General features: G+C 68.3%; 37 protein-coding genes, 1 pseudogene and 1 riboswitch (1 of these 39 only partly in view). Of the genes and pseudogenes, 20 read left to right on the top strand and 18 right to left on the bottom strand.

Annotated features, from left to right (window positions below; genetic code table 11):
- Positions 1–949 (bottom strand): annotated as a pseudogene (locus tag VKZ50_21150) (IS481 family transposase).
- A gap of 149 nt (positions 950–1,098) precedes the next feature.
- On the opposite strand from VKZ50_21150, the gene VKZ50_21145 reads away from it, so the two are divergent.
- The 6 genes from VKZ50_21145 (at position 1,099) to VKZ50_21120 (ending at position 6,070) form a co-directional block, all read left to right on the top strand.
- Positions 1,099–1,914, top strand: coding sequence for a hypothetical protein (locus tag VKZ50_21145; protein ID HLJ62236.1), 816 nt, complete (start codon positions 1,099–1,101; stop codon positions 1,912–1,914).
- 373 nt (positions 1,915–2,287) lie between these two features.
- A complete protein-coding gene (locus VKZ50_21140; protein HLJ62235.1) occupies positions 2,288–3,835 on the top strand; it encodes a serine protease in 1,548 nt (515 codons plus the stop codon).
- Positions 3,836–3,942: 107 nt separating this feature from the next.
- Positions 3,943–4,022: riboswitch (cyclic di-GMP riboswitch) on the top strand.
- A gap of 44 nt (positions 4,023–4,066) precedes the next feature.
- Complete coding sequence (locus tag VKZ50_21135) at positions 4,067–4,300, top strand: hypothetical protein (protein HLJ62234.1); 234 nt, start codon at positions 4,067–4,069, stop codon at positions 4,298–4,300.
- Between the two features lie 67 nt (positions 4,301–4,367).
- Positions 4,368–4,688, top strand: a complete 321-nt coding sequence (locus tag VKZ50_21130; GenBank protein ID HLJ62233.1) for a hypothetical protein — start codon at positions 4,368–4,370, stop codon at positions 4,686–4,688.
- A 198-nt stretch (positions 4,689–4,886) separates the two neighbouring features.
- The gene (locus VKZ50_21125; protein ID HLJ62232.1) at positions 4,887–5,390 is read left to right on the top strand and encodes a peptidoglycan-binding protein; all 504 of its coding nucleotides are present in this window, start codon (positions 4,887–4,889) and stop codon (positions 5,388–5,390) included.
- 194 nt (positions 5,391–5,584) lie between these two features.
- On the top strand, positions 5,585–6,070 hold the full coding sequence (locus VKZ50_21120) for a hypothetical protein (GenBank protein HLJ62231.1): 486 nt from the start codon (positions 5,585–5,587) through the stop codon (positions 6,068–6,070).
- 52 nt (positions 6,071–6,122) lie between these two features.
- Here VKZ50_21120 and VKZ50_21115 read toward each other — a convergent pair whose 3' ends face one another.
- The gene (locus VKZ50_21115) at positions 6,123–7,364 is read right to left on the bottom strand and encodes a hypothetical protein (GenBank protein ID HLJ62230.1); all 1,242 of its coding nucleotides are present in this window, start codon (positions 7,362–7,364) and stop codon (positions 6,123–6,125) included.
- Between the two features lie 497 nt (positions 7,365–7,861).
- A complete protein-coding gene (locus VKZ50_21110) occupies positions 7,862–8,053 on the bottom strand; it encodes a hypothetical protein (GenBank protein ID HLJ62229.1) in 192 nt (63 codons plus the stop codon).
- 254 nt (positions 8,054–8,307) lie between these two features.
- On the opposite strand from VKZ50_21110, the gene VKZ50_21105 reads away from it, so the two are divergent.
- Both VKZ50_21105 and VKZ50_21100 read left to right on the top strand, forming a co-directional pair.
- The gene (locus VKZ50_21105) at positions 8,308–9,870 is read left to right on the top strand and encodes a hypothetical protein (GenBank protein HLJ62228.1); all 1,563 of its coding nucleotides are present in this window, start codon (positions 8,308–8,310) and stop codon (positions 9,868–9,870) included.
- 404 nt (positions 9,871–10,274) lie between these two features.
- A complete protein-coding gene (locus VKZ50_21100) occupies positions 10,275–10,817 on the top strand; it encodes a CAP domain-containing protein (protein HLJ62227.1) in 543 nt (180 codons plus the stop codon).
- Between the two features lie 288 nt (positions 10,818–11,105).
- Here the strand turns inward: VKZ50_21100 and VKZ50_21095 are convergent, their stop codons facing one another.
- From VKZ50_21095 to VKZ50_21085, 3 genes are all read right to left on the bottom strand, one after another.
- On the bottom strand, positions 11,106–12,845 hold the full coding sequence (locus VKZ50_21095; GenBank protein HLJ62226.1) for an FAD-dependent oxidoreductase: 1,740 nt from the start codon (positions 12,843–12,845) through the stop codon (positions 11,106–11,108).
- A 78-nt stretch (positions 12,846–12,923) separates the two neighbouring features.
- On the bottom strand, positions 12,924–14,732 hold the full coding sequence (locus VKZ50_21090) for a N,N-dimethylformamidase beta subunit family domain-containing protein (GenBank protein ID HLJ62225.1): 1,809 nt from the start codon (positions 14,730–14,732) through the stop codon (positions 12,924–12,926).
- 30 nt (positions 14,733–14,762) lie between these two features.
- Positions 14,763–15,128 (bottom strand): hypothetical protein, encoded by a 366-nt coding sequence (locus VKZ50_21085; protein ID HLJ62224.1) that lies wholly within the window; start codon positions 15,126–15,128, stop codon positions 14,763–14,765.
- A 293-nt stretch (positions 15,129–15,421) separates the two neighbouring features.
- Between VKZ50_21085 and VKZ50_21080 the strand changes: the two genes are divergently transcribed.
- Positions 15,422–16,027, top strand: a complete 606-nt coding sequence (locus tag VKZ50_21080; GenBank protein ID HLJ62223.1) for a hypothetical protein — start codon at positions 15,422–15,424, stop codon at positions 16,025–16,027.
- 196 nt (positions 16,028–16,223) lie between these two features.
- On the opposite strand, the gene VKZ50_21075 is transcribed toward VKZ50_21080, so the two are convergent.
- The 3 genes from VKZ50_21075 to VKZ50_21065 all read right to left on the bottom strand — a co-directional run bounded on the left by VKZ50_21075 (position 16,224) and on the right by VKZ50_21065 (position 19,711).
- On the bottom strand, positions 16,224–17,066 hold the full coding sequence (locus tag VKZ50_21075; protein HLJ62222.1) for an ABC transporter permease: 843 nt from the start codon (positions 17,064–17,066) through the stop codon (positions 16,224–16,226).
- Positions 17,067–17,137: 71 nt separating this feature from the next.
- Positions 17,138–18,082 (bottom strand): ABC transporter permease, encoded by a 945-nt coding sequence (locus VKZ50_21070; GenBank protein ID HLJ62221.1) that lies wholly within the window; start codon positions 18,080–18,082, stop codon positions 17,138–17,140.
- A 39-nt stretch (positions 18,083–18,121) separates the two neighbouring features.
- Positions 18,122–19,711: an ABC transporter substrate-binding protein gene (locus VKZ50_21065; protein ID HLJ62220.1), complete on the bottom strand. Its 1,590-nt coding sequence runs from the start codon at positions 19,709–19,711 to the stop codon at positions 18,122–18,124.
- Positions 19,712–19,948: 237 nt separating this feature from the next.
- Between VKZ50_21065 and VKZ50_21060 the strand changes: the two genes are divergently transcribed.
- Positions 19,949–20,470: a hypothetical protein gene (locus VKZ50_21060; GenBank protein ID HLJ62219.1), complete on the top strand. Its 522-nt coding sequence runs from the start codon at positions 19,949–19,951 to the stop codon at positions 20,468–20,470.
- Positions 20,471–20,563: 93 nt separating this feature from the next.
- Here the strand turns inward: VKZ50_21060 and VKZ50_21055 are convergent, their stop codons facing one another.
- Both VKZ50_21055 and nth read right to left on the bottom strand, forming a co-directional pair.
- Positions 20,564–22,126 carry a peptidase S10 gene (locus VKZ50_21055; GenBank protein ID HLJ62218.1) on the bottom strand — a complete coding sequence of 521 codons (1,563 nt, stop codon included), beginning with the start codon at positions 22,124–22,126 and terminating at the stop codon, positions 20,564–20,566.
- A gap of 63 nt (positions 22,127–22,189) precedes the next feature.
- The gene (nth, locus tag VKZ50_21050) at positions 22,190–22,939 is read right to left on the bottom strand and encodes an endonuclease III (GenBank protein ID HLJ62217.1); all 750 of its coding nucleotides are present in this window, start codon (positions 22,937–22,939) and stop codon (positions 22,190–22,192) included.
- A 276-nt stretch (positions 22,940–23,215) separates the two neighbouring features.
- Here nth and VKZ50_21045 point away from each other — a divergent pair, with 276 nt between their 5' ends.
- Positions 23,216–23,650 carry a hypothetical protein gene (locus VKZ50_21045; protein HLJ62216.1) on the top strand — a complete coding sequence of 145 codons (435 nt, stop codon included), beginning with the start codon at positions 23,216–23,218 and terminating at the stop codon, positions 23,648–23,650.
- 39 nt (positions 23,651–23,689) lie between these two features.
- On the opposite strand, the gene VKZ50_21040 is transcribed toward VKZ50_21045, so the two are convergent.
- The 4 genes from VKZ50_21040 to VKZ50_21025 all read right to left on the bottom strand — a co-directional run bounded on the left by VKZ50_21040 (position 23,690) and on the right by VKZ50_21025 (position 27,320).
- A complete protein-coding gene (locus VKZ50_21040; GenBank protein HLJ62215.1) occupies positions 23,690–24,784 on the bottom strand; it encodes a trypsin-like peptidase domain-containing protein in 1,095 nt (364 codons plus the stop codon).
- A gap of 123 nt (positions 24,785–24,907) precedes the next feature.
- Positions 24,908–26,491: a DHA2 family efflux MFS transporter permease subunit gene (locus tag VKZ50_21035; GenBank protein ID HLJ62214.1), complete on the bottom strand. Its 1,584-nt coding sequence runs from the start codon at positions 26,489–26,491 to the stop codon at positions 24,908–24,910.
- A gap of 125 nt (positions 26,492–26,616) precedes the next feature.
- A complete protein-coding gene (locus VKZ50_21030) occupies positions 26,617–26,841 on the bottom strand; it encodes a hypothetical protein (protein ID HLJ62213.1) in 225 nt (74 codons plus the stop codon).
- A 281-nt stretch (positions 26,842–27,122) separates the two neighbouring features.
- A complete protein-coding gene (locus VKZ50_21025) occupies positions 27,123–27,320 on the bottom strand; it encodes a hypothetical protein (GenBank protein HLJ62212.1) in 198 nt (65 codons plus the stop codon).
- Between the two features lie 298 nt (positions 27,321–27,618).
- On the opposite strand from VKZ50_21025, the gene VKZ50_21020 reads away from it, so the two are divergent.
- Positions 27,619–28,725, top strand: a complete 1,107-nt coding sequence (locus VKZ50_21020; GenBank protein ID HLJ62211.1) for a GGDEF domain-containing protein — start codon at positions 27,619–27,621, stop codon at positions 28,723–28,725.
- A gap of 20 nt (positions 28,726–28,745) precedes the next feature.
- Here the strand turns inward: VKZ50_21020 and VKZ50_21015 are convergent, their stop codons facing one another.
- Positions 28,746–29,084, bottom strand: coding sequence for a hypothetical protein (locus tag VKZ50_21015; protein HLJ62210.1), 339 nt, complete (start codon positions 29,082–29,084; stop codon positions 28,746–28,748).
- Positions 29,085–29,856: 772 nt separating this feature from the next.
- Between VKZ50_21015 and VKZ50_21010 the strand changes: the two genes are divergently transcribed.
- The 3 genes from VKZ50_21010 to VKZ50_21000 all read left to right on the top strand — a co-directional run bounded on the left by VKZ50_21010 (position 29,857) and on the right by VKZ50_21000 (position 32,692).
- On the top strand, positions 29,857–31,554 hold the full coding sequence (locus VKZ50_21010) for a PQQ-dependent dehydrogenase, methanol/ethanol family (protein HLJ62209.1): 1,698 nt from the start codon (positions 29,857–29,859) through the stop codon (positions 31,552–31,554).
- A 161-nt stretch (positions 31,555–31,715) separates the two neighbouring features.
- Positions 31,716–32,252: a sulfocyanin-like copper-binding protein gene (locus VKZ50_21005; protein ID HLJ62208.1), complete on the top strand. Its 537-nt coding sequence runs from the start codon at positions 31,716–31,718 to the stop codon at positions 32,250–32,252.
- Positions 32,253–32,308: 56 nt separating this feature from the next.
- Positions 32,309–32,692, top strand: coding sequence for a hypothetical protein (locus VKZ50_21000; GenBank protein HLJ62207.1), 384 nt, complete (start codon positions 32,309–32,311; stop codon positions 32,690–32,692).
- Between the two features lie 26 nt (positions 32,693–32,718).
- Here the strand turns inward: VKZ50_21000 and VKZ50_20995 are convergent, their stop codons facing one another.
- Positions 32,719–33,867 carry a Bcr/CflA family multidrug efflux MFS transporter gene (locus VKZ50_20995; protein ID HLJ62206.1) on the bottom strand — a complete coding sequence of 383 codons (1,149 nt, stop codon included), beginning with the start codon at positions 33,865–33,867 and terminating at the stop codon, positions 32,719–32,721.
- A 212-nt stretch (positions 33,868–34,079) separates the two neighbouring features.
- On the bottom strand, positions 34,080–34,736 hold the full coding sequence (locus VKZ50_20990) for a response regulator transcription factor (GenBank protein ID HLJ62205.1): 657 nt from the start codon (positions 34,734–34,736) through the stop codon (positions 34,080–34,082).
- A 297-nt stretch (positions 34,737–35,033) separates the two neighbouring features.
- Here VKZ50_20990 and VKZ50_20985 point away from each other — a divergent pair, with 297 nt between their 5' ends.
- The 5 genes from VKZ50_20985 to VKZ50_20965 form a co-directional block, all read left to right on the top strand.
- Complete coding sequence (locus VKZ50_20985) at positions 35,034–36,398, top strand: MFS transporter (protein ID HLJ62204.1); 1,365 nt, start codon at positions 35,034–35,036, stop codon at positions 36,396–36,398.
- Between the two features lie 16 nt (positions 36,399–36,414).
- Positions 36,415–38,046: a long-chain-fatty-acid--CoA ligase gene (locus tag VKZ50_20980; GenBank protein HLJ62203.1), complete on the top strand. Its 1,632-nt coding sequence runs from the start codon at positions 36,415–36,417 to the stop codon at positions 38,044–38,046.
- Positions 38,047–38,101: 55 nt separating this feature from the next.
- Positions 38,102–39,547, top strand: coding sequence for a 4-hydroxyphenylacetate 3-hydroxylase N-terminal domain-containing protein (locus VKZ50_20975; GenBank protein HLJ62202.1), 1,446 nt, complete (start codon positions 38,102–38,104; stop codon positions 39,545–39,547).
- A gap of 4 nt (positions 39,548–39,551) precedes the next feature.
- Complete coding sequence (locus VKZ50_20970) at positions 39,552–40,328, top strand: SDR family oxidoreductase (protein HLJ62201.1); 777 nt, start codon at positions 39,552–39,554, stop codon at positions 40,326–40,328.
- Positions 40,329–40,696: 368 nt separating this feature from the next.
- Positions 40,697–42,069, top strand: the 5' portion of a protein-coding gene (locus tag VKZ50_20965) for an ABC transporter substrate-binding protein (GenBank protein ID HLJ62200.1). The gene runs 193 nt beyond the window's last position; the window shows 1,373 of its 1,566 coding nt (coding positions 1–1,373); it begins with the start codon at positions 40,697–40,699; the stop codon falls past the right edge of the window.

The raw sequence follows: 42,069 nt of genomic DNA, 5'->3' as shown, positions 1-42,069 counted from the left end.
TGTGGTTCCCACACACGTTGTTGACACTCGCGACCGCTGGGACCCGCCCTTCCAGCGCCGTGTGGGGGCGATGGTGATTGTAGTAGTGCAACCACTTCGGAAACGCGACGCGGCGCTCCTCGTTGGAGCGGTAGAGCCGTGCGTAGGCCCACTCGCGGAGCAGGGTCTGGACGAACCGCTCGGCTTTGCCGTTGGTCTGCGGGTGATAGGGGCGCGTGATCTTGTGGCGGACGCGCAAGCGCCGAGCGGCCGCCCGGAAGTGGGGCGACTGCGTGTAACTTCAGCCGCGGTCGGTCATGATCCGTTGAATTCGGATCCCCTGCTCGGCAAAGAACCCCACGGCGTCGGTGAGGAACTGGACGACCGTGGGAGCCCGACCATCGGGGCGGATTTGGGCAAAGGCCAGCCGCGAGGCGTCGTCGATGGCCACATGGATGACTTCATAGCCGCCGCCGCGGCACCGGGTCGCGCTCGATCGTCCCCGGGCTCGGTGCCCGCCCCCCTTTGGGACCCGTGCCAGCGGCTTCATATCCAGATGCAGCAACTCCCCGGGGTGCTCGCGGACATAACGGACCGGCACGCCCGTGGAGCGGTCCAGGTCGCGCAGCCGCGTCATGCCGTGCCGCGCCAGGACGGCATAGACCGTCGAGCGGGGATGGCCGACGAGGGGGGCCAAGCGATGCGGTCCCCATCTGAGTCGCCGTCGCAGCATCAGGATCCGACGCTCCACCGCGGCGGGCACCTGACGGGGCGAGCCGTGGGGGCGGCTCGATCGATCTTCCAAGCCCGCGGCGCCCTCGCGGCGCCAGCGCCTCAGCCACTCGTACGCCGTCTCACGCGAGACGCCCATCGAGGCGGCCGCCTGACTTACGGGCCAGTGCAGCACCGTGACGCGCTGCACCAGCAGCAGCCGCCCCGCTGGTGTGAGTTTGCCGCGTGCCCGGCCCATAAACGCCTCCCAGAGTGGGGCTTAGCTGCTCTGCCCCACAGGAACGCTGGAAGGCTCTCATGTGTCAACAACCTATCTGGGAACTACAGCTAGTCTGCGTGCATTGTGGGCACTATGCATATGAAGGACTATCGTTCTAGGAGGCTGCGATGCGCGTGGATCTGTCTTTGCCCGACGGCTACCGGGCGCGGGAAATCCAGGGATACTTGTACCTGTTTGATCCCCAGGGTATTCCCCTGGTTGGCCCCACCGACGCCGACGCGGTAGAGGCGTACGCCTGGCGCGACGTGTGGCGTCAGATCGATCGGGAGCTCAACGAGGAACTCGCGGACCTCCGCGCGGGCATCCGACCACTGCACGGGTTGCGACGGCTGCGGCAGTATATGCGGATGGTGGACGCCACGTCCCAGGCGCCGCGCGATGCGAAGGCGGGGCGGCCGGCGCGCAGCGCTGCCGTGCTTTGGGAGGGTGCGGCCCGCTGGGGGGCCTTCGCCGCGGCGGCGGCGGCGATCGCCGGCGTGTTCTTGCTGGCGTCGCTCAACATCGCGCGCGTTCCTGAGAACCCGGGGTCGCTGGCGACCACGAGCTCTCTTGTGACGGCGTTCCTGGCGAAGCGTCCGGCGTCTGAGGCGCCGGCCAGAGCGTCCGGGAACGTGCGGATCATTTCGACCACGGGTCCGGTCGAGACGGCTCACGCCGGCGCGCGCGCCGTACGCGCTACGAAATATCGGCCGCCGATCCTGGGCTACGTGGTCAGTTTCGGGGAGTTCACCCGCGACGCCAGCGCGGACAGCATGATGCATTTCATCCGAAGCAAAGGGTACATCGTGGACGTCTCACCGGTTGGACAGGACTCCTTGGTCGCGAGTCGGCCGTATCGCACGCGGGCCGAGGCTGCGCGGCTGGCGAATGCGTTGCAGGAGATCGGCCTGCCGGCGCAGCTAGCAACCACGCACGTCCTCTAAGGCGTCTCGCCCGACGCGCACGCCCTCGCTCCGCTTGTGGTATCGTTGAGCGGTCCCTCGATGCCGTTCCCCAACGACCCAGCGACCTCCGTGGGGAGGTGTGCCGGGGTGCCCCGGTGACCCGCGAATGATCGGCGGACCACCCGCCGCCGTCGAAGTCTCCCCGCGGGCGGGCCCGGCGACCCCCGCGGCATAGCCGAATCTCCGTTCGGGCAAAGCGAGTGTACCGCCCTGCCTGAACGCGACCCTCTCGTTCCACTCGGACGAATTGGAAAGGCGAGTTCCGGGTAAAGTAGTAGTAACGCCGCGGGATCTTGTGTGCGCGCTACGAACGGAGAGGCGGCACTAACAGCTAGTCCAACGCGAGGACGCCATGCTTCCGCCGGTTCTGGGCATCATCCCGTTGCTGATTGAGATCTTTGCCGGTTTCCTGGCCGGCACCGTGGGGATGTCGCTGATCTCCAGCCCGACCCTGAGAGCGGTTGCGCAGAAGGCCCAGCCGAGCATCGGAATCGTCCTCGCCGATCGTCCGTCCGGCACGGTTTCAGGCACGGCGTTCGTGGTCGATCGGGGGATGGCCGTCACATCGTATCACGTCGTGGTCGGGTCTTCCCAACTGCGCGTCAAGTTCCCAAAATCGGCGTGGGTGGAACCGACGATCGTCGCTTCGGACGCCAGCAGCGACCTGGCGATCCTGGCGATCTCGGACCCGAGTGTGCCGCCGCTTCCCCTCGGCGACGCGGCGTCCGTTCGCGCGGGAGATGACATCCTCGCGTTCAGTTTCCCGTCGGTCGCAGATCTGACCAAACAGTCGCAGGACAAGGACAAGCAGGCCCGAGCGGCGCTCGTGACGGAAGCGACCATCAAGGCGCTTCGCAATGGGGTACTCGTCTTCCAACCCAAGCAGCGTCTCGGGGACGACGGTGGGCCGATTATGAACTTGAAAGGGCAAGTGGTTGGAACGGTGCGGGGGCAGCTTCCGGCGAGTGACGCCGCGACCAGCTTCGCAGTTCCGGCCGACGCGGTGAAACTGCTGCTCGCGGACGCGTTGAAACGTCAGGCCGCCGCGCTGACGCCGTCGCAGCAACCTCCGCCGGCCGCACCGGGGCAAGCGCAGCCTTCGCCCCCCACGTCACCGTCTACGCTCTCCGTGGCGCAACCGGTGAAGGAAGTGGCAGCCCCGCCACAGCCGCAGGCGCCCCCGCCGGTGCGCCCGCAGCCACCGCTGCCGCCGCACGTACCGCCCGCGGTCCCGTTGTTCTCGGTTGTGGCGGAGTCACCGCCACCGCCTCCGCCCGCTCCGACCCAACCGCAAGAGCCGGTATCGGCGCCGAGCCAGGCGCAGGGATCGGCACCGGCGCAGCCGCCGCATGCCCCGCCGACGGCACCCGCGCGGCCGCGCACCCCTCCGACGGCCCCCGCTCGAACGCCACCCGCGGCGCCCCCACGGTCGACGACGGTGACGCCTTCGAGACCGGCCGCGCCGTCCGCGGATCACTTCGCCGTGGTACCCGGCACGCGCGTCGGTCCGGTGAAACTTGGGATGCCGGTTCAGGACGTTCGGGCAACTCTCGGGGCGCCCTCCAGCACCGACTCCCAGAACGACGGCACCACGCTGGTGCGTTGGTACAAGCCTCCGCGCAACGACGGCATTGGCGTGCAGGTGACGAAGGGTGGAACGGTGGATCGGATCTGGGCGATTAACGACGGGCGCTTCACGACGGTGAAGAATGTCCACATCGGGAGCACCGAGGCCGAGGTTCGCGCGGCCCTGGGCGCGCCCTCGAATGTGGCCGTGGACGACGCTGGCAAGACCAAGACGCTGTACTATCGAGCGCTCGGCCTCTGGTTCTACATTCAGCTCGACCGCGGGCTGCTCTTCTACAACCAGGTCTACGAAATCGGGGTGCTGGGGCGCTGACGGGCGGGCGACGTCTCGCGCAAGGGAACGGACGGCGTTCGCGGGTGTACGCACGTCTAACACGGGCCCACCGTGGGCACGATACCAAGTGCGTACCCATAGAGCGCCTCACGAACAGGCAAACCCGGAGTAATCCGGGGACGCAAAGCCACAGAGCCACGGCATCGTGGCTGGCTGGGCCGCCGAAGAGGACGCTACCAATCCCGCGCGATCGCGGGAGGAGGTGGCTATATGCTTCGGCAGAAGGTCCTCGGCAAGCGCATCGACGAGTTTCTCCTCGACGCGTTCATCGTGTGCTTCGCCGCCGGTAATCTCGTCCATTCCCTTGCGCCCGTGGCCGCCGCGACGTTTGTGGTGGCGGTGGTGCTCTGTATTGATTTCTCCGCGCGGCACGCCCATCCGTTCCTGTACGATGCGCCGAAGGGGCGCCGCAGCATCCCGAGAGACTACGGCAGGCCCGGGTAGGGGCGGCTCGCGGTCCGACGACCTGCCCGGTCTACCGCGACCTCTTTCTGGGCACGAAGTACATATCATGGAGCGAGAGCGCCGCAACATCTCACGCATTGGACGCCAGCGTCGGGGCGAGTTCGAGGCGTCGCTTCAGCGCCTGCGGGACTTGGGGCTGCCCAACTGGGCGGTGCAGTGTTACGGTCGCGCTGCGCGGATCGCCGGGCAACTCCCCCATGAGCTTCTGTGCCGGGTGGGAGAGTGGACGGCGAACCAAATGCTGGGCGCGAACCCGAACGGCAATCCGTCGGGCAGCCTCATCGACCCGGATCTTCCATCGGACCCGCGTCCCGGCGACGAGCCGGGCTCCGCCGCCGCGGCGCGCAAGAGAGGGCGGGCCCACTAGCGACGAGTGCGTCCGGTTGGATCCGTGCTCCCGCGGACAATCGAGGCTACCGGTTTCCGAGGAGTCGACGCGCCGAGAGTGGTCGGCGCGTCTTGCTTCTGGAAGTCTAAGGCCTCTCGTCAGGGGGCACGACCACAGTGAGCGCTCCACTGGGACGGATCGTGCATTCCGGCTCTTCACGATCGGAGGAATCGGGCGATGCCCGCGACCATTAGCCTCGGCTCGACCGGAGACGATGTCAAGCGCCTGCAGAGAGTCCTCGCCCGCATGTTGCTCTGGAATCCGTTCGGGCCGATCACCGGCGTCTTCGACGCCGGCCTCCAGACGTCGGTCGAGAATTTCCAACAGAGCAACGGCCTGACCGTGGATGGGATCGTCGGTCCTGCCACGTGGGCGAAACTGCCGAGCTACCGGGAAGCCTCCCCCACGTTGCAGCTCGGATCGACGGGGCCGGCGGTGGCGTGGTTGCAGCAGGCACTGACCGGTGCCGATGTCGTGATCCAGTTCGTGCCGTACGCGGGTCCGATCGACGGCATCTTCGGCCCGATGACGGAGACGGCCGTGCGCGCGCTGCAGACGTGGGGCGGGACCACCGTCGACGGGGTCGTCGGCGACGACACGTGGTTCACGTGGATGACGCCCGGCTCGGCGCAGCAGCTCACGCTCGAAGCGGCCTGCGGGCTCCTGCGCGGCCTGTTGTGAGCCCCAAGGATGGGGGCGATGCCTGCGTGGGGACGCCTTGACCACAGGGAGTCGATGGATCGATGACGGCGATCAGGCCTCAGAAGGGCCCAGGCGAGCGGAGGATCCCGGAGACGCGGGCAAGCATCACCCTGAGGTGGCCGCGCGAACGCATCGATGTGGTCCATGCGGAGGCCCGGCGTCGAGGCCTGACCGTGACGGATTTTCTTTGGTCCCTCGTTACGGAAGCGGGTACACGGCAGGAGGGCGCTGATCCGTTCTTGCAGGTGATGCTCGAGGAGACGGAGGCGCTGTGCGCGCCCCGCGAGGAGATGACGGGGCCTCGCAAGGCCGCGCTTCTCCTGCACAAGGTCCGGATTCTGAAAGCGATCCATCAGTACGCCGGGAACGTCCCTCCACAGGAGTGGGGAACGCTGCTGGCAATTGCCGGGGAGCTGCAGGCGGTCGCGCCCGAAGCCCCGGAGCGTGCGAGCCCGGGTCCCCCGAAGAGTCACGACGGACGGCGCAGGCGCCAGGAGGCGCAGGCTCTGGAATCGGCCGGAACCGCCGCCCAGGAACAACTGGCGCGCCAGATACAGGAAGCGCAGGCACGGGCGCGCGCCGCGCTCGGGCATCCGCTCCCACGGCCTGTTGGGGAGACAGCCGGCGCGCTTCCACCCGCGCACGACTCCCACGAATAGGAGCCGGCTTCGTTGACGCGCCGGGGCCAGCCGGCCGGGGGCGCGCCGTGCGCTACGCTGTGGACGGAAGCAGCAAGCCGGGATCGGGGCGGATCATCTCCAACTCGGAACCGGTGAGCCGAACGAAGTTGTCCTGCTTTACGTCTTCCAAGAGCCGATCGAGGCCCGCGTCGAGCCGCGAGAGCTCGAGCACCGTGCACGACGCCGTGCCTTCGGTCCCCGCGTCGTGGGGGGACGCCGCATGCGACATCACATAGACGCCCCTCGTGAGCACGCCGGGCACCGCCCGCTCAAACGCCGCGACCGTGTCCGCAAGCGTGCGGATGTCCTCGTCGGATGGCGCGCTTTCCCTGGCGCGGAACAGGAGCACCGTGTCGTGACAGAGCGCGGCGAGGTCGACGTCTGATCGCGCCGTGCCTTCGGCGACGGCGACCGTGTCGCAGTGCCGGCGCTGCAGGGCCGCTTCGACCGCCTCGCGAATCCACCGGGTGCTCCGAATGAACTCCTCGCCCTGCGCGCTGAGGCTGTACAGGACGTCGTGGGCTTCCTCGCTCAGGGGGCGGCGGCAGTGCGGACAGCGCAGCGTCAAGGGCATGGCGGTTTCGACTTCAGTAGCGTCTTCTCCGATACCGACGATCTGACCGCTCTCCCGGCACACGAGCACGAACGCTCTCTCCACGAACTTCTCGGGAACGAGTCGGTCCATCACCTCGGGATCGACGGGGGTTCGGGAATGGTCGGTGATCGTGTCCGTCCGAGAGCGCAATATGGAGGGCCGCCCCAACACCAGCGGCGCGTGCTGCAGGGCGAGCAGTGCCTGCGCCGCCGCGAGCGGCCTGGCGCCCGAGGCCGGCGACGCGGCGGGCCGATCGAGGCCGAGGATCGGCAGCCACTCGTGCCGGAACCGTTGAATGCGCGCGGCGCCGTTGTTGGCGACGGCCTCCGTATCCAGCACGAGCCTGACCGCGGTACAGACACGGTGGGCGTCGTTCTGGGACCGGCCGAGCGCGAGAATCGAGACGACCGTCCCCGGCGTCCCGTTTGGCGCCGGTCGCTCACACAGGAGAACCCTGGCGGTGGAATCGGCGGGAGGAATCAGCGCGTCCACGGTGCGGGCCGCTTCAGGTCGTCCGCCAGGGACCGGCAAGGCGACGCCGGGCAGGTACCGTCGAACCAGTTCGGCCGTGTCTCGCCGCAGGCTCTGATAGCCGCTGTCGGTCAGCAACGACGAGATACGCTCGCCCGCATGTGTTTCGTCCCCGAAGTACTCGTACTCGACGTACTCGAAGTCCATGGCCTCTCCCGCCTGTGCGCGCAGCGTTGATCTCGGCAACGCGACCGTAACATCTCTTGCCCAATTTGCGCCCGAAAAAGACGGACCGGTGGGCGCGGGGGGGGGCGACGGCCCCCTGGGTCACGCGCCTCGGCCGATTGGGCCGCGGCGGGTTCCGAGGCGATCGATCGTGTACCTTCGCCGCCGGGTCATGCCCCAGTGGGCGCGGTGACACGCCGGGCGGATCGCGGGTCCTCCGCCGCGCGTGTTGCGCGGGACGATCGCGTACAGCGAAAGCCCTGGGTCGGAGGCTCGATGCTGTCAGGGTCGGCGTGTGCGATACCGACGAACGGGTGCACGTGGCGAGACCACGATGAGGCCCGGCGGCGCCGTGGCCCCGCTGACCCCGTGGTGTGCGGTCGCCAGCTCGGCGAGACGCGGCGCCTGGCCTCTGGCTGCGGCCTGCGAAACCGACGCCGGCCGCGCTCGCCGTTGAGCCGCGCGGCGACGCTGATGCCTCACGTCCGGACGATCACGCCCAGGTCCACAAGCCGCCGATCGAGATCTCGCAAGCGCCGCCGATGCTCGATTTCGGCCGTCACAGCGTCCTGCACGTAACCCAGGATCGCCGCCTCCATCGGCTGCTCGGTCTGCTGTTCGCGCGCCCAGACCAAGTCAGAGAGCTGACGCGCCAATTCCTTCAATTCCACGGGCGCTCTCCCTTCTTGCGCGGGTGGCTCCAGGCGTCGAATGCCTCACGAGCCCCGCGCTGAACATGCCCACCCAGCAGGCGCCATAGACGGCGGCGCGCGTGTTCTCGCGCGGCGCCGCCGCCCGAGCGGCATTTGGTAGGCGTGTCTTTCGGCCGCCAATTTTGGGCACAATCGAGAAGCGTAGGGTGCGTCCGTCCTGCTCGCGCCTCCGAGGGCAGCATTCACAAGACATCTGGCGGTGGGGTGTTCTAATGGATCACGATGAGTGGAAGCAGTGGCTGGCCGAGGCTTCGTCGCTCCTTGACGGAATGGACAACGAGGTTACGGATCGCGTCCCCGACTGGGACACGTTTCGGGCGACCTTCAAACAGGCGGGGGGAGCCGCGGAGGCGCTGCAGGCGGAGACCGCGGTCGCCCACCAGCAACTAGCCGCCGCCTATCGGTCCGAGGGGAATCTCGCGCAGCAGGTGCTGCGTGACGCGCATGCCTGCGCCAAGGCGCTGCTTGTTGCCGGCCGCACGGCGGCCGATGAGATTCTTGCCGCGGCCAGGGCCGGTGGGGATCGGGCGCGGGAGGAGGCCAAAGCCTCCGCGATCGCGACGTTGCGAGACGCGCGCGAGAAAGCCGAGGAAGCGGTCGCGTCTGCCGAGCGCCTGGCTGCGCAGAAGACGGCCGAGGTGCGACACGAGGCCGAGTTCATGCTGGAAGAGGCGCGCCAGAAGGCCGGGGAGGCCGTGGCGACCGCAGAACGGGAGGCCGGGCAGAAGGTGGCCGACGCCCAGCACGCGGCTGCGTCGCTGCTGGAGGACGCGCGCCAAAAGGCCGCGGAGGCCATGGCGACCGCGGAGCGGGAGGCCGGGCAGCAGGTGGCCGAGGCCCAGCACGACGTCGAGCTGATCCTGGAAGATGCGCGGGAGAAGGCTGAGAACGCGGTGGCGACCGCGGAGCGGGAGGCCGGGCAGAAGGTGGCCGAGGCCCAGGTCATGCTGGACGATGCGCGTCAGCGGGCGGACGCTGTCAAGAGCGACGCAGAACGATATGTCGGCGACCTGATCGCCAGAATGGAACGTCTGCTGCCGCAGCAAGAAGAACTGGCGCGGGCGTTCCAGCATCTCATGCAAGAGTATTCGACCGTCGTCGACACGGTGGGGCGCGTCCAGACGAACGCCCGCAGTGAGGTCATTCCCAGGTTGCAACGCCTGATTGCCTCGCTGCGGAGCGGCGACCCCGTCGACGTCGCGGAAGAGCACGCCCCGGCGTCGAGCGGCGGTTCGGAGCTCGGGCACATCGTCGCGGCGAGCCGCGCTGAGGCCGCCGACTATCCCGGCTCGAGCGGAACGTCCTCGGGACCGAACGGTATGGTCGATCCTGCTCGGCGGAACGCGCACGCCGAGACGCACGGTGCGGTCGAGCGGGTCGCCGACCAACCCGAATTGGGGCAGGCGCACGCCGCGGCGAGCGGCGCGCATGCCACGGATCAGGCCGGTCCGCGACAGGGACCGACCGCGTTGACCGGCACGGTGGCGTTGGAGGGAACCTCGGACGCGCTGACCGATAGGTTCGTGGAAGCGATGGCCCGGTTGCCTCACGTGAAGCGGGCGGTCCTGGCCACCCGGTGGCAGGTCCCGCGGCTTGCCATGATTGACGTCACAATCGACGGCGACTCCTTGACCAGCCTCGACTTCTCGCAGCTCCAAGAATTCACGGTGCGGGTGACGAACACGACGCAGACGATGGTGGTACTCCGCGTGGAGGAACGCGTCGATCCCGTGGACGTGGTTACCTCTCAAAGCGGGAGCGCCGACCGGAGCTGATCCGGAACCCGTGACCGTTCGCCGGGACCCGCCGCCGGCTTACGGCGGCCCCGGCGCGCGCCAGCGCGTGCCAACGGCAGGACGACTTTTCCGCATGACCTCACGATCGCGCACCGGACACCCCGTGGGGGACGCCCGACCCTGCACGAGCATCGCACGATGCCGGCAGGCCTCGAGCGAGCTGGCGGCGTATGGACACGACAACCCGGTCACGCCCCACGGGCCGAGGGGATTGTCCCGCAGATCTATTCGACGTAGTAGACGCAGACGGCGAAGAGAGTAGACCGCAGCGGACGCAGGGTCGTCGGCGGGCCGCGGCATGGCGACGAAGTCGCCGCTCGCCCGCGGTGGCCGCACCATGCATGGGGAAGGGCACACCGGGCGACCGGAGGAGGCATCCGACCATGCATCGCGCATCGGCGAAGACGCGCTTGGCCTGGGTCGCCATGCTCCCCGGCCTCCTGGGGGTCCTTCTCGCGGGGGCGGCGGCCCGGCCGGCATTTCCGCAAACGCCCGGTACGGTGTCGGTGGTCGTCCTCGGATACCGCGCGCCGGCCAGCACGGTCGTCCCCGACGACGAAATGGAACTGCTCGCGATGACGAACGAAATCCGTACGGCACGTCAGCTGCCACCGCTGCTCATGAGCGCAGCGTTGCGGACGGTGGCGCGGGACCATTCGCGGGACATGGCGCTCTCCGGGTACGTCGGTCACGACTCCCCGCAGGGGCAATCATTCCTCGCGCGGCTCGCCGACGTCGTGCGAGGTGGCACGGTCGTCGCGGAGAACGTGACCGCGGCGTTGACCGTGGAGCAGGCCCACAACGCGTTCATCCACAGCCCCGGCCACCTCCAGAACATCCTGAACCCTGCGTTTCGTAGCGTCGGCGTCGGCGTCGCCACAGCCGGCGCCGTGGGGTTCATGGTGACGGAGGACTTTTCACAATAGCGAGGACATCGCTCGGACTGACGTCGACTCCTCAGCCACCCCAGCCTTCCGCGTCCTTCGACGCCACCGTCGCCAACGGCGTGGGCCTCCCGATCCCGCCTACGGTCCGGTTCGGCGTCGACACCATCGGAGGAGCGGGAACGCACTTTTCTCAACGAGAGGGGTGCCAGAGACGGCGGCCCACGAGACGAGCGGAGTCGCGGCCCGTCGGTACCAGGGGATGACGTGGGGGACGCCTTGGTCCGGGGGTGGCGCGACCGCGGCGCCCGCGTGCGGACCGGGTGCGGGTCAGAGGCCGAGCGTTTGCGCGACCCACAGCGCCGCTTGGCCACGAAGGAACTGGCCGCTCGGCCACGCCAGCGAGGTTTCCGCGGCGGTTTGAATGTCCTGTCGCTCCTGATCAGTCAGAACATCGTTCGGCCGCAGGGTCATGTCGTCGAATCCGCTCATGATGCCGGCGACGCCGAGCAGGTGAGCCGCGACGAAGAGGGGTTTGTCGTCGAACGGGACGTCGGCCCACCAGAACAGCGGCACGCCGGCATCGAGCAGCGTGTGCTGATACTGGCCGAGCAGCCTCGGTGTGCTCCAGACGTCGCGCGGCGAGACGTGCTGCTGGATACAGAACGCGGCGAGCGCGCCGGCCGACTCGCCGATGTTCCATTCGACAGGATGCAGGCGATAGGCGCCGTTCGTGATGTGCGTGACCCCAATGTTCTTGCACGACGCGAGGACGTTGGTCACGCGCACAGGAACCAGCGCGCCCATCGGGATCTGAAACGGCTTGATGCCGACGAACGACTGCGGCATCCCCACGGCGGCGAGCCCGTGAATGTCCATCCCGCCGTACAAGCCGATGCCGCACGAGTCGGCGTACGGTTTCGCGCGCGGGCCGGCGTTGAGGGCCGCGTCGAGGTCTTGCTGGACGATCGTCCGCAGGGCCTGGATGCGGCGGGACTCCCGGATGTACGGCGCCGCGGCGGTGCCGTCCGGGGTGTCGAAGAGGTCGCCGCGCGGTTTGAGCTCCGGAAAGCCGAGCCGGCTCGGGGTGTCGTCGCGCGGGCATTCCGTCTGGAGCCAGTAGATGTAGCCGAGCGCGGCCTGCCGCGCGGCCTCGATGACTGCCAGGTCGGCGGCCGGATCCCCGGTCGGCAGTGTGCCTCCCTGGTAGTCGTTGCCGAACGTGTTGATCATGCTGAGATCGAAGGGGAGCGCCGGATCATTGAAATTCGTCGCAGCGATGAAGCGCCGGTACGTCCACATGTCCTTGCCGGGCACAAACATCGTGCTGATGTACCCGTCGAGGATCGTGTAGTCTTGCATGGCCTTCAGCCGATCGTAGTCGGCGGGCTTGGCGATCGTATAGTTCTCTCCGGCCGGTCGGCGCTCGAGTGCGATGGCCATGGTGATCGGCTGAATCCAGTCGGGACGCGGCGCATCTGGGGCTCCGGGCTCTCCGGTCTGTGAGTGGCTCTCGGCGCCCAGGACGTGCTCGACGTTTGCGAGCGGCAGCAGCTCGCCGAGATCGGTGGCGTCGAGAAAGAACTTCGCGACATACCGCGTCGCGGTGCCGCCGGCGTCGGTGGCCGTGACCGCCTGTACCACGTCGCCCTGCACCTCGGCGGCGGTCACCCGTGTGAGCGGGCGAAAGTGGATATTCGGGCTGGCGGTGAGCTGTTGAACCAGCACGTCGTGCCCGACGCGAGGATGCATCGAGAAGCCCGGGTAGTCGCCCCCGGGGTTCAGCGCCGGTTGCTGCTGTCCGGCCGCTGACAATCGGAAGTTGTTGCGGTAGTAGAGGCGCACCAGATGACGAAACTCGCGGTAGGACGCGGTGCTGCCCACCGTTTCGACGTAGCGGTTCTCGTCGGGTTTCGTCACCCCCTGGGCGGTGAACTGCCCACCGGCCCAGGCCGTGGCTTCGAGCAGACATACGCTGGCGCCCATGGTGGCCGCGCGCAACGCCGCCGCTACTCCGCCGAGACTGGCGCCGACCACCAGGATGTCGTAGGTGACGTCAGCCGCGGGCATGCGCCCACCCTCGGAAGGAACCGGCGCGGCGGGGTGCGGCGGGCCGCCGTGCGCCACGTCGACCGGGTGGCTCCGTGTTCACCGCCGGTCGATCCAATCCGGATGGCTCGGAATCGCGACCACGGCGACGCCGTCAAACCAAGCCTGCACCCCGGCCGCGACTTGAATCTTGACGCGCGCCGGAAACAGGCCGCTCTCGTTCTGCGCGGATCCGACGGCGAACAGGTATTCCCAGTTTCCGTTCCCGGAGTGTGCGACGGTGACGAAGTCCACCCACGTGTCGGTCGTCTGCAATCGGATCGTTGCACCCGGAGCGTAGGCTTTGGCCCAGCAGCCGACGCCGTAGGTCCGTCCGGCCGCACACTGCATGCCCGGCTGGCTGATCCACGTTTCTCCCGCGGAGGCATCGACCTTCACGCTGAAATGGCCGCCGCCGTCATTTCGGACGTTCGCAAACGTGGCGTCCGGCGCGGCGGCTTCGGCGGACACGCCGCCCGCCCCCTCAAGCGCCCAGCCGATCAGGAGTGCGTTGGTCCATTGTTCGAAGCCCGCGTTGGCGATCTCAAGCCCCGGCGCGCCCGTGCCGGCGAGCTCGTGCAGCAAATTGCTCGTGATCTGATCGACCGACGTCCACGTCCCATCCGCGCTCAGGCCGCCCGCCCAGTTCACCGTCCCGGCGGTAAAGGCCGTGCCCCCGCGCTGATACAAGCCCATGGTCGCGTGCCCGGCCTGCCCCCCGGCCGCCCAGTCGGTCAGGTCCGCCGTCGCCAGCACGACGAAGTTCTTCGGCGTCCCGTCGGTGCCAAGCACGATGGGCGGGGTGCGGCCCGGCGCGATCAGCGCGGCATCGGTTTCATAGCCGATGACGGTGTCGTCGACACTCGTGCCCTTGCCGAACTCATCGCCGTTGGCCAGGCCGGTGCCCCGGAACACCCAGTGCGCCGCGTTGGTGACCGTGTACCCCCGGTACCGCTTCGCCGGGTCGATCGGATCGTTCCACCAGCCCGCGCCGTTTCGGTACCCGACGCCCGTCATCGAGTTCTCCGGCCGGAGCAGCGGCGCTTCGGCCCAGCGGACGGTGATACGCTGCGGGTCCTGTCGATCGGGGTCCGGGACACCGATGTCCGTTTCTTTGTAGCACATCATGATACGGCCGCCGTTGCTGAAGTCGAACCGGATCTGCCAGTAGCACGTGTTTCCACAGAAGAAGCACACGTTGCCGCCGTTCGCGATGAACGTTTCCACCTGGTCGCGCATCTCCCACGACCAGTACTCGTCGTGCCCGAAGCTGAGCAGCAACCCGTAGGTCTCCAGCAGCCGCGCGTTCGTGTGCAGGTCTACGGCGGAACAGTACTCCACCTCCGGCGCGTGGGCGTCGGCCCATTGCAGGAAGGGCACCTGATACTGCTCGTACAGGGTCAGATCGGCGTACGGACGGTCAAACGAGATCCTCGGGGCAAACGGGGTGCTGTACAGACTCCGGCCGCCCCACGCATTGTACGCTTGCGCGGTCGTATCGTTGAGCTTGACGAGGATCTTGGATTTCGCCCCGGGGACGGCGGCCCGCACGACGAACGGGATCCACGCGACCTGGTCGGCAGACGTGATCTTCCCGACATAGTACCCGCTGGTCCAGCCTGGCGGGACGGTGATCTGGCATCCGGCCGCCGGCGGCCACCCGCAGCCACCGACGGCGAGGCTCGCGTCGTCCTGGTCCCCGGGCGTGAACGCGGTGCCGTTGCAGGTCTGGACGAGTTGATCGGCGAGCCCGCGGCGGTAGATCTCCAACGTGAAGCTGCTGTGCGCTTGGTCGGCGCGGACACTGAACGTCACGGTGTCCCCGGGTGCCGCCGACGTCGCCGACGCGTAGCCTTCTATCGTCGCCATGTCCGTCTCCGCCCCGGCGCTGCGTGCAGCCTATTCATGCGGTGGACGCGGATCGCGCACCGATTCCATCCGGGCGCGCGACAGCGCCGTCGCCCACGTCCCGCGGGGTTCGTTGATGACCAGGTCTTCCACCGCGGCGTGGACGGCCATCAGCTCGCCCTGGGAGAACGCATCCACTTGCAGGAGCACGTCATCCTTGTCCGGCGCCCCGTAGAGGCCGTGCGGGACGACCCGCGTGCGGGCGCACCACCGTTCCAGGATGGATCCGAAGAGCGGTCGCATCGTCCCGATCCAATAGACTTTGCCGTCGACGCGGTTCCGCACCTTGGTCGTGATGCCAAGTTTGTTCATGACCCTGTCCTTGCCGTCGTCCAAACGTAGAATGTGGGTTGCCACAATGCGCCACCACTTTGCTAGGATTTGGAATCCCCTGTGTCCGGCTTATGCCCACCGCGCGCCCGTCTTAGAACGCCACGGCGCTGGGGCGCGACGCGTGTCGGACGGCGGCAGGGAATGCCCCGCGCCGTGCCAAAGTGTCTTGGGAGCGGTCAGGTTTCCCGCCAGACTAAGCATCGTAGCAGAGACTGACGTCGGGACTTCTAACCCCGTTCGGTTCCCGCTCGTTTCGGGCCGGCGACGGGTATTGTTTGCCGTCCGACGTTCCACGGCTACGAGGGAGGTGGCATCGGGTGCGCAGCCAGACACGAACGCTGTTGATTATCGTGATTGGGCTCTTTGTCTTGTTGGGACTCGTCGTCTTCGGGCGGGGGTATTTTGTGCGGCAGAGCGGGTTGATCGACCCGCCAAAGTGGGCGACAGGCGATCAATGGACGTGGCACAACTCGGGCGGCCCGGACGTTTCGTTCAGCGTGCTTCGCGTTCAGCCGGACTGGTACGAGGTCCAGGTGCGGACGCGCACAAGTACCCAGACGATCCGCGTCGGCCAAGACCTCTCGCTGCAGAACGCTGACTGGTTCCGATTCCAATGGCCCCTCACGCCCGGGCACACCTGGGTCTACCAGGTGACCGGCACTGCGAACGGTCGCAACGTGACGTGGCAGGGGACCGCGCGCGCGGCGGCGCTGGAATCCGTGACCGTGCCCGCGGGCACGTTCGAAGCGGTGCGGATCGACGGCCGCCACTGCAATCTCACCGCGGGTGGGTGCGGTACCTTCACGATGTGGTACGCGCCGAAGGCTGAGTACGTGGTCAAGTTGGTCGTTGGCAACACGCCGTACTGGATACCCGCGGTGAGGGGCTTCCGGCAGGAACTGCTCTCGTATCAGGTGCACTAGCCAGGCCCGAGATCCGCGCCGCGCGGCTTCGAGCACGGGCACGTCCGCGGGGGTGAGTGGACGCAGACCAAACGCACGATGCCTTGCGGCCTGCGTCCAGATCGGCGGCGTCCACGCGCGGGGGTGCGCGGCCAGCCTCTCTTGCCGCCACGACGCGGGATGCGCGGTGAATGCGGGCGCCCCTCCGGATCCGAGGTCAGAGGCGATCGGAGGGTCGGCCTGCCCCGGTCCGTGGGTCAAGCATGTCTCTGATACCGTCCCCGAACAGGTTGAACCCGACGATCGCGAGGATGATGGCGATTCCGGGGACGGTGGCAAGCCACGGCGCGACCGTGAGGAAGTTGCGCCCGGCCCCGATCATCGCCCCCCAGGAAGGCGTGGGCGGTTGGACGCCCAGGCCGAGGAAGCTCAGGCTCGCCTCGATCAAGATGGCGCTGCCGATCCCGAGGGAACACTGCACGATGAGCGGGGAGAGCGTGCTCGGGAGGACGTGCCGCCCGAGCACCCGCGCGTCGCTCGCCCCCATTGCCCGCGCGGCTTCCACGAAGTCCTGCGCCCGCAGCGAGAGCACGCTGGCCCGCGCCAGCCGCGCAAACGTCGGCGTATAGACGATGGCCACGGCGACGATCGCGTTGAGCATCGACGGGCCGAGCACCGCGACGATGAAGATCGCCAGGAGCACCACGGGAAATGCGAGGAGCGCGTCCAGGCACCGGCCGATCACCGCGTCGAGCGCCTTGCCGTAGTATCCGCCGAGCAACCCGAGGAAGACACCGGCCAGGGCCGCCACGACCATGGTGCTGACGCCCACCAGCAGCGAGATGCGTACGCCGTACACGAGTCGGCTAAGATAGTCCCGGCCGATCGTGTCCGTTCCCAGCAGGTGCGCCCGCGACGGCGGTTGCAGGCCGATCTCGCTGAACTGCGCGTAGGGGGAGTACGGGGCGATCCATGGTGCCAGGGTGGCGGTCAGCACCATGGCCACCACGAGCACCAAGCCGCCGACGGCGAGACGGTTGTGCCGAAAACGACGCCACACGCCTGGATTCCCTCAGCGCGCCGGGCGCCCGGCTGCCGGTGCGCGGGGGCGCCCGTATGGAACGTCGCGCATCACTCGTACCGGATCCTCGGATCGAGCAGGGTATACACGACGTCGGCGGCAAAGTTCGCGACGACGAACACCACCGTCACGTACAGCACCACGCCCTGCACGACCCCGTAGTCGCGTTGTTCGATGGCGTTGAGCAGCAGGGTGCCGACGCCCGGCCAATTGAACACCGACTCGGTGATGATCGCTCCTCCGAGCAACCCGCCGAACAGCAGCGCGAACGCGGTGATGACCGAGAGGAGCGCGTTCTTGAGGGCGTGGCGCAGAACGACCCTGGTCGCAGTGACCCCCTTTGCGAAGGCCGTCCGGATGTAGTCCTGCCGCAGCGCGTCCAACAAGCCGGCGCGGAGAAATCGCGCCAGCGGCGCCGCCAGTCCGATCCCGAGGGTGACGGCCGGCAGCGCCACGTGCCGCAGCGCGTCCCCCGCATCGACGCTCAGCGGCACGTACCCGGACGGCGGGAACCAATGGAGCCCCATCGCGAACGTCAGCAGCAACATCAGACCGAGCCAGAAACTGGGCAGGGCGACACCGAGCAGGGCAAACGTCGATGTGATCCCGTCCACGACGGATCCGGGCCGGGTGCCCCCAAGGATGCCGAGCGGCACGGCGACCGCGACGCCGACGAGCGCGGCGTCCACCGTGAGGAGCAGCGTCGCAGGGAACCGGCGCTGGATCAACGACAGCGCGGGCTGCTTCGATAGCCACGACACGCCGAAGTCGCCGCGCGCCGCGTCACGCAGCCAGCGTGCGTATTGGACGTAGATCGGTCGGTCGAGGCCCATCTCGTGGCGCAGCCGCGCAAGCCCTTGCGGGGTGGCTTCCGTGCCCATCTGCATCGCGGCCGGATCCCCCGGGACGAGTCGGATCACCGCAAAGATGATGGCCGAAACGAGAAAGAGCAGGACGACGGTCTCGAGCGCGCGCCGGCCGAGGTACCGAGACATCCGCCTGCGACCCGGACCTCCGACTCGCGACCCTCCGGGTTACCCGCTCCACGCCCACGGTTGATACAGCGCGGGCGTGCTGTTCGGCAGCAGCGTGAGGTCTCTGACCTTGTCGTTCGCGGCCCAGGCGTTCTCGATCGACTGCATCTTGATCAGCGGCACGTCCTCGTCCAGCGCGATGCGCAGCAGCTGCGCGTACATCGTCCGCCGCGCCGCGCGGTCTCGGGTGGCCTTCGCCTTGTCGAACAGGGCCTCGACGGTGGGGTTGGAATAGCCCATGAAGTTGTTGCCCTGATCTTTGCGCAACACGCTGCTGAACAACCCGTCGGGATCGGCTTCCCGCGTGTACGAGCCGACGGTGAGGTCTGCGTTCTTCCCCACCCACACGTCCTGGACGTAGAGCCCGAAGTCCATGGTCTCGATGTCGAGCTGCACCCCGAGCGTGTTCCAGTCGTGCTGGATGATCTCAAAGGCCTTGCCGGCCCAATCCGGCTTGTTGAACAGACGCGCCTTCGCGCGCACGGGGAGCGCAGCCCCGGACGCATCCACCAGCTTCTTGGCCGCCCCGAGGTCGAACGCCGGGCATCCGAGATCCGTATAGGCCCAATGTCCCGGCGGAATTAGATTGCACCCTGGCTGTCCCGTGCCGAAGAACACGTTCTTGTTGATCGCCGCGCGATCGACCGCGTGCGCCAGCGCCTGCCGCAGCTTCACGTTGTCAAACGGCGGTCGGCGGATGTTGAAGTCGATACAGGCATAGGAGGCGGAAAAGTCCTGTCGCAGCAGGTGCAGCCCCGCGGTGGTCTGGATGTCCTTCCGCAGCTGTGCGGGGATGCTCGTCGCGACGTCGATCTGGCCCGACTTGAGGTTCGCGACCCGCGTGAGGTCCTCGGCGATGACGGTGGTTACAATCTCGTCCGGCAACTTGCCGAGCAGCGCCTGGTTCCAGTGCTTGGGAAACTTCCGGTAAGTGACGTGGTCACCGGGCACCCATTCCACGAACATATACGGTCCGGTCCCGACCGGCTTGGTTTCGATTTGGTCGACCGTCTTCGAATCGCAGATCGATACCGATGGAGCGGCCAGATTCGAGAAGAAACTTGCGTCCGGCTGTTTGAGCTTGATCTGAAACTCGTACGGGCCGGTCGCCTTGTAGGACTCCATCGAGACCATGTACCCGGCGAACCGCCCCTTCGGGCCGATCTCGGCGCCCCGGTGAAAGCTGTACGCCACGTCGTCCGCCGTGAGTTCACGCCCGCTGTGAAACAGCACCCCCCGCCTGATCTTGAACGTGTAGGTTACGTTGTCCGACGCGACCGTCCACGACTCCGCAATGTCGGCCAACGGGTTTTGCATCCCGCGGTCGTAGTTGACGAGGCGGCCGAAGATCAGCGTGGTGGCAAAGACGTCCACGGTCGCCTGGGCCACGCCGAAATCCAGCTTGACGATATCCTGATCGTATCCCACGCGCATCACGCGCGCGCCGGCGGACCGTCCCGCGCGGGTCCACAGCAGCGGGGTCGCGAATCCGAGCGCGGCGCCTGTCGCCGCGACCTTGAGCAACGAGCGGCGTGTGACGGGGCGGCCCGATGGCGTCGGCGCGACTCGTTCGCCTCGATGCCTCTTCACGCGTACCCCTCCCTCGTGACCCGGCGCGTCGTCGATCTGCCTGGTTCCTGAGTCGTTCGCCGCACAACGAGGCTTCCCTCCGGCTTGATCGCGCGAGCGGTGGCATCCCGACGCACGGGCCGCGCTTCGGCGTCGCGCCCGCGCCCGGGCGGGGCGCGCGAGGGCGTGGTGCGCCCGCGCCCAGTGTGCTACCATGGGTGCACGTTACCACCCTCGCCCACAAGGGGGTCGAAGATCATGGACCGTCGGTCGCTCCGGATACTGACGATGGGGATTCTGATCGGGGCGCTCTCGAGCGCAGTCGTGCTCGGAGCCCTCGCGGCGATCCGCGGAAGGAGCGCTGGCGCGGGCGTCCGGGGCGACCAGACGATGATTCTCACCGTGCGTTCCGTGCAGAATCAGGTGCCGGCTCAGTCCCCGTTTACGACCCCGCGAGAGTTCGTGCCCATTCCGAACCCGCGCAACGGCGATAGCATCGGGCCCGGGCAGCCGTCTCCGGGCGCCGGCGGGAACACTCCCGGATCGCAGCAACCCTCGGCCGGGGGCGGGGGGCAGGACTGCCCCGGCAAAGTGCTGTTCCTCTACCAGGGGCGCCTGTATCAGCTGAACCCGGGGCCGATGCCGCCAAACGGTGGGAATCCGGAGTTCTTCTTTATGCAGCCGTACCAGGGTCCGCAGATTCCGGGGTTCCCGGAACAGACCCCATCTCAGGGGCCGATCCCGGGGCTGCCGTCGATCCCGCCGACGTTCAAATTCTAGCCGCGTCAGCCCCGCCGCGAGGACGGGGGCGACGGTCGTCCGCGAAGCCCTCCGCGCGTGCGCCGCTCGGGGGGCTTCGTGCCGCGCCGGCGTCTATGGCCGCGCGTGCCCCGCGGCCATGGCGTCCGCCACAAACGCGGAGACGTCGGTCGCAAGCTTTTCCATCTCGGATTGGGACGTGTAGACCATGTGACCGCTTCCATAGTAGGTGCGGGTGATGTTGCCGCGCAGGGCCGCCCCGAGTTGGAGTTGGTTTAACGCGTAGTCGGTCCCGTAGTACGGGACGGTGAGATCGTAGACGCCGCGCGCGATCAGAACCTTCAGGGCGCCGTTTCGTTGCAACGCCTGGCGCAGGTCGTCGGTCACGTTGAGGAAGCCCGTGGCCCCGCCCGGGCCCCAATTCCACTCTCGGCCGACCCGGCTCGAGAGCGCCTCGTACGTCAGGTCGGTGTGATAGTCGAGTTCGCGTTTCGCATAGTCGTTGAACACGGGGCCGAGGGGCGACACGATCGCGTCGGTCGTGAATTGAGACCCGGCGCGCGGATCGAAGGCGATCCGACCGTCCAACGCACTGACCTGGAGGTGCTGGTCCTGCAGCAGTTCCCGCCTGAACACGCTTGGCAACAACCGCAGGTGGTTCGCCCGGATGACGTCTTCTGACACCCCCGTGTACCGGGACAGCGTTCTGGTGATTCGCCCCTGGGCCTCCTCGGCCAAGGCGTCGCCCTGGATCAGCGCGGGCAGATACTCGGTGATCGTCCACTGCTCGACCTCGCGCATCACCCCCTGGAGGTTGGCCTGAAGGGCCGTACTGAGCTTCTTGTGATACCAGGCCGTCGCCGTGTAGGTGGGGACATCCAACGCGTACGCGAGCGCCGTGCTGCGGCCCGGGTCGCGGAACTGCGTGTTGAGGGTTTCGAAGTCGATCACCGGGGAGATGAGAATGATCCCGTTGAGCGTGACGCCGAAGTCGCTCCCAAGCAGGCGGGCCAGGATGACGGCCCGGGTTCCCCCGTAGCTTTCGCCGGCGATGAACTTGGGCGAGGCTTCTCGGTGGTTGGCCGCGAGGTAGAGGCGGATGAACTCCGCGAACGACCGGGCATCGCCGGCCACTTGGTAGAACGTGCTGGCCGGTACGTCGGGCGCCGCGCTGCTGAACCCCGTTCCCACGGCGTCGATGAACACGAGATCGGTGAAGCCGAGCCACGTCGACGGGTTCTCCACCCAATGAGGCGGAGGCGGCAGCGGTGCGCCGCTGTCGGCCAACCGCACCCGCTTTGGCCCAACCGCGTCGAGGTGGAGCACGACGGATGCCGCGCCCGGGCCTCCGTTGAACACGAACATGATCGGACGCTTGCCCCGGTCAGGCACGTTCTGCCTGACATAGGCGACGAAGAACATGTCGGCCTGGATGTTGCCGGCGTCGTTCGTGATCTGCTCGTCGCCGGCGGTCGCCGTGTATCGGAGCGCCGTTCCCCCGATGGTGATGGAATGCGCCGTGACCGAGAGGTGGGGCCCAGCCGTCGCCGTGACGAGCGCCGCTGGGGCCGCGGCAGGCGCGGTGCCGCCGGCGGGCTCTCCCGTCAGAATCGGTGCCAGGGCGACCTGGGCCACCAGGATCCAGACGACCGCGCCATGCCGAGTAAACCATTTCATGGGTGTGCCTCCGTGACGACTCCTACAGGGCCGGCCCCGGCACGGTTCCGGCCGCTGCGGCGTTCACGTCCGTTCTCCGCGTGCGATCCTGGCGCGGTGCCGCGTGGCGTAGTAGGCGCACCACCTCCGTACCGGGCAGAGTTCGCAGCGCGGCGCCCGTGCCGTGCAGACCTCGCGTCCATGGCGGATCAGGAGGAGGTGGAACGGGCCGCGGCGCGCGGGCCGGACCAGCGCGTCCATCCAGTCGTGCGCCTGTTCCGCGGACAATCTGGCGGGGATTAGGCCGATGCGCGTCCCGATGCGGTAGACGTGCGTGTCGACGGCGAACGACGGTTTCCCCAGCCCGAAGACCAGGACGATCGCCGCCGTCTTGGGCCCAACGCCGTCGAGACTTAGCAGCCACGCCTTGGCCCGCGCGGCGGGCCAGCGGCGCAGGAACGCCAGGGACAGCGTGCCCCGTTCCTCCGCGAGGCGCCGGAGCACCGCCTGGATCCTCGGCGCCTTGCGGGCGCTCAGGCCCGCCGGGCGGATCGCATCGATCACGGCCCGCAGCGGAGCGGTGCACACGGCCGTCCACGTCGGGAACTGCGCGCGCAGGCGGGCGAACGCGCGACGCGTGTTCGTGTCGCTCGTGTGTTGCGAGATGATCGTGGCGATCAGCGTGCCGAGCGCATCGCGCCGGTCCCGCCGGCGAATCCGGCCGTAGCGGGCCTCGAGCGCCCGATCGACCCGCGCGACGTCGCGTCGCCGTGCGGCGGGGGCGCGTGCGCGCGTTGTGTCCGCGGGCGCGCGCCCCGGGCTCAATCGCGGCACATGTACCTCCTGCGGGAGCGCCTCGTGCTACCGTTCATCCCGGGATCGAAGCCTCCCTTCGCGCCGATCGGATGACCGGGCGGCGAGGGGGTGACCCGCACGCCGCCGTCACCGCGCTGACGCCGCCGATGGCCACGGGTCTCCCTCAGGGGCCGTCGACGCGGCGCCGGCTCGTGACACGAGAGTGACGATGTTGTTGTACTTTTATAGTGGATCGGAACCTCGGAGCCGCGCGTGCCGGCGCGCATACGCGGTGTCCGTATCGGGGTGAGGACGATGCGTCGGATGCTTGGCGTGTTGATCGTGGCGGCGCTCGCCGGCGCCGCGACGCTGCTGCCGGCGTCACCGGCTCGGGCCGATGGGCCCACCACGTTTGTGGTCTTTACTCCGCCGACCGGATCCCTCGCAGGGCCACCCGTGCCGTTGGTCGCCGGCCCGGTTCCCGTCGGGACGATTCCGAGCACGACCGGGAGCGCTCCGGGCGCGTCCGCGCTCCCGCCCGTCATGCTGCTCGCCGCAAATCCCCAAACCGGTGCGTACGTGGTCCAGGTCGGCACCACGACGCCGTCGCTGCCGGGCGTGACGCTGTACGGCCCGCAGGTCCTGGTTCCGTCGGTTCCGGTGCCTGGGCAGAACCCGGTGCTCGTGTTGACCGGCTTGCTGCAGAGCGCGCTCCCGGCCGGGACCTATATCGTGTTGCCGGTCCACTAGGCCATCGGTATCCGAACGGCCGCGCGCGTCATCGGCGGCCTATTGGACGGTTCCGGAGACCGAACCGCGATCGCCGTCACAGGGAGTGCCGGACTGCAGTGCCACGTACGTCCCCGACACGTCGTTTCCGGTCACCCTTAACGAAAAGCTGATGCGCGCGACGCCGTCGCTGTACCCGGTGAGCGAGTACGTGCTGGCGCCCGTGTCCCCTCCGGACGATCCGAGGAGTTGCAGCGCAGGGTAGCAGGCCGTGCCCGTCAGCATCGCGGTTCCGAGCACGGTCGGTCCCCGCTGAGACAGCGACGCGGTGATGGACCCGCGCTCGGCTCCCTGCTGGCTCGTCCACTCGCCGGACCACGTCCGCGCCGCGCCGGGAGCCAGTGCCGGTGGTGTGGGAGGGGCGGCGTTGGTTGGCGGCGCGGTTGTCCCGCCGAAGCGAGAGATCACAGATCGGAGGAGGTCCTCGATCGCGCCGCCGGGGACGATGCCGGCGGTGAATCCCGCGGTGGCGCCGCGCACCGTGGCGACGCTCACCACGATGCCGACCAGGTTGCCTTCGAGATCGATCACCGCGGAGCCGCTGGTGCCCGGCGAGGTCGGCAGGACCACCGTGTACTCCCCGGACTCATCGGAGAAGACGATCCCGGAGGACACGACGGGAGGGCCGCCGCCCGCGGACAACATCGAGAGGACGGGGATCCGCTGGTCGCGCCCGAAGCTGCGGTAGACTTGGCACGCCGCGCAATCCGCAAAGGCCGTCGGGACGTCCGTGTACGAGACGAGCAGGACGACGACGTCCGATGTGTCCGCCCCCGCGAGCCGTTCGACGTCGCCGTCCGTGCCATTTGCGTACGCCACCTGAATGGTGACACCCAGCTGGTCCATCGACGTCGCGGACGAAATGGGCGTCGAGGCGAGATCGTCGATGCAGTGCTTCGCGGTGACCACGTACGCGGCGTTGTCGCTCACGCCGGCGACGAAGCCCTGGCAGAGTCCTTGCTGCCCCCGGCTTGCGTTCTCGACGTGGATCTCCGCGGTGATTCCTCGCAGCAGGTCGGCGGCCGGCGTGGACTGGGCCAACACCGGCGATCCGGCGACAAGACAGATCACGGCAACGATCAATGCCCCGCGCATCGCCCCTCCCCGGTGACGCAACCAGCGTTCCACCGCGTCACCCGTGCGCGCGCCGCCGTACAATTCTCGCGGGCGTGGAGATGTTCCTCGGGTCTGGAGCGGGGCGCGCAGCGCGCCGTGGGGTCACCCGCCCGACGCGGGGTTCCGGTCCGGGGCGTTCCCGCGGCGCAGGAATAGGACAAGCGGCAGGCAGAGCAGGGAGATCCAGCCCAAGACCCCAAACGCGTATCCGTAACCGACAACGGAGGCCTGCTGAGCGATGAGACGCTCCAGCGCCATCAGCGCCCGCCAGTGCGCGGTCGTGGGGTCGCTCCCGCGGTGCAGGAACGCCGTCTGGTAGGCGGTCCACCACCGCATGAAGATGGGATTGGAGATCGACGCGTAGCGGACGAGGTTCACGCTCGCGGTCGTGGTCCGGTGATCCACGAGCGTGATCGCGATCGCCGTGCCGAAACTGCTGCCGAGCTGGCGCAGCAAGCTGTTCATCCCCGTGGCGCTCTGCATCTGTGCGCGGGGGATCGTCGACAGCGACGTCGTCGTGAGCGAAACAAACACGAACGCCGAGCCAAGGCCCTGGATGAACTGCGGCAACAGCAGCTGCGCCGAGCCGCTGCCGAGGTTGAAGAAGGCCATCTCGAAGCACGAGACCGCGCTGAGGACGATGCCGATCGTGAGCATCACGTAGACGCCGACCGAATTGTAGAGCGCCCCCAGGATGGGCATCGCGAGTACCATCGTGAGCGCCCGCGGCATCACGGTCAGGCCGGATCGCGTCGGGCTATAGCCGAGGACGTTCTGCAGGAACAACGGGAGGAGGATCAGGCTCCCGAATCTCGTCAGGCTCACGATCCCGCCGATGAACGTGCCGGCGGCAAACGACACGTTTCGAAGAATCCGAAGGTTGACCGCCGGCTCGGGGACGCGCAGCTCCCACAGGATAAACGCGGTGAGGGCCACGACCGCGACCGCCGACAGCGCCACGATGAACCCGCTCTGAAACCACCCGTTCTGTTCTCCCTGCTCGAGGACGATCTGCATCGCCGCCAGCCCGATTGCCATGAGGCCGATCCCGACCCCGTCCAACTTCCGGAGCCCGCGCCCGCGCATGTACGGAGGGTCGACGATGAACTGGGTGCCGAGGAGGAGGCCCGCGATGCCCACCGGGATGTTCACGAAGAAGATCCACGGCCAGGAGAGCGTTTCGGTGATCCATCCGCCGAGGGTCGGTCCCACCGCCGGCCCCAACAGCACGATCATGCCGTAGAAGGCCATTGCCTGTCCCTGTTCTTCCACGGGGAACGTCTCGCGCATGATCGCCTGGGCCGTAGGTTGAAGCGCACCCCCGCCGAGCCCCTGCAGCACCCGGAACGTGATCAGGGCGCCCAACGTCCGGGAGAGGCCGCACATCAGCGACGCGCCGGTGAAGATGCTGATGGCGGCCAGGAACATGCGCTTCCGGCCGAGGATCGACGACACCCACGCGGTCAGCGGCATCGTGATGACCAGCGTGATGAGGTACGAGGTCGTGATCCACGCCACCTCGTGCGTCGTGACCCCGTATGCCGATTGAATGTGCGCGAGCGACACCGTGACCACGCTGGTGTCGATCGATGCCATCATCGACCCCGAGAGGACCGAGGCGGCGACTACCCACTTTCCGGGATGTGCCAGGCGGTCGCCGCCTGCGGCCGTTGCGACTGCGGCCACCGGGCTGCCTCCCCGTCGACTGCGCGACACGACGGACGCTCTCGGGCCGAAGCGTCCGTCACCGATGCAGTATTCCCGGTGCGGGCCCGGAGCCCTCCGCGGTGTGGCCGGAGCAGGGTGACGGCCTAGTGGTCTCGGTGGATCGGGTCAGACGCGGACGGGGTAGCGGTGGCGCTGGGGTGGTGGTCGTCCAACATGATGCTGACGACTTTTGCGTCAAGCAGATCCGGACCGTAGAGGCGCACGGCATCCTTGATGACGTTCGACACCATGGCGGTGGTAATGTCGCAGCGGTCGGTCTGGGAGACCGCCTCAAGCTCTATCGTGATTCGGTATTTCTGAACCGACATGCCGGGCAGACCTCCGTTCCGTCCTGACCGGACACCATCAGCAGCATAGCCCGGCTAGCGCGCGTCGACACACTGTCAGGAGAATGAAACTCGGGATCGATCGGGTGTTCCTCCCGCGCGGCAGACGTCCCGACGGCGCGGCCCCACTACCGCCGCCGAACGATCGACGGGATGGCTCGTTCATCCGAGCGAGATGCCGGACGCGGTCGTGCGGGGCGCATCGCCAGAGCGGCGATGGGTGTCGCGGCGCGCGAGGAGCGCGCTCCCGAGCGTGGCACCCATCATCGGGGAAGCGGCGCCCAGCGTACCCGCACGCCGGGAAGCGTGCTGAGGACCTTGGCGTACCCGAGGACGTTCAGGCCCTCGGGAATGGTCCCCGCGCATGTCCACGTTCCCTTGGATTCTTCGGCGATCGTGCCGTCGCTGCGGAGGATGAAGTGCTCGGTGTCGCGCACCCACCATTCGAGCAGTGCGTACATACTGGCCTCCAAACGTGCCTACCCTTATCTTGCCTGGGCGGCGGCCGGGTTGTCCGGTATCGTTTGAACCAAATGACGCCTATCGTTGTGCCGAAACGTCTCGCCCACCGGAGGCGGCGGCCGGCTCGCGGGCGCACGCGCGTCTTACGCGTGACGATGATGGGCATCACAGTAAGTCGGAGCCGTCCCTCGGTCGGGGGACGGAGATCGAACGAGTCCCCCCAGGTATCGATTCGACACGCGAGAGATGAGCATGGGAGATCAAGAGAGTCCACGACACGTACTTCCGGAGATCTCGGTGGTGAAGCGCCGGGCCTACCTGGTGGCGATGCTGGCCGGGATGGGGGGCGGTTTGCTGGAGTGGATCGACCGGACGCCGTCCAGCGGGATCACCAGTCCGATCCTGTTGCTGTGGGCGATCGCGTGGACGTGGGCCCTGTGGCGCAATCACCTGACGGTGGTGCGATTCGAGTTGGGATCGTTTGTGCTCCTCACCCTCTTCACCGGGGCGAAGTTCGTGGACGCGTTGTGGGCCAGCGATAGCCTGGCGGCCGCACACCAGGCGCTGCTTGCGTCCGGGTACGCGTGGCTCGTCGTCCTCGCGATCGTCGCGTATTTGTTCTTCGACGCGCGCACGGGCCTGTGGACAACCGCCGCGATCACGGCCGTCATCGCGGGCGTGGGGGTGGCTCGGTTTCTCAGCGGCGGGGCGAACGTCAGCGATCTCGCGGGGTTCCTGGACTTCGAGCGATTCATGCTGTATATCGGCACCGTCGTTGCGATGCTGTACGCACTGGCCTTCGTGAAGACGCACCTCGCGGAGGCGCACGAACTGACGGAGCAACTAACCCAACTCGCCTACCTCGACGAGTTGACCGGCGTGGCGAACCGCCGGCACCTCGCCGAGACCTTGGACGTGGAGATCGCACGCGCGGCGCGCTACGGGCACCCGCTGTCGGTCATCCAGTTTGACCTCGACCGGTTCAAGCAACTGAACGACACGTACGGGCACGCGGCCGGCGACGCCGTGTTGAAGGAGACGGTCCGGAGGATACGGCGGCAGCTACGCTTGGGCGACCTGCTCGGCCGGTGGGGCGGCGAGGAGTTTCTCGTGCTGCTGCCCGAGACCGCGCTGTCGCAGGCGCTGGCCGTGGCCGACCGCATGCGCCGGGCGATGAGTACCCGCTACCAGGAGCGGGTGGCGCGGGTGACGGCGAGCTTCGGCGTGACCGCGTATCGCCTGGGAGACACGGCGGCGAGTGTCGTCGAGCGGACGGACGAGGCATTGTACCGAGCCAAGGCCGAAGGCCGCGACCGGGTCGAGGTCGTGACGGACAATCGGACGCCGGAGTCGGGGGGCGCGCGGTCGGGCGAACCGGCGCCGCTGCAGCGCGGCGCGTCCTAGATCGGTCCGTGGCGGCCGCGTTACTTGACGACGAGCAAGGCCGTCACCGTTCCCTGTTGCTCGCCCGCGGCGCAGACGACCGTGACTGGCCAGGTGCCCGGCGTGGTGGCTGAGCCGACGCGCCACGTCCAGGCCACGCGCCCTTTGGCGTCCGCGTTCTTCGGCGCCAGCCCGGCGGCGTGGCTCGGCCCGGACTTGTATGCCACGCCGACGAGGCAGTGCGCTCCCGGCGCGGTCTGCACGACGATGGTCGCGTCGTGCCCGGGGCCGACCGGCGAGGTGAGAGAAACGAGTACGACGTCAATGCGCTGCGCATCCGCCAGGCGGACGATTCCGACCAGGGCAATCGTCTCGAGCATCGCAGAAACTCGCCACGGGCTCCGCATGTCGTTACGCTCCCCGACGCCGTAGTGTCGCGCGTCGCGTCGTTCGTGGATGCGGCCGGTGACTTCCTGCGGCGCGTCCTTGCGTGCGGCGCTCGCATTCCGGCCGTTCCATTTTGCGGCAGGAGAATCGGCGTTGCCGTCGAACCCGCCGAGACAATCACGCGCGCGTGTGAGTCATGGTGCCGCGGGGGGGTGACCACCTTGTGGACCAGGCCGAGGTTCGCAGAGACCTCACTCTACGCTGAAACCGCGGCGTACGTTTCCACTGCGTAGTTCCGTATAGCCACGGGATCGGTCGGCTCCGACCGGTCCCGCAGTGTTTTGTGGGTGTGCGTCCCTTTGGGGATGGCTGTGGGTGGTGCGATGCCCCAGTGGAACAGCGATCGCCCATATCGTCGAGTTTCCCGTGCGGGCCGAATCGCGGCGCATGCGCAACGGTCGTTTGCCGATGCTCCAGGTGCGGATCCGATGACGTCGCGTCGGATCTCGTCGGTGCGCCCCTGCAGCTCGCCCGCCCGATGCCCGAAATGTCATCCCCGCGGGCCTCGCCGTGTCTTGCGTGCGCCGGCTCCTCGACGTGGCTGGGGAGTGGGGCGCGTGCTGCGTCGGCTGGCCAGCGCTCTCGACGAGTTCCTCGACGGATGCGAGGCCGATGGAGCGTTCGTGCCGGTGTGCCGGCACGAACCTGAGATACGCGCGAGTGAACCCTAATAGTGAACCCTAATGACGAGGAGGGAGGCGGAGGATGAAGCGCGGGTGGCTAGGGGTGGCTCTGTGGACAATGATCGCCGCTGCGGTGCTGCTCGTCGCGCCGCAAGGACCGTCTCAAAACGTGGTCCGGGCTCAGGGCTCGATGCCCGACTCGACGGCGCTGCTCAGCGCCGCCAACGATGCGAACACCTGGCTGATGTACGGACATGACTACTCGAACGACCGGTACTCTGCCCTGGACCAGATCAACACGTCCAACGTGTCATCCTTGGTGCCACGCTGGATCTTCCAGACCGGGGTGGTCGCGTCGTTCGAGACGACGCCCGTCGTGTCCAACGGTGTCATGTACATCACGACGGCGTACGATCATCTCTTCGCGCTGAACGCCACGACCGGGTCCCTCCTCTGGCGGTATGACCCGAAGCTCACGACCACCATCTTTTGCTGCGGCCCGGTCAACCGGGGTGTGGCCCTTGCGTACGGGACGGTCTACCTGGCGACCCTGGACGCCCGGCTGATCGCGCTCGACGCCGCGACGGGCAAGGTGAAATGGCAAAAGCAGATCGCGGATCCCACGGCCGGATACAGCGAGACGATGGCGCCGATCGTGTACCGAAACCTGGTCATCATTGGCATGTCCGGCGCGGAGTACGGGATTCGGGGGTTCGTGACCGCGTACGATGCCCACACCGGCGCGGTGCTGTGGCGATGGTACACGATTCCCTCGACGGGCTGGGAAGGCAAGTGGTCGACGACGACGCCGGAGGGTGAGCCGCTGCACCGGAACATCTCGGCCGAGAAGGCGGCGTGGCCGAAGTATAAGAACGCGTGGCAGCGAGGCGGCGGCTCGATGTGGATGACTCCGGCGATCGACCCACAACTCAACATGCTCTATATGGGAATCGGGAACCCCTCGCCGGACCTCGACGGCGGGATCCGGCCCGGCGACAATCTCTACACCGAGTCGATCGTGGCCGTCAACGCCGCGACGGGACGGCTCGCCTGGTACTACCAGGAAGTCCCGCACGACGTCTGGGATCTCGACCAGGTCAGCCCGCCGCTTCTGTTCAACGTGACGGTGAACGGTCAGACGATTCCCGCAGTGGGAGCCGCGGGCAAGACCGGGTGGTTCTACGTGTTGGACCGGCGCACCGGGGCGCGGATCCTGCGGAGCCAGGGGTTCGTGCGGCACGAGAACCTCTTCGCGCAACCCACAGCGCAGGGCGTCCGGATGCTGCCCGGGGCGAACGGCGGGACCGAGTGGAGCCCGACGTCGTACAGTCCGCAGACGCAGAACGTCTACGTGGCCGCGCTGGAGCAACCGATGACGTACGCCACCCACTTTGCGCCGTTCCAACAGGGCCGGTTGTGGTTGGGCAGCGCGTTCGTCAGCATCCCCGGCGAGCGGCAGTACGGGACGTTTACCGCGATCGACGTCAACACCGGAAAGATCACCTGGCAGAAGCAGATTGCCCAGCCGATGATGGGCGGCTCGCTGGCGACGGCCGGGGGCTTGGTCTTCACCGGCGAGGGGAACGGGCACTTCGACGCGTTCGACGCGAAGACCGGCCAACAACTGTGGCAGTTCCAGGCCGGCGCCGGCGTGAACGCCGCGCCGATGGCCTTCGCGCTCGGCGGGCAGGAGTACATCGCGGTCGCCGCCGGCGGCAACTTCCAGCTCAGCTACCCGTACGGCGACGCGTTGCTCGTGTTCGGCCTGCCGCCGCGGTAGCATCGCCATCGCAGTGGTCTGGGGCTCTCGGCAAGTCGCATCTCCGCGGCTTGCCGAGGGGCGGCACTGTGGTGCCGGCGTGTCGGCGGACCCCGGTGTGCAACGAGGCGGAGGCCCCGCGTGCAAGACTGGCCCGGGGGATGATAGGGAGGGACCTTGGGATGCACCGCGTGAGCTGTGCGGGGCTGCTCCTGCGCGCGGCGCTTGTGCTGGCGTGCTGGGCGTGGGCGGCCGAGGCGCCGCTGGCGCATGCCGCCCCGGTGCCGTCGTGGATGCACGTCGACGCGGCGCACAAGCGGGTTTCGTTCACCGTGATCGCGGCCCAGGGGGGCGCCAATGGGACGCTCAACTTCAACGGGTACGCTGCGGGTAATCTGACCGTCACCGTCCCGGTCGGGTGGGGGGTCCACATCGACTTCACGAACAGCGGCGCCGGGGCGCTGCCCCACAGCCTCGAGGTGATCCGCGCGCCGAGCAAGATGCCCCCGCAGGGGATTGCCCCGGCGATCCCGGAAGCGGAAACCCGAAATCTGGTCGAAGGGATTCCTCCGCAACAGGGAGACACCGTGGATTTCACCGCGGCGCCCGCCGGTCAGTACCTCTGGTTCTGCGGAGTGCCAAGCCACGGACTCTCGGGCATGTGGACCCGCTTCATCGTATCGAGCAGCGTCTCGCGTCCGACGGTAACCACGAAATAGCGAGCCGTTCACGCACGGCTCGCTCCAGTCAGGACGCAGCACCGGAGGTGGAGGGAATGCGCGCGGCCTGGATCCTCGGGGTGGTACTGGCGGTGACCTGCGTGCCGCTCGCGGCCGCGGTGGAGGATCCGCACGGGATCGGATACGACGGCCACGACTGGAAGAGGATGTCGGAGCCGGAGCGCTATGCGTACGTGTCAGGATTTCTCGCGGGGGCGATCGCCCAGGAGGCCATCGAACGGCACCAGGCCAAGCAGAGCGTCGCGATCGATTCGGTCGTCCAGGAGCTGCTTCGGACCCACGCGAGCACGTTCCCGTTCGGTGCCAACGCTTACACGAGCGACCTGAGCGACTACTACTTCTACACCAACAACCTCCCAACCAAAATCTACCGCGCCCTCATCGACGAAAACACCGAGATGAGGAAGGGACCGAAGTAACCTCGCGGGTCCCACGCAGATCGCCCCTAGACGCGATCGGTGACGAGCAGGCGATGCGTCACCGCGCTCAGCAGGCCCATGGCCGCCATCACGGCCGCCATGGGCACCGCGGTGCCGCTGTACGCCGCGCCGATGATCGTCCCGCCGAGCGCGCCCAGGCCGAACTGGAACGTCCCGGCGAGCGCGGACGCGGTGCCGGCGACGTGGCGGAACCTGGCGAGGGCGCCCGCCATCGCGTTGGCCCCGACGAAGCTGATCGACGCGACGAACGCGACGATCGGGAGGACCAGCCCGGGCAGCCCACCCCAGCCCGTCGCCGCGACGAGCAGCAGCACGCCGCCGGCGACCGCGACCATCGTCACCCCGTCGCGAAGGAGCCGGTCGGCTCCGTATCGCAGCACCAGGCGGCTGTTGACCGCGGCGCAGGCCATCATGCCGGCAATGTTGAGCGCGAACAGCAGTCCGTACCGCTGGGGTGTGACATGGTACAGCTCGATGAACACGAACGGCGAGCCGGCGAAGTAGGCGAACATCCCGCCGTAGGCCGCTCCGCTGCTGAGGGTATAGCCGACGTAGGCGGGGTCGCGCAGGAGCGCCGCGTACCGGGACAGCATCGCCGCGGCCGTCGCGTGTGTTCGCCTGGAGACGTCGAGCGTCTCCGGGACGCCCAACCAGGCGCCCACTAGGCACGCGCCGCCGAACGCGGCCTGCACTTCGAAGATCGATCTCCACCCAAAGGCGAGCAACAGCTGGCCGCCCACGAGCGGGGCGAGCAGGGGCGCCGCGCCCATGATCAGCATCATCAGCGACAGCATAGACGCGCCCCGGTCGCGCTCGTAGAGATCCCGGACCATCGCCCGCGCGAGCAGCGGTCCCGCGCCGCCGCTGAGGCCTTGAAGCAGCCGAAACGCAATCAGCGGTGTGACGCCCCAGGCAAACGCGCACAAGAGACTCGCGGCGACGTAGAAGCCGATGCCGACCACCATCGGCGGTTTTCGCCCCCACCGATCGGAGATCGGGCCGTACACGAGTTGTCCCACCCCGAACCCGACAAAGAACGCGCTCAGGGTCAGCTGCACGCTCCCCGGGGTGGCGCGCAGAGTGCCGGCGAGGGTCGGCATCGCCGGGAGGTACATGTCGATGGACATCGGGCCGAACGCCGTCAGTCCGCCCAGCAGCGCGGTGAACCACGCGCCGCCGGGACGGTTGCGGCTGAGAAGGCTATGCTCCTGCGACGTGGAGCCGATGGCGATGGGATCGGCGGGCGCCAGCGAATACTACCTCGTCTGTCGTTCGGGTGCCGTGTACTTCGAGCGGGCGCGCGCAAGTCCTGCGATCGCCGGCGGGGCGCGTCGCCGCGGGCGGGTCCCGTCGGACCGGATGCCGGCTAGGACGTCTTGAGCAGGCCCCGGTTGGCGACGAACGCGACTGCCTGGACGCGATTCCGGACGCGCAGCTTGCGGTAGACGGCCCGCAGGTGGGCCTTGATCGTGGTCTGCGACACGAACAATTTCTCGGCAATCTCCTTGTCGCCGAATCCGCGCCCCAGCTCCACGAGGACTTCGAGCTCGCGGCCGGTCAGCCGGTGCAGCACCGCCCATCCGGCTGCGCCGTTTGCGCTCCCGTCCATGTCGGCCAGCAACCGTCGAGCGAGGCGGGGATTGATCATCGTCGCGCCGCCGTGGACCGCGCGGACCGCGCGCATCAGGTTGAGCGCCGAGATATCGTAGTTGATGTACCCGGCGGCCCCGGCCCGGGCGGCCTTCTGAAGCAGCTCAACGTCGGCGTACACGGTGAACACGAGCACCTGCGTCTCGGGAAGCTGTTCCTTGATGGTCCGGATCAGAGGAGCTGCGTCGTCGTCCCGGTCGAACTTGATGTCCATCACCAACACGTCCGGGCGCAGCGTCGTGGCTCGCTCAAAGATCTCCGCGCTCGTCGTGGCTTCCCCGAGCACCTCGATGTCCGCGTCCTCGCGGAAGATCGCCTTGAGACCTTCGAGCACCACGGGTTGTGCGTTCGCGAGCAAGACGCGGACTGCCATCGGTGTCCCCTCCGTCGCGGTGCCGAGTGCGTGTGTGCTGCCGGGCCGTACCCGTCGCGCGCTCTAGGCCAGCAGGCCTCGCCGCACGCGGTCTCCTACGTCATCATAGTCCGGAAATCCGGTGCCCGCGACCTTTCACCGTCACTTGTTCGACCGTGCGTATTGGATCATTCGATCCACAATTCCTTCTTCGAACGAACGATGCCCCGAGGGGAGGTTTATGACTATTTATCGCAGCGGCCCCGGTATATTGGTGCGGGTCCATGGTCCTTGTGCCCGTTTGTGCGGGGTGGCGGCATGCCGGACGTGGTTCCGGCCGTTGTCCACATCGCGGGGATCAATTTCGACGAGGTCCGTAGCCGGGACATGGAGAGCCCACGGAACGATGCGACCGATCCCGTGATCGGTCGCGCCGAACAGGTGTCCGGAGACGCGCTGGCGTCGCCGGGGACGCCCGCGCAGTCCTGGACGATCGTGCTCGCGCTGTTTTCGATCACCGCGATGATCGAGACGATCGGCGTGAGCCAGATCGCCGCATTCCTTCCGCTCGACTTGCGGGCGATGGGGTTGCGTGCGGCCGAGATCCCACGCTGGGTCGGCCTCCTCAACGCCGTCGTATTCGTCTTTGGTCTCCCGATGGTACCGTTGTGGGGCGTGTTGGCAGACAAGTACAGCCGGAAGCTTGTCATCGCCCGCAGCGCGATCGTCGAGGCGGTCGTGTTCGGCCTGGTCGCGCTCAGCCGCCACCCGTGGCAGCTCGCGTGCAGCTTGTTGCTCGTGGGGTTTCAGCTCGGCAACACGGGCGTGATGCTCGCCACGATCCGGGACGTCACGCCGCGCGACCGCCTGGGGACCGCCGTCGCGGTGTTCGGCGCCACCTCCCCGGTGGGGTTCGCCGCCGGGCCGGCCTTGGGAGGGCTGCTCCTCGATCATCTGCACACGTCGATCGCCGCGGTCTACGGCGTCTCCTCGGTGCTCTCGGCGGGCAGCGCCGTGATGCTCGCGGTCTGGCTGCGCGAGGTTCGTCCGCCGAGAATTCCGACCGGGTCCGTGCTGACGCTCGCGCGAGGGGCGATGCGGGGAGTGTTCACCGACGGCGTGACGCGCCGCCTGTTCGCCTTATTCGGGTGCGCGCTCCTGGCCAGGCAGATGTCGTCGCCGTTCCTGCCTCTGGTCGTCGAGCGCGTCGGCGGGACCGCGGGAGGGCTCGCCAGCAACATCGCGCTGGTGATCGGCACGGCCGCGCTTGTCGGCGGAGCGGTCTCGCCCGTCGCTGGCGCGTTCGGCGACCGCGTGGGCTTTCGGACGGTGTTGATCGGCGCGCTCCTTGGGGCCGCGTTGATGTTCGCGGCGATCCCGCTCGCGCCGACCGTCTCCTGGCTCGCCGCTGCGAACGGCGCGGCGGCGGCATGCGGTGCAGCCGTGGCGGCGATGGTGTTCGGACTGCTGGCCGTCGAGGTGCCTCCGGAACGCCGGTCCGCCACGTTGAACCTCGTCTACCTGCCGCTCTATCTCGCGGGCATCGCCGGGCCGGCTGTGGGCGCGCTCATCGTCGCGCTCGGGCTCGGCCCCGTCTTCTACGCCGCGGCGCTCGCGGCCGGGGGAGGCGCCGTCCTTGAGGCGATCCGCCCGCTGAGGCGGCAGGTGGCGGGGCGGTCATGACCGTAAGAAGGTGCACATGTCCGAATCCGCCTTGGGGCCGCGGGGTCCGCTGTCGCCGCTGCAGTTCTTCCGGCGGGCGGCGGACGTGTACGGAAGCCGCACCGCCGTCGTGGACGGCGCCGCGCGGCTGACCTACCGGGAGTTCGCCGCGCGCTGCGCGCGCCTAGCCGAGGGGCTCCGCACCGTGGGGTTGCGACCCGGCGACCGTGTCGCGGTGCTCGCCCTCAACAGCCACCGCACGCTGGAGTGCTACTATAGTGTGCCGCTTGCCGGCGGCGTGCTCGTTCCGCTGAACACCCGGCTCCGGGTCGACGACTATCGCTACATCCTGTCGCATGCCGGTGTGCGGCTGCTGCTCGTCGATCCCGCCCTCGCGGACAGCGCCCGTGCCATCTCCGGGGCGATCGAGGACCGCGTCGTCGTCCTCCACGATCGGCCGCTCGACGGGGCGTCGTGGCCGTTCTCGGAACAGCTGATCGCCTCGGCGTCCCCGTCGGATCTCGCTCCCATCCTCGACCGCGCGGACGACGTCGACGAGGACGCGCCAATCACGATCAACTACACGAGCGGGACGACCGCTCATCCCAAGGGCGTGATCTTGACGCACCGCATCGCGGCGCTCAACGCGCTCGACGTGGTCATTCACGGCCGGGTAACGATGGACGACGTGTACCTACACACCTTGCCGATGTTCCACGTGAACGGGTGGGGAGGCGTCTGGGCGATCACGGCGGTCGGCGCCACGCACGTGTGCGTCCCCAGGGTGGAACCGGCGCAGATCGTCGAGTTGATCGACGCCCATGGGGTGACCGTCGCCTGCGCGGCGCCGACCGTGCTCGTCATGCTGGGCGGCGACGCGAGCACCGCGGGCTGGCGGCCCCGGCAACCGGTGCGGTGGTACGTTGGCGGCGCGCCGCCTCCGGCCGCGCTGATCCGGCGGATGGAGGAAGAGCTCGGGTTCGAAATCATCCACGTTTACGGGCTCACCGAGACCGGGCCGTGGCTCACCGTATGCGAGTGGCGGCGGGAGTGGGACGAGTTGCCGGTGGAGCGCCGGGCTGCGCTCAAGGCCCGGCAGGGCGTCCCGCAGATCCTCACCGGACGCGTCCGCGTGGTGCGGCCGGACCTCAGCGACGTCGATCGGGACGGCGTCGACGTCGGGGAGATCGTGGTGCGGGGACCGACGGTGACACCCGGTTACTACGAGGACGCCGCGGCGAGTCGCACCGCGTGGGCCGGCGGGTGGTTTCACACGGGGGACCTGGCCGTCGTCCATCCCGACGGGTACCTGCAGATCGTCGACCGACAGAAGGACCTCATCGTCAGTGGCGGGGAAAACATCTCCTCGGTCGAGGTCGAAAGCGCCCTGTACCAGCACCCGGCGGTGTTGGAGGTGGCCGTCGTGGCCGTGGCCGACGCGTACTGGGGTGAGGTGCCGAAGGCGGTTGTCGTGCTGAGGTCCGGCGCGCACGCAACCGGCGACGACCTGATTGCGTTCGCGCGGGAGCGGCTGGCCCGCTTCAAGGCGCCGAAGCTGCTTGAGATCGTCGATGCGCTTCCGAAGACGGCGACCGGCAAGATCCAGAAGTACGTGCTCAGAGCCGCGGCGCGCGCGTCGCATGACACGCCTCCGGCGGCGCGGTCGTGAGCCGCGAGGCGGTGGCGATGAGCCGCGCCGCGCACTTCGCCCACGGAGTGTGACCATGCCGCTGCGTTCCCCGGAGCAGTTTCTCGAGAGCCTGCGCGACGGCCGACGGGTCATCTATCGCGGGCGGCCGGTCGAGGACGTCACCGCGCACCCGCACCTCGGGCGCGGAGCACACCACGTGGCGGTGGACTTTCGGCTCGCGCACGAACGGCCGGCCGATCCGCTCCTCGTGGATCGGGACGAGCAGGGCCGCCCGACCAGCCGGTACTTCACGATTCCCCGCACCCCGGACGACCTCTTGCGGCGGCGGGACTTGATCGAGCATGTCACCCGGGAGGCGCGCTCGTTCGTACCGCTCATCAAGGAGATCGGGACCGACGCCCTGTTCGCCCTGATGATCGTCACCGCGAACATGGAGCGGGCGTTGGGGACGGCGTATCATGAGCGCGTACGGTCGTGCTACGCGCGCTACCGCGACCACGACACGGCGATGGCCGTTGCCCAAACCGACGCGAAGGGGGACCGCCTTCGGCGCCCGGCCGAGCAGCCGCGTCCCGACGTGTACGTGCGTCGGGTGGGCGAGAACGCGGACGGCATCATCGTCCGCGGGGCCAAGGCGCACACCACGAATGCCGTGTTCGCCAACGAGATCCTTGTCCTGCCGACCCGCGCCATGACGGAGGCGGACGCCGACTACGCCGTGGCGTTCGCCGTCCCCGCCAACGCCCCGGGGATCACGATGGTGGCGAGCCCGCGTGGGTTCGGCGCGACGAGCGCGTTCGACAATCCGCTCAGCAGCCGGTACAGCCTGACGGAATCGCTCACGGTGTTCGACGACGTGTTCGTCCCCTGGGAGCGAGTGTTCCTGTGCGGGGAGTGGCAGTACGCCGGCGCGATCGCGAAGACGTTCGTCGAGTTTCACCGGTTTACCGCGGTGTCGTACAAGACGCCGCTGCTGGAGCTCCTGCTCGGATCCGCCGCGCTCATCGCGGACTACCACGGGCTGCTCGGCGCCGCCCACGTCCGGGACAAGCTCGCCCGGCTGATCATGTATCTTCACACGGGGCGCGGCCTGACCACCGCGGCGGCGTCCGAGTGCCGGACGGTGGAGGGCATCGCGGTCCCGCACCCGGTCATGACGAACGCGGCCAAGTATCATTTCGCGCGCGGCTATCACGACGCCGTGCGCGACGTGCAGGATCTGGCGGGCGGTCTCGTGGTGACGGGGCCCGCGGAAGAGGACTGGGCGACGCCCGACGTCCGCGCGCTCATCGAGCCGTACCTCGGCGGCCGGGCCGGCGTGGGCGCGGAGGACCGTCTTCGCGTGACGAACCTGATCCGTGACCTGGTCGCGTCCGATCTGGGCGGCTACCTGGAGGTGCTCGCGATCCATGCGGAAGGGTCGCTCGAGGCCCAGAAGCTGACGGTGTTGATGGACTACGACCTCGAACCGCTCAAGCAGGCCGCGGCCCGCGCGGCTGGCGTGACGGCCCCGCGCTGAGCTCATGGCGCGCGTCCCCGAGCTGTTCTCGCTGCAGCACCGCGTCGCGATCGTGACCGGCGGGTCGCGCGGGCTCGGGCTGGAGATCGCCCGCGGGCTCGGGGAAGCCGGCGCGCGGATCGTGATCGTGGCGCGCCGGACGCAGTGGCTGGATGAGGCGTCGGCCGAGCTCGCGGCCGCTGGCATCGAGGTGCGCGCGCATGCGTGCGACGTCACGGTTCCCGGGGAGGCGGAACGGCTCGTCGGCGCCGCGGCGACGGCGTTCGGGGGTGTCGACATCCTCGTGAACAACGCCGGCGTGAGCTGGGGCGCGCCGTTCGAGGAGATGCCGCTCGACCGCTGGCGGCAGGTGTTCGAGACGAACGTCGTCGGCGTCTTTCTCGTGACGCGAGCCGCCCTTCCGGCGATGAAGTCCCGCGGGTACGGAAAAGTCATCAACATCGCGTCGGTGATGGGGCTGGTGGGCTTCGCCCCGGAGATCGTGAACGCGTCCGGGTACAGCGCGAGCAAGGGCGCGCTGATCGCGCTCACGCGCGATCTGGCCGTGAAGTACGGGCGGTTCGGCATCCGGGTGAACGCGCTCGCACCGAGTTTCTTCCTCACGCGCATGACCGAAGGGCTGCTCGCGCGCGGGGGCGTGGAGATCGTCGAGGCGACACCGTTGGGTCGGCTCGGCCACCCAGACGACATCAAGGGCGCCGCGGTCTTCCTGGCCTCGCCGGCGTCCGACTACATCACGGGGCAGGTGCTCAGCGTCGACGGAGGGCTGACGGCGACCTGACCGCACTGGGCGGTCCCGCCCCATCATGTGTCGCCCACCGCCGGTGCGGGTGGCTTGACCTCGACGAGGCGGAGCGCGCTCGCGGCGCGAACCCGGCTCCCACGGCGACCGGGAGCAGCGCACCGTCCGCCGCGCCCGTGGTGTGCGCGCCGGTGAGCTCGACGATCAAGGCCACCAGCGCCGCACCGGTCGTCTGACCCGCGAGACGCGCCGTCGAGATGGTTCCGCTCGCGTTGCCGCTTCGCTCACGGGGCACGTCGTTGATGATCGCGCGGTTGTGCCGTCGGGCCGCGCCGCGAGGGCGCGCGGAGGAGTTGCACAGGTGGGGGCGAAAGGCCTCGCAGGACGTCGGGACACGGGGTGCGGCGGTGCGGACGCGGAGTACGTGGCTGGGTTGGGTGCTGGTTGGGTGTTTGGCCGGGCTGCTCGTGGGTGGGCCCGTCGGTGTCGGGCGCGCGCAGGCGCCGGGATCCGCCGGGATGGTCCGAATCGGGTTGGACGTTGACGCGGGCACCGGCGACCCACGGTTCGCCTTGGACAGTTCGGCGTACCGGCTGGGCGAGCTCGTCTACGACGGCCTGGTCTATCTGAACAACCGCCAGGCGCCGGAGCCCTCGCTCGCCTCCAGCTGGGACACCCCGACGCCGACGACCTGGGTGTTTCACCTGCGGCGCGGGGTGACGTTTCACGACGGCCAGCCGTTCACCGCGGACGACGTCGTCTACACGTTTGAGACCATCCTCGACCCCAGCTCCAAAGCACCGTACCGGAGCCTGTACACGCCGATCACCAAGGTCGAGAAGGTGGACGCGTACACCGTGCGGATGACGACCAGCGCACCGTACGCGCCGCTCCTATCCTACCTCAACATCGGCATCGTGCCGAAGCATATCGGCGAGAAGAACGACGGATCGCTGGCGTCGCACCCTGTCGGCACGGGACCGTTCCGGTTCGTCTCGTGGGATCGCGGATCCAAGATCACCCTCGAGGCCAACGCGCGCTACTGGGGCGGCGCACCGAAGGTGCGGGGCCTGGTGATCAACATCGTGCCGGACAACTCCGCGCGCGCGGCGGCGGTGGAGGCCGGCGACCTGGACTTCATTCACTCGCCGCTATCGCCACAGGACGTCGCGCGTCTCCGGAAATCGAGCAACCTGATTGTGACGAAGATGACGGGGCTCGGTATCACCTATCTCAACATCAACACGTCCGTGTGGCCGCTCAGCGACGTGAAGGTGCGCCAGGCGCTGGCCTACCTCACGGACCGCCAGGCGATCGCGGCGGACATCTATCAAGGGATGGACCAGGCCGCGACGTCGCTGCTGACGCCGGGGCTGTGGGCGTACACGGGCAGCGTGCGCCAGCCCGAGTACAATCCGGCCAAGGCGCGCGCGCTCCTCCAGGAGGACGGGTTCACCCTGCAGGGCGGCGTGTACGAGAAGGACGGGAAGCCGTTGGCGATCGAGCTGTGGACCCACAGCGAGGACCCGAACCGTGTGCAGGCTGTGGAGTTCCTCCAGAACGCCTGGCAGAAGTACGGCTTCCGCGTGAAGGTGTCCACCAACGAGTGGCCGACATTCTCCAGCGCCGTCTACGCCTCCAAGCACCAGGTGGCGCTGCTGGGGTGGCTGAACATCGTCGATCCCGACCGGTTGATGTTCAACCAGTTCACCTCGAACGGCGGGCAGAATTGGGAGAAGTACTCGAACCCCACCGTGGACGCGCTGCTCCAGCGCGGCCG

Source organism: bacterium (assembly GCA_035295165.1).
GTDB lineage: Bacteria > Sysuimicrobiota > Sysuimicrobiia > Sysuimicrobiales > Segetimicrobiaceae > JAJPIA01.
This window is presented reverse-complemented; position numbering and strand designations above follow the sequence as displayed.

What these genes read in the sequence shown, in the direction of transcription:
- VKZ50_21095 (HLJ62226.1), bottom strand. Translation starts at nt 12,845, where the DNA reads ATGCCCGCGGCTGACGTCACCTACGACATCCTGGTGGTCGGCGCCAGT.
- VKZ50_21015 (HLJ62210.1), bottom strand. Translation starts at nt 29,084, where the DNA reads ATGCTCGAGACGATTGCCCTGGTCGGAATCGTCCGCCTGGCGGATGCG.
- VKZ50_21045 (HLJ62216.1), top strand. Translation starts at nt 23,216, where the DNA reads ATGCGTCGGATGCTTGGCGTGTTGATCGTGGCGGCGCTCGCCGGCGCC.
- VKZ50_20990 (HLJ62205.1), bottom strand. Translation starts at nt 34,736, where the DNA reads ATGGCAGTCCGCGTCTTGCTCGCGAACGCACAACCCGTGGTGCTCGAA.
- VKZ50_21135 (HLJ62234.1), top strand. Translation starts at nt 4,067, where the DNA reads ATGCTTCGGCAGAAGGTCCTCGGCAAGCGCATCGACGAGTTTCTCCTC.
- VKZ50_21070 (HLJ62221.1), bottom strand. Translation starts at nt 18,082, where the DNA reads ATGTCTCGGTACCTCGGCCGGCGCGCGCTCGAGACCGTCGTCCTGCTC.
- VKZ50_20970 (HLJ62201.1), top strand. Translation starts at nt 39,552, where the DNA reads ATGGCGCGCGTCCCCGAGCTGTTCTCGCTGCAGCACCGCGTCGCGATC.
- VKZ50_21100 (HLJ62227.1), top strand. Translation starts at nt 10,275, where the DNA reads ATGCATCGCGCATCGGCGAAGACGCGCTTGGCCTGGGTCGCCATGCTC.
- VKZ50_21025 (HLJ62212.1), bottom strand. Translation starts at nt 27,320, where the DNA reads ATGTACGCACTGCTCGAATGGTGGGTGCGCGACACCGAGCACTTCATC.
- VKZ50_21145 (HLJ62236.1), top strand. Translation starts at nt 1,099, where the DNA reads ATGCGCGTGGATCTGTCTTTGCCCGACGGCTACCGGGCGCGGGAAATC.
- VKZ50_20985 (HLJ62204.1), top strand. Translation starts at nt 35,034, where the DNA reads ATGCCGGACGTGGTTCCGGCCGTTGTCCACATCGCGGGGATCAATTTC.
- VKZ50_20980 (HLJ62203.1), top strand. Translation starts at nt 36,415, where the DNA reads ATGTCCGAATCCGCCTTGGGGCCGCGGGGTCCGCTGTCGCCGCTGCAG.
- VKZ50_21140 (HLJ62235.1), top strand. Translation starts at nt 2,288, where the DNA reads ATGCTTCCGCCGGTTCTGGGCATCATCCCGTTGCTGATTGAGATCTTT.
- VKZ50_21030 (HLJ62213.1), bottom strand. Translation starts at nt 26,841, where the DNA reads ATGTCGGTTCAGAAATACCGAATCACGATAGAGCTTGAGGCGGTCTCC.
- VKZ50_21005 (HLJ62208.1), top strand. Translation starts at nt 31,716, where the DNA reads ATGCACCGCGTGAGCTGTGCGGGGCTGCTCCTGCGCGCGGCGCTTGTG.
- VKZ50_21105 (HLJ62228.1), top strand. Translation starts at nt 8,308, where the DNA reads ATGGATCACGATGAGTGGAAGCAGTGGCTGGCCGAGGCTTCGTCGCTC.
- VKZ50_21125 (HLJ62232.1), top strand. Translation starts at nt 4,887, where the DNA reads ATGCCCGCGACCATTAGCCTCGGCTCGACCGGAGACGATGTCAAGCGC.
- VKZ50_21115 (HLJ62230.1), bottom strand. Translation starts at nt 7,364, where the DNA reads ATGGACTTCGAGTACGTCGAGTACGAGTACTTCGGGGACGAAACACAT.
- VKZ50_21130 (HLJ62233.1), top strand. Translation starts at nt 4,368, where the DNA reads ATGGAGCGAGAGCGCCGCAACATCTCACGCATTGGACGCCAGCGTCGG.
- VKZ50_21090 (HLJ62225.1), bottom strand. Translation starts at nt 14,732, where the DNA reads ATGGCGACGATAGAAGGCTACGCGTCGGCGACGTCGGCGGCACCCGGG.
- VKZ50_21060 (HLJ62219.1), top strand. Translation starts at nt 19,949, where the DNA reads ATGGACCGTCGGTCGCTCCGGATACTGACGATGGGGATTCTGATCGGG.
- VKZ50_21010 (HLJ62209.1), top strand. Translation starts at nt 29,857, where the DNA reads ATGAAGCGCGGGTGGCTAGGGGTGGCTCTGTGGACAATGATCGCCGCT.
- VKZ50_21040 (HLJ62215.1), bottom strand. Translation starts at nt 24,784, where the DNA reads ATGCGCGGGGCATTGATCGTTGCCGTGATCTGTCTTGTCGCCGGATCG.
- VKZ50_21055 (HLJ62218.1), bottom strand. Translation starts at nt 22,126, where the DNA reads ATGAAATGGTTTACTCGGCATGGCGCGGTCGTCTGGATCCTGGTGGCC.
- VKZ50_21000 (HLJ62207.1), top strand. Translation starts at nt 32,309, where the DNA reads ATGCGCGCGGCCTGGATCCTCGGGGTGGTACTGGCGGTGACCTGCGTG.
- VKZ50_20975 (HLJ62202.1), top strand. Translation starts at nt 38,102, where the DNA reads ATGCCGCTGCGTTCCCCGGAGCAGTTTCTCGAGAGCCTGCGCGACGGC.